The sequence below is a fragment of the Xanthobacter sp. 126 genome (genome assembly GCF_000526175.1).
GTDB lineage: Bacteria > Pseudomonadota > Alphaproteobacteria > Rhizobiales > Xanthobacteraceae > Xanthobacter > Xanthobacter aminoxidans.
Map to the genome: position 1 here is coordinate 3,921,474 of NZ_JAFO01000001.1, position 56,583 is coordinate 3,978,056.

A 56,583-nucleotide genomic window follows, 5' to 3' on the forward strand; every position below is an offset into this window, starting at 1 on the left:
CAATAGGCATCGGGTTCGTTGAGCAGGTCCTGTGTCGACGCGGATTGGGCCAGCACCAAGGGGCCGCCGAGCGTCGCGATCTTGAGGTTCACCGTACGGACGCGCTCAGCCTCGCCCTCGATGAGGGCACCTGAGAATGGTCCGTCGGCCTGCCAATCCGAACTCAGCTTAATCCGTGCGGCGACGGCGGCCGGGAGATCGGAAAGCGCACCGTGCAGTCCGGGAGCGGCATCGATGGCAACGAGATTCCCGGTCGCGAGAGCCGCGGCGATCTGGCGGTAGAGGCCCCGCTCCGTCTGCGGCACAAGGAGGATGAGGCCGCGCGGGTGGAGCGCGTAGAGGTTGCGTTCGCCTTCCAGGCCGGCGAGCTCCTTCTCCACCCCGAGCGCGGAGCGCACCGCGAACTCCCGCGCCGCGTTGGCCTCCGTGCGCAATCCCTTGCGGCTGAGCCAGCTCGCGAAATCGAGCACCGCCGGGTCGGTGTGTGTCGTGCCCTGCAGCAGCGGCGCCGGCGCTTTCCGAACGAGCCGTCCGACGTAAAGCGGGCCGCCGGCCTTCGGGCCGGTTCCCGACAGGCCCCGGCCGCCGAACGGCTGGACGCCGACCACGGCGCCGATGATGTTGCGATTGATGTAGAGATTTCCAGCCTTGATGCGGCTCGTCACGTGCTCGATCGTCTCGTCGAGGCGCGTATGGAGGCCGAAGGTCAGCCCGTAGCCCGAAGCGTTGATGTCGTCGATCAGCCGGTCCAGCTCGTCCCGGCGATAGCGGATGACATGCAGCACCGGCCCGAACACCTCCCGCGTGAGGTCCGAGAGGCTTCGCAGCTCGATGATCGTTGGGGGAACGAAGGTGCCGCGTGCAGCGGTGGCGGGCAGGTCGAGCTGCTCCACGCCGCATCCAAGCCCGCGCATGCGTTCGATGTGCGCGGTGATCTCGTCTCTGGCGCCTTGCGAGATGACGGGGCCGATGTCCACGCTCAGCCGGTCGGTGCGGCCGATCGCAAGCTCCCTCAGCGCGCCTTTGAGCAGGCGCAGCGTCCTGTCTGCCACCTCCTCCTGCAGGCAGAGGACGCGAAGCGCGGAGCAGCGCTGCCCGGCGCTGTCAAACGCCGAGGCGATGACATCAGGGACCACCTGCTCGGCGAGCGCCGAGGAGTCCACGATCATGCCGTTCTGCCCGCCGGTCTCGGCGATCAGCGGGATCGGCTTGCCGGTGGAGGACAGGCGTTCGGCAAGCTGCGCCTGAATGAGGCGTGCCACTTCGGTCGAGCCCGTGAACATCACGCCCGCCGTTTCCGGCGCCGCGATGAGCGCGGACGCGAAACGCCCGCTGCCGGGCACGAACTGGAGGGCGCCGCGTGGCACGCCGGCTTCATGGAGGATCCGGATGCTCTCGAACGCGATCAGCGGGGTGGCTCCGGCGGGCTTCGCCATGACCGGATTGCCGGCGACGAGCGCCGCCGCGACCTGGCCGGTGAAAATCGCCAGCGGGAAGTTCCACGGACTGACGCAGACGACCGGACCGAGCGGCATGTGCGACGGCCCCAGAGTCCGGCGGGCCTGGTCGGCGTAGTAGCGCAGGAAATCGATGGCCTCGCGCACTTCCCCAACGGCGTTCGCCGCCGACTTGCCCGCCTCGCGCATCAGGATCCCCATGAGGGCTTCCATGCGCGACTGCATGATGTCGGCGGCGCGTTCCAGGCACGCGGCGCGCGCATCGGGCGACACGGCCGCCCAGTCCGGTGCGCCATCCGCAGCGAGGCACGCCACGCGCGCGGTGGCCTCAAGGGGCAACTCCGTGACCATGCCCACGGTATCCGTGTGATCGGCCGGGTTCAGGATCGCGCGCGCATCGCCCGCATCCGAGCCCTCCGAAAGCAGCGGAACCGCATGCAGGCCTAGGCGAGCGCCCGCACCGAGCGCGCGGGAGAGCCGCGCAAGCGACGGTTCGTCGGACAGGTCGATGCCTTCGGAATTCAACCGCTCGTGCCCGAAGAGCGCGCCGGGAAGCGATATCTGATCGTGCGGCGCCCCAATGACGGGCATCCCCCGGACAAGGTCGGCGGGATCGACCACCAAGTCGTCGACCGAGACGTTCGGGTCCGAAATCCGGTGGACGAACGAGGAGTTCGCGCCGTTTTCCAGAAGCCGCCGCACGAGATAGGCCAACAGCGTCTCGTGGGTGCCGACGGGCGCGTAGATCCGGCATGGCCGATCGAGATTCTGGGCACCGACCACCTCGTCATACAGCGGCTCGCCCATGCCGTGGAGGCACTGGAACTCATACTGGCCGACGCGGAAATCCGGCCCCGCCAGATGATAGATCGTCGCCAGCGTCTGGGCGTTGTGGGTGGCGAACTGCGGAAATACCGCGTCGCGCGCATCCAGCAGCTTCCGCGCGCAGGCGATATAGGCGACGTCGGTGTGGATCTTCCGCGTGTAGACCGGGAAGTCCTTCAGCCCGTCAACCTGTGCCCGCTTGATCTCGGCATCCCAATAGGCGCCCTTGACCAGCCGCACCATGATGCGGCGTCCGGAGCGCCGCGCCAGATCGATGATGTGATCGAGGACGAAGGGGCAGCGCTTTCCATAGGCCTGGACCACGAAGCCCAGACCGTCCCACCCCTTGAGGCTCTCGTCGAGGCTGAGTTCCTCGAGGATGTCGAGCGAGAGCTCCAGGCGGTCCGCTTCCTCCGCATCAATGTTGAGACCGATATCGTAGCGACGCGCCAGGACTGCGAGGCCACGCACCCGTGGCAGCAGCTCGGCCATGACGCGCTCCACCTGCGCGCGGCTGTAGCGGGGGTGCAGCGCGGAGAGCTTGATGGAAATCCCCGGGCCGTCGTAGATGCCCCGCCCGTCCGCCGCCGTTCCGATGGCGTGAATGGCGTTCACGTAATCCGCAAGGTAGCGCTGCGCGTCCTCCGCCGTGATGGCGGCCTCGCCGAGCATGTCATAGGAATAGCGGAAGCCACGCGCCTCTAACGGACGGGTCCGCTTGAGCGCTTCGTCGATGGTCTCGCCGGTGACGAACTGCTCGCCCATCATGCGCATGGCCATGTCCACGCCATGGCGGATGACCGGCTCGCCGCATCTTGCGATCACCCGGCCCAGTGCCGCGGAAAGGCCGCGGTCGTTGACCGTGGATGTCAGCTTTCCAGTGACAAGCAGCCCCCATGTGGCGGCGTTGACGAACAGCGGACGGTCGCTTCCGAGGTGAGATTTCCAGTCGCCCGAGGAAATCTTGTCGCGGATGAGCGCATCCCGCGTGGCGTTGTCGGGAATTCTCAATAGCGCTTCCGCAAGGCACATCAGGGCCACGCCCTCCTGGCTGGAGAGCGAATACTCCTGCACCAGCCCCTCGACGCCGCCTCCTCTGCGCTTGGCCCGCACGGCGCTGATGAGATCTCGCGCGGTCCGGGCGATCGCGTCCTTTGTCTCCTGCGGAAAGGTGGCTGCCGCCAGAAGAGGCGGCACGCACTCCGTTTCCGGGCGGCGGCAGGCCGCAGAAATCGCGCAACGCAGGTCGCCCTGCGGGCGGATTGGGGGGGCGAAGCCTGCGAAGGGTGCGAGAGCTTCCCCGTCGGTCATGAAAGTTATCGTGTTCGACATCAAGCACACTCAGCGAAGAGGGGATCATCGAAATGTGGATGCTTGCCGCGCATCCGGGATCTTGTGCTTTGCTGGGCCGTTCAGATTTTCCGGTCCGACGGTGACGACCGTAAGGATGGCCCGCATAGCAAAGGGCCGAAAGTGCTTCACGAGGTTCGTCTGCCCGCCGATGTCGAACGTGCCGCCCCGGCGCGCATCTCGCTGCACCGGGAAAGGGCAGCGGACGGCCTTTCCGGCCGGGACCGGCAGTGGCCAGCTCTACTTTGCATACCGGTCGGACAGGAACGCGAGGGCGGTCGGCCCCTTCGGCATCCAATCGAGATCGTGCCGGGTCGCGATCCCTCTCATCCGGGTGTTCGATCCAAAAGTGAAGCGGGCCTTCTCATTGCCCAGAACCGCCGACGCTTCGTCGATGGTCCAGCTGCCATCAGCCGGATGCCCGTGCAGGCGGTTGAGGAGACGGACCATGTCGCCGAACGAAACCTCCCCGCTCTCGACGAAATAGAACGCGCCCGACCGGCCGCGCTCAATGGCCAGGTGATAGGCCCGTACGACGTCGTCGATATGGACGGACGAGGTGATGTTCCGTCCGGGCCCGATGTAGCGGGCACCGGATCGGCTGGCCTGAGCGGCCAGAAACGGGATCTGGATGCTGTCCTTCTTGGCGCCGAGCGCCTCGCCATAGATGAGGCTGTTGCAAATAACCATCGGCCGAAGCCCCCGCAAGGCGCTGCGTCGCACGGCCGTGTCGATGGCGAGCCGGTGGGCTTTCTGCGGAACCGGCATGAGCGGCGTGCTCTCATCGTGGATCCGGTCGCCATACTCACCGTGCGCATCATCCGCGATCAGGCTGGATCCGCTCGAATGAACCAGGGTCTTTCCGGTGCCCGCGAGGCCCTCGATCAGGGCATTGACAGCCATGGCATGATCCGAACTGGCAGCATTGACGACCACATCGGCGAGGGCGGCCGAGGACGCCAGGAGCCGGCCGTCATCGAGGCTCCCGATCACGCTCCGGAACCCGGCAGCTTCCATCAGCTCCGCCTGATCCGCGCGGCGGACAAGACCGGTGACAGTCGCGCCCTCGGCCTTCAGGCGCGAGGCCACCGAACCGCCGAGATAGCCGGTGATCCCGGTGATGAATACCTTCATGTTCAACCTCCGATTACGGCTCTTCCGCCGGAACGCAGGGCGGTCCACGTCGGGCAAGGCGGGCGACGTCACCGCCCTGCGGCAGGGCGCCGTCGGATGTCATCGCATCGCCGCGGGCCGCACGGGGCGTTGCGGCCGACGTGGGCCGTCTCATGCGACGAGGAAGCCGGCATCCACAGGATCCTCGCGGTTGATCGTCCAGCGCGCTGTGCCCAGCAGCCCGCGGTGCCTTTCACGGTCGGGCGCACCGCTCGGGTGCCATTCAGGTTGGCCTCGCCGATGAGGCAGCCCTCGAAGGTCCCGGACCCGATCAGTCCCTCGGAGCGGATCGGCTGGTGCATCTTCAGCTCGCCGCGCGCCTCGAACATCGCCATCATCGCGCTGGTGCCGGTGCCGCCCGGGGAGCGATCCAGCTGTCCCGCGGAAAAGACGTGGACGTTCTTGTAGAAGGCGCCCTCGATCGTTGGCTCGTGCCAGAAGGTGACGAAGTTGAAATTGTCGATGTGGCTCGAAGCGGGGTGCCGGGTTCCCACCTTCTGACGCAACTGCTCTCGCGCGATCACGCCGAGCTGCGACAACTGGGACCCGTTTTCCGGCGAAATCCTGAGCGAGGTGCCGCGCAAATCGATGATGCCGAAGTAATTGCCGCCCCAGACGATATCGGCCTTGAGCGAGCCGATGCCGGGCAAATCGAACGGCACGTCCTGGGCCGCGACTAGGCCGGGACATTCTCGAAGCGCGTCCACAGCACCTGCGGGCCGTCGTTGGCGACCTCGGCCGTCACCAGCCCGGCGGTGGTTTCGAAGCGGATGGTGGTGCGGCCGTTCTCGCCGCGCCGGGCAAGGCCGAGTGCGACCATGGCCATGCCGATGGCGATGGTCCCGTGGCCGCACATGTGGGAATATTGCGTGCCGTCGATATAGATCAGGCCGGCATCGTACTCGGGGCTGGACGGCGGCGTGAGGAAGACGCCGAACATGTCCTTGTGCCCGCGGGGCTCGCGCATCAGCGCGCAGCGCACCCAGTCGTAGTTTTCCTGAAGGTAACGGCGCTTCTCCAGGATGCTCGATCCGGCGGGATAGGGGATGCCGCTGTGGATGATGCAGAGGGGCTCGCCCTCGGTGTGCGTATAGATGACGTCGAAGACATTCTGCAGGCGCATTGTGGACTCCTCGGGACAACAATTGGCGGGATGAGTTAGCAGCTCCGCTCCGAGAGCAGGTCGAGGCCGATGGTCAGGTCGAGCAGCACGATGACGACCGCGGCGACGATGATCGTCAGGCCGGAGACGGCGGCAATCGTCGGATCGATCGAGTACTGGACGTAGTTGAACAACTGGACCGGGATCGTGGTCAGCTCGGCGGTAGTGTTGAAGATGCTGAGCTCGACATTGATCCACGACGCGATGAAGGCGAAGGTCGCGCCGCTGGCGACCCCGCTGCGGATCTGCGGCAGGGTCACGAGGAAGAAGGTCGTCGGCGGCGGGGCACCGAGATCGGCGGAGGCTTGCTCCAGGACGAGCTGGTCGTCGCTGAGCTGCGGCAGCGCAGCCCGCAGCGCGAAGGGCATGATGATCACCACATGTCCGACCAGCAGCGCCGGGAAGCTGCGCACCAGTCCGATGCGCCGCCGTACTGCAACAGCGCGGCGCCGAGCACGACATGCGGCAGGATGAGCGGAGACATCAGCGTTGCCGTGAACAGGCCGCGTCCGATGAACCGATAACGCGCGATGGCGATGGCCGCAGGCACGGCCAGAAACACCGCCAGGATGGTCGCGGCCACCGCCAGCTGCGTGCTGAGCAGGAAGGCCGAGACATAGGACGGGTCGCCCAGCATCTTGCTGTACCAGGACAGCGTCAGCCCCCGCGGCGGAAAGGCGAGAAAGCTGGTCGTGGTCAGTGATGCCCCGACCAGGACGACAAGGGGCAGCGCGAGATAGGCGAGCGCGGCGAACGAGACAATGCGGACGAGAGCCGAAACCATCTCATGTCCTCCTTGGCTCGCTGAGCCGGCCGGCAATGGTGACGAGCGCCAGCGTCATCACCAGCATCGTCATGCTCAGGGCACCGCCGTAGTTGAAGTCGAAGACCGAGCTGTATTGCTGGAAGATCAGCATGGAGAAGACCGTGATCTGGCCCCCGCTGAGCAGGGCCGGCGTGACATAGGCGCTCGCCGCCAGCATGAAGACCATGACCGCTCCGGACATGAGGCCGGGCAGGCTGAGCGGGAAGATGATCCGCCAGAACGTATCCGCGGGCGTCGCGCCGAGATCGGCCGAGGCCAGCTCCACCGCCTCGCCCACCTTCGCGAGGGCGTTGCCGACCGTCAGGACGATGAACGGCAGGAGGGTGTAGATGAGGCCGATCAGGATGCCGAGCTCGGTGCCGAGGAAGCGCATGGGCCGCTCGATCAGGCCGACTGCGATCAGCCCGTCATTGACGAGGCCGTTGCGGACGAGCAGCACCATCCAGCCGAAGGAGCGCACGATGTTGCTGGTGAACATCGGCACGACCAGCAGGATCAGGCGGGCGCGCCGCCAGGGCCGCCACTGGATGACGCGGACGAGATACCAGGCGAGCGGGTAGCCGATCAGAACGCAGGCGAGCGTGGTCAGGATGCTGATCCGGAATGTCACCCACAGCACGTTCCAGTGATAGGCGTCGGCGAGGATGCGGACGTAGTGCGAGAGTGTCGGCAGCCCTTTCGGGGTCGTCAGACTCGCGATCAGGACCACCGCCATCGGCGCCAGGAAGAAGGCGATGAAAAAGCCCGCCGGCAGGATGCAGAGCAAGAGGACCGGGCGCAGCGTACCGCGCATCACGCATCCCCCGTCACGAGGCGCAGATCGGCGACGCGGATGTTCGCGAAGACGAGTTGGCCGGTGGTCAGCCCGGCCAGGGCCGACGGGGCGAGCCGGGCGGTCAGTGTGGAGCCGCCCAGAGCGAGGGAGGCCATGGCATGGCTCCCGACATGGGCGATGTCGGACACGACGATCGGCAGAGCGAGACGCCCCGGAGCCGGCTCCGTCATGACGACAACATCCTCGGGCCGCAGCACGGCCGTGAGCGCGGCCTGCGGATATTCCGACGAGGCCGGCAGGGTGATCGTGCCGCCGAGCAGCGACAGACTGCCGTCGCCGTGCCTCTCGACCGGGATCAGATTGGCATCGCCGATGAAATCGGCGGCGAAACGGGTCGCCGGGCGGGCATAGATGTCCTGGCCGCGGCCGATCTGCTCGATGCGTCCGCCCCTCATCAGCACGATCCGGTCGGCCAGCACCATCGCCTCCTCCTGATCGTGGGTTACGAACAGGAAGGCGATGCCCAGCCGGTGCTGGATCCGCTTGAGTTCGGTCTGGACCTTCTTGCGGAGCTTCAGATCAAGCGCGCTCAGGGGCTCGTCGAGCAGAAGCAATTGCGGACGGTTGACGATGGCGCGTGCCAGGGCGACGCGCTGCTGCTGCCCGCCGGACAGCTGTGCGGGCAGGCGATCATCGAAACCGGTCAGGCCCACAAGGTCTAGCGCCTCGGTGGCGCGTCGCGCGGCCTCCGCCTTGCCGGCCCCCTGCCGGCGCGGACCGTAGGCGACGTTTTCCACGACGGTGAGGTGCGGGAACAGCGCGTAGTTCTGGAAAACGGTGTTCAGCGGGCGCCGATAGGGCGGCAGCCGCGTCACATCCTTGCCCGCGAGGTGGATGGTGCCGGCGTCGGGCGTGAGGAAGCCGGCGATGCAGCGCAGCAGCGTGGCCTTGCCGCAGCTCGACGTCCAGCTCGATATCCGTCAGCGCCGGCTGTCCGCAGAACGACTTGGATAGCCCACTGAGGGTGAGGATGGAGGTGCTCATCCGACGGCTCCGGATCTGGGGCTCATGCTGCTGGTGTCGGCCAGCTTACTTGCGGGCGATTTCGCGGTTCCACGTATCGACGACGCCCGCACGCAGCGCGTTGATGTCCGCCCAGTTGAAGAGCATCAGGCTTTTGACCGATCCCGTCTCCCCCCAGGGCAGCGTGCGGGCGGTTTCCGGCTTGACCGAGACGTTCTTCACCGAAGGTCCGAGGTAGAGCTTCTCCGCGAGGCATCCCGACGCCTCGGGCGTCAACGCCTGGTTGATGAACTTTCGGCGGCTTCCTTCTTCGCGCTCCCCTTCACGAGGTGCAGCCGGGTATCCCCCGCCCAGGCCCCTTCCTTCGGTACGACGAAGCCGATGGGCAGGCCTTTGTCCGCCAAATCCCAGGCGCCCACATTGAAATGCGCGCCGATGATCGCCTCTCCGCTCTGGAAGGCGTTGGTTGCAGCGTCCGAGGAATCGAAGAACAGGGCGGCCTTGAGTTCCTTGATCTTCTTGAAGGTCGGCGCGAGATCGCTGGTGGGGACGCCCTGGATGGCCAGCCGCGGCGGTCGAGCTGCGGGATTTTGGTCACCCCGAACGGCGACCTGATGGATCCGGCGGACTTCGACTACCTCGCCGTATGCGGCGGCAACGACTATCTCAACGACGCATCGCCGGAGAGCCTACTCGCCTACCTGCGGCGGGCGGCGGCGTCAGGCGTGCGCCTGCTCGGGATCTGCACCGGCTCATTCGCCATCGCCAGGGCCGGCCTTGTGGGGCCGCGGCGGGTCTGCGTTCACTGGAATGTGCTCGATGCCTTCAAGCAGCGCTTCCCGAAGCTGCAAGCGGGGGTGGAGCGTCTCTTCATCGACGAGGGGGATCTGATCACCTGTGCCGGCTCCACGGCGGCGATCGATCTCGGCCTTTACCTGGTCGCGCGCCACTGCGGCCGGGACAAGGCTCAGCAGGCCATGCGGCACATGATGCTGCAGCACATGCGACCGGCCGAGATGCCCCAGCCGCATTTCTATGCGGAGATCGGCCCCCACCTTGACGTCAGGGTGCAACAGGCCGCGCAGTTCATCGAGCAGCGGCTCGACAATCCTCCGCCGGTCGCGGCCATCGCGCGCTATGTGGGTGTCAGCCCGCGCCAGCTCGAGCGCCTGTTCGCGGTATCCCTCGGTCAGAGCCCGGCCGCGTTCCAGCGCGGCCTCCGGCTCGACTATGCACGATGGCTGATCCTCAACAGCAAGCGATCGCTGACAGACATCGCGATGGGAGCAGGCTTCGCCGACAGCGCCCACCTGTCACGGGACTTCAAGACCGCGTTCGGGGAAACGCCACGATCCCTGCGCCGCAACGCAAGCACAGGCCGGGCGGATGCCGGCAATCCGGGCTGACGAACCGGCATGTCGCGCCGGCCTTGCGACAGTCTCTCGCCCAAGCGCGGCGATCCCTTTGCCTTCCCCGCGTCCGGGCGGGACAAGGCCGAGCTGAAGAACCAGGTCGGCTGGCGCGGGAGCCCGTCTTCACACGACGCCTTCGGCGCGAAGGGCGGATCGCTCAGGGCTCGATCCGCTCAATAATGGTCGCGGTGCCCAGGCCACCACCACAGCACATGGACTGCAGGCGCCCACCACGTCGCTCCAATTCGCCCAGCAGCAGCGTCATCAGCCGCGCCCCGGAAGAGCCCAGCGGATGCGCACCAGCGCGTGCTGGACCCCTTCGGCGCGCCGATCCCCGGCCTCTATGCGGCAGGCGAGCTCGGCAGCCTGTTCGGCCACATCTATATGAGCGGCGGCAACCTCGCCGAATGTGTCATCGGCGGCCGCATCGCCGGCCGGCAGGCGGCCGATGCGCGATTTCCCGCCTGACGTCGTTCAACGGAGACCGAGGAAGGCGCCCGCCGCGTTCGATCGACGGTGTTTCCCCCTCTCGCATGAGATCGGCCGGCGCGGCGGTTCTTGTCCCGCCGCAAGAAAAATACGCTACCGACGGCACCGCGATGCAGCATGTCCACCACATGGACAGCCGCGACAATTCGCTGTCGAAAGGCCCTCGCTCATCCTACCCCTCAGGCAAGAATAATATCCGGGAGGATGACATGACTGACGGCGCACCTGCCCCACCGCGTGCCGAGCAATCCTTTGCGCTTTCCATCTCGGAACGGCCCAGGACAATCAACCTTCATCAGTAAATCGAGACGCTGGCATCTTGGCGTCGCCGGGACTTTGCCCGCTTGCGCGCGAGTCGCGGGCGGCCCCGGCACGCCTGCATCTGCTTTCAAGAACACAGCCAATAAACAGAGAGGCCCCGAGGATCCATGACACACGCCACTTATCCCCTTTCAGGACAAGCCGCGCCGAGTCTCAACAAGGGACAGTGGCGGATCATCTTCCTCGCGAGCCTCGGCGGGTCGCTCGAATTCTACGATTTCATCATCTACGGCATCTTCGTCCAGTATATCTCCGCCCAGTTCTTCCCGACAGATGATCCCTACGTCTCGCTGATCCTCTCCTTCTCGGTCCTGGCCCTCGGCTTCCTGGCCCGGCCGTTCGGTGGGGCGGTGCTGGGCATTCTGGGCGACCGCTATGGCCGCCGGCCGGTCTTCATCGGCTCGCTGGGCCTCACCACGCTCGCCACCATCGCCATCGGCCTGCTGCCGAACTACCAGTCCTGGGGCATTGCGGCGCCGCTGCTGCTGGTGGCCTTCCGCCTCGTGCAGGGCATCTGCCTCGGCGGCGAGCTGCCTGGCGCGGTGACCTATGCGGTGGAGGCGGCGCCTGCCCGCGCAGGCCTCGCCTGCGGCTTCATCATTTTCTGCGTCAATGTGGGCGTGCTCATCGCGACCCTGGTCAATCTCGGCATCCAGTACGCGCTGCCGCCGCAGGATGTGGCGGACTACGGCTGGCGCATCGCCTTCCTCCTCGGTGGTGTCATCGGCCTCATCAGCTTCGCGTTGCGCCGCAAGCTCGAAGAGTCGCCCGAGTTCGTGAACCTCCACGGCAAGGCCACGCGGCACCCCCTGCGGGAGCTGATGCGCCATCACGGCCGCTCGGTGCTGATGGCGGCCGGCGTCGCCGCCATCATCGCCGGCTTCAACGGCATGCTCTACGGCTTCGTGCCCGCCTTCCTGGTGAAGACGCTGCATTATCCCGCCCCCGACGTGGCGCTGGCCATGACGGTGGCGCTGGTGGTCAGCTCCGTCGGCCTCATCCTCGCCGGCTGGGCCGGGGACTTCGTGCCCGGACGCCTCATCCTTCGGGTTGGATCTCTGGGCATGGTGGTGGTGGTGGTTCCGCTGTTCGCGCTGATGGCGAACCACGGCGCCAGCATCGTCCTGGTGCTGAGCCTGCTGTCGCTGGTGTTCTCGTTGGCGAGCGGCATCTGGCCGAGCATCCTCGCCGGGCTCTTCCCGACGCAGGTGCGCTTCACCGGCATCGCTCTGTCCTACAATGTGAGCGTCACGCTGCTCTCCGGCTTCGCGCCGCTGGCCGCCACCGCGCTCATCGCCCAGACCGGGATGAATTCGGCCCCCGCACTCTACATCGCGGCGTCCGCGGCGCTGACCTTCTGGTGCAGCTTCCTCATCCCCGCCCGTTCGGCCTCGGCGCTGCCGCTGGCCTGAGGCCGCGCCCGCCGCCACCGCACCCCACCCCCACCCGGAGGACCACCGTCATGGGCGTCATCGCGCTCGGTTATCTCGGCATCCGCTCGGACAGGATGGACGACTGGAACGCCTTCGCCTCGGGTCTCCTCGCCATGCAGGCGGTGGACGCGACGCGCGCCCAGACGACCTTCCGCATGGACGACCAGCGCCAGCGGCTGTTCGTGGTGAACGAGCCGGGCGCGGTGATCGCCGCCATCGGCTGGGAGGTGGAGGAGAAGGCGGACCTCGACCTTTTCGCCGCGCGCATCGAGGCCGCCGGCGTCGCGGTGTCACGGGGCTCACGGTCGCTGGCGGACCGGCGCTTCGTCGAAGATCTCATCACCTTCGCCGATCCCGACGGCAACAGTGTCGAGCTGTTCTTCAAGCCCATGCGGGCGAGCGACCCCTTCGTGCCCGGCCGCCCCATCTCGGGCTTCCGCACCGGCCCGTTCGGCATGGGGCACGCCGTGCTGCACGCGGTGCGGATCGACGCGCTCCTGCCCTTCTATCGCGACCTGCTCGACTTCCACATCAGCGACTACGGGCTCACCCCCTATCCGCTCTATTTCTTTCATGTGAACGGCCGCCACCACAGCCTCGCCATGGTGGGCTCGGGGCAGACCGGCTTTCACCACTTCATGATCGAGTTCAACAATCTCGACGACGTGGGCCAGGGCTACGACCTCGCCGAGCTGGACGAGGGGCGCCTCGCCTACACGCTGGGGCGCCACACCAACGATTTCATGACCTCCTTCTACGCCAACTCGCCCTCCGGCTTCTTCGTGGAGAACGGCTGGGGCGGGCGGGTGATCGATCCGGCCACATGGGAGCCGCACGAGACCTTCGCAGGGCCGAGCTTCTGGGGGCACGAACGCCTCTATCTGCCCGAGGAGCCGCGCGCCCGCCTGCGCAAAATGCGCCTCGCGGCAGCCGCGAAAGGCCTCAGGTCGCCGGACGTGGTCGACTGCCCCTGGCTCTACAGCCGGCTGGCGGGCTGACCGCCGCCCTTCCGATCCAAGTCCCCGCGGGACCGCGCTTCCGCCCTCCCGCAGGTTCTCTTCATCGCGCCGATGTCCGCTAGGCGGACGCCGGGACCGGCATCATTGCCGGCTGAGCCCCGCTCTGGGATCAGTCCGGCCCAAACACGGGGAAAACCATGCCCGAGGCAAACGGCAGCACGCCGGATCATTTCGACGTCGTCATCATCGGCCTCGGCCCGGTGGGGGCGACCCTCGCCAACCTGCTCGGCCTTCAGGGCGTCTCCACCCTCGTGCTGGAACGCGAGACAGAGGCCTATCACCTGCCGCGCGCCGTGCACTTCGATGACGAGGTAATGCGCGTGTTCCAGACCATCGGCCTCGCGGATGAAATCGTCCCGTCGCTGCGGGTCAATCCGGGCATGCGCTTCGTCGACGTGAACGGCGCGCTGCTGATGGACTGGCCGCGCTCGCCCGGGGTGAGCGAATTCGGCTGGCACGCCAGCTACCGCTTCCACCAGCCGGACCTGGAGCGGACCCTGCGTGACGGCCTCGGGCGCTTCGCCAGCGTCCGGGTGCGCACGCGCTGTGACGCCTTCGCCTTCGTTGAGGACGACGAGGGGGTGACGGTCCGCTATGAGGACCTCGCCACCGGCCGCCTGCAGCAGGCCCGCGCCCGCTATGTGGTGGGCTGCGACGGTGCCCGCTCGCTGGTGCGCCGCTTCATCGGCTCCTCCATGGACGACCTCGGCTTCCACGAGCGCTGGCTGGTGGTGGACGCGATTCTCCGGCGGCCGAAGCCCGAGCTGGGCGATCACACCATCCAGTATTGCGACCCCGCGCGCCCCGCCACCTATGTGCGCGGTCCCGGCGACCGCCGCCGCTGGGAGATCACCGTCCTGCCCGAGGAGGATGGCCGCACCGTGGTGCATCCCGAGAAAGTCTGGTCGCTGCTGGCGCCGTGGCTGCGTCCGGACGAGGCGGAGCTGGAGCGGGCGGCGGTCTATACCTTCCATTCGGCGGTGGCGCAGCGCTGGCGCGCCGGCCGGCTGCTGCTGGCGGGCGACGCCGCGCACCAGACCCCGCCCTTCATGGGCCAGGGCATGTGCTCCGGCATCCGCGACGTGGCGAACCTCGCCTGGAAGCTCGAGGCGGTGGTGAAGGGGCGGGCCGAGGACAGCCTGCTCGACACCTACCAGAGCGAGCGGGAGCCCGACGCCCGTGCCTATATCGAGACCGCGGTGCGGCTCGGCGGCCTCATCAATACCTGCGGCACTGAGGCGGCCCTCAACGCCGCCTTCCGCGACGCGGACGGCGTGGTGCGCCTGCGCAGCCGCGTGCCCCAGCTGGGACCGGGCGTCGCCATCGGCCGCGTGGACATCGCCGGCAGCCGCTTCGCCCAGCCCCGCCTCGCCGACGGGCGCCGGCTGGACGACGCCGTGGGCTTCGGCTTCGCCCTGCTGTGCTGCGACCAGCTTTGGCGCCGCGCCTCCGAGCGGGTGCGCCAGCGCTTCGAGGCGGCCGGCATCGCCGTCGTCACCGTGGCCGACTGCCCCGACCTCGGCCCGCTGCTGGACGCGGCCGGCGCGGCGGCGGTGCTCGTCCGCCCCGACCGCTACGTGGCCGGAAGCGCGGTCGACGAGACGGACCTTGCCGCCATGGCCGATGCGCTGGCCCCCGCCGCCCCCGCACAGGCCTCTGCCGCCTGATCTCTCTCACATCCCGAAACGTTCAAGGAAAAGGTTTGCCCCCATGAAGTTCGCGTCCTTCACCCATGCCGGCAACGCCGGCTACGGCCTCGTGACCGATGGCGGGATCGTCGATCTCGCCCGCCGCTTCCCCGAGGCGCCAACGTTGCGCACCTTCATCGCCGGCGGTCTCGACCGCGCCGCCGCTCTGGTCGGCGCGCCGGCGGATTTCGCCCTCGCCGACGTGACGCTGGCGCCGGTCATTCCCGACCCGGACAAGATCGTGTGCGTCGGCCTCAACTACCACGACCACGTGGTGGAGACGGGCCGCACGGTCACTCCCAATCCCATGCTTTTCGCGCGCTATGCCGGCAGCCAGGTGGGAGACGGCGAAGCGCTGGTGAAGCCGCTGGAATCCGACGAGTTCGACTATGAGGGCGAGCTTGCCGTCATCATCGGCAAGGGCGGGCGGCGCATCTCGGAGGCCGATGCGCTGTCCCATGTGGCGGGCTATGCCTGCTACAACGATGCCAGCGTGCGCGACTGGCAGCGCCACACCTCGCAGTTCATGCCCGGCAAGACGTTTGCCGCCACCGGCGGCTTCGGCCCATGGATGGTGAGCGCCGACGAGATCGGCGATCCGACCCGCCTCACCCTCGCCACCCGTCTCAACGGCACTGAGGTGCAGCGCACCACCGTGGACCTGATGATCACGCCCATCCCCACGCTGATCGCCTACACCTCCACCATCCTGCCCCTGCTGCCCGGCGACGTGATCGTCTCCGGCACGCCCGGCGGTGTCGGTGCGCGGCGCACGCCCAAGCTGTTCATGAAGGACGGCGATGTGGTGGAAGTGGAAGTGAGCGGCATCGGCGTGCTGCGCAACCCCGTCGTCGCCGAGGAGGCCTGAGGCCAGACCCGGCCAGCCCGGCGCCAACCGGGCCGGCCGGGCTGGGCACCACCCTCCCATCGTGTGTAGCATGGCGGGAAGACCGGCTCGTCCGGCCGAGGGGGAGCGCCGCCGGACCATGGGACAACGACCGGCTGACGATGGCGCGGGGGCGCAGGACCGCACCGACAGCGTGCGCGCGCTGCGCCGCGGGCTCGCCGTGCTGCGCCACATCAATGCGGTGGGCAGCACCAGTGCCGCCGCCATCGCCCGCGCCCTCGACATCCCGCGACCCACCGTCTACCGCCTGCTGCAGACGCTGGAGGAGGAGGGCTATGTGGCCTTCTCGGCCTCCTCGTCGCAGGTGCGTGTCACGCGCCTCTCCGCCAGCCTCGGCGACGGCTATGCGTCGCATTCCCGCGTGTGTCAGGCGGCCGGGCCGGTGTTCGGCGAGCAAGGGCCGCGCCTCGTCTGGCCGCTCGACCTGACGGTGTATGAGAACGCCGCCATGGTGATCCACGAGACCACCCACACGCGCAGCCCGCTTTCCATCGACCGGGGCATGATCGGCTATCGCCTGCCCATGCTGCGTACCTCCGCGGGCCGCGCCTATCTCGCCTTCTGCCGGGACGAGGAACGGGCAATGATCCTCGACCATCTGCGCCGCATCCCCGACCCGGAGGATCGCCCCTTCCTTGAGGAGGCATGGCTCAAGCGCATGATCGAGGAGACGCGCCGCCGCGCCATCGGAGTGCGCGATGGGGGCGAGTTCCGGCCGAAGACCTCCAGCATCGCCGCCCCCGTGATGGTGGATGATCGGGTGGAGGCGGTGGTCTCGATGATCTGGATTCGCACCGCCCTGTCATTGGACGAGGCGATTTCTGCGCATTCGGACGCATTGCTGGGCATAGCGCGGGCCATCGCGCGAACGATCTCCGCGCAGCCGAATGAGGCAGTTCCATAGATAGCCCCGGGACGGAAGGAGCCCGGTCGCGCGACGCCATCGCGTGGCCGGGTGTTCTCCTTGGAGGGAGATCTGCCACACCCGCGTGCTGACCGCAGTTGTGAATCGGCGTGGAACGAGGCCCCTGTTTGGGGGGGTATCGGTGTCCAAACGGGGCCCCTCTGATGGAGGGGTTCACTGATCGGCCACCGAATGCGGTCCCCTCCCGGGGAACAACATTGCGAAGTGCCCCGCTTCAGGGGCCGCGCAAACCTTATGCCACCACCTTGGCATAGGTCTCGATTTGCACCTTCTGCCAAGGCCTTAGCATTGAGGTGACCTGCACCAGGGTGCTGGCGGGACGGATGGCGTCGAAGCGCTCCAGATGGCCGCGGGCGACCCCGTCCGCATCTGCCATGTCGCGCACATAGACCACCGTGCGCACCACGTCCGACATGCGGCCGCCCGCCTCGGCAATCGCCTTCCTGAAGGATCTGGACGGTTTCTTCACCTTCGTGGTGGGCACGGAGAACGGCTTCTCGGTGCTGCGCGATCCTATCGCCTGCAAGCCGGCGGTGATGGCCGAGACCGACCGCTACGTTGCCTTCGCCTCCGAGTTCAAGAGCCTCACCGTCCTGCCGGACATCGCGAGCGCCAAGGTGTGGGAGCCCAAGCCCGCGACTGTCCATTTCTGGGAGCATTCCTGACATGCCCGTCGTCGATCTCGCGAAGTCCTCCCTCCGGGAGCTGAACGCGGCCCTGCAACAGCTCGGCCCCACCACAAACGAAACCGACTGGACGGTGCTGAACCCCTCCGGCGAGCACGCTATCGCAGCGGGGGTAGATGCCCCCGTCACCGTCACCATCGCCGGCCCCGTGGGTTATTTCTGCGGCGGCATGAACAAGCAGGCCACCCTGGTGGTGGAAGGCAGCGCCGGCCAGGGCGCCGGCGAGAACATGATGAGCGGCCTCATCCATGTGAAGGGCGATGCCAGCCAGTCGGCGGGCGCCACCGGTCGCGGCGGCCTGCTCATCGTGGAGGGCAACGCCTCCGCCCGCTGCGGCATCTCCACGAAGGGCATCGACATCGTGGTAAAGGGCGGCATCGGCCACCTCTCCGCCTTCATGGGCCAGAGCGGGCGCCTCGTGGTGTTCGGCGAGGCCGGCGAGGCACTGGGCGACAGCCTTTATGAGGCCCGCCTTTATGTGCGCGGGCCTGTGGCAGGGCTCGGAGCGGACTGCATCGAAAAGGAGATGCGAGACGAGCACCGGCAGGAACTGATCGATCTCATCAAGGCCGCTGGCGAAGCCGGCAAGGTGGATGTGGGCGAGTTCCGCCGCTACGGCTCGGCCCGCAAGCTCTACAATTTCAACATCGACAATGTGGATGCCTACTGATGAGCGAGCGAGACTGGCTTCCGACCACGCCGCGCAAGTCCGCGACTTTCACCGTGTTCGCGGAGGTCTCGATGAAGCCGCCGTCGCCCCCGCTGGGGGCGGATGCGTCGAGGGCGCCGGACACCTTGGTGGTGCCGCCGGCCGCCTTCAGCTTGATGGAGCCCGTCTTGTAGGTGGCCTTGCCCCCGATCAGAGAGGCCATGGTGCGGGCCTGGATGAGCCCGGTGTTGTTGACCTGCCCGGAGAGCACCGCATCTGCCGCCTTCGCGGTCAGGATGACCTTGCCGCCGTCGACCTTGATGAGCTGCCTGTTCTCGACCAGCGCGTTCATGACGCCTTGGTCGATGGTCACGTCGAACAGGGAGCTGCCGTCGAAATTGAGCGTGATCTTCGAGCCCGAAGTGAGTGCCACCGTGCCGAGCGTGGCGGTGATGACGCCCTGATTGGAGACCGTCTTGCCCATGAGCGAGACATAGCCGCCGGGCGCGGCAGTAAGCGAGCCCTTGTTGATGACGGAATTGCCGGACGATCCGGAGAAGACGTAATTGCCGGACAGAAAATCTTGGTTGGGAATATCGATCGTCGAGGCGACGAGGCCGCCCACGTTCACCTGGCTGGTGCCGGTGAAGAGGATTCCGGCGGAATTGACGATGAAGACCTGACCGTTGGCATTGATCGCGCCGGCGATGATCGAGCTTTCATTTCCGGTGACACGGTTCAGTGTGACGGAAGAACTGGAGGGCTGGTTGAAGTCCACCGTTTCCGTCTTGGCCACGGAGAAGGACTGCCAATTGATGATGGCCTTGTTGGTGGACTGATTGACGGTGGTGGTTGAGCCCGACTGGGAGATGGTGGCCGCCCCCGCCGCCACAGTGCCGCCCTGAGGCGGCACTGGCGGGATGCGGGATGAAGAGGGGTGCAAGGGCTGTGGAGGCGGCCAGGAGGCGCGCCAAACGCCGGGACCTGGGCGCCGACCGTCCGACCCGAATTGCGCCGATCAGCCTTGCATGCCGCTGGCCAGGCAGATGGACACAGGCGCGCACCCTCCCGTGCCCGCACGCGCGGGTCTGGATAAGGGTCATCTGCAATCCTTCGAACGAAATGAACGGGTTATGAAAGCTGCATGAGAACGCAATTCACGATGGGCACTCAAACGTTATATTCATATAGATATAGGAATCAACGCCAACGAGCGGGGCCAGGGCCGCCGAACGGTTTCATGATGCGATGTGATGATATTGTCACACATGGCGAATCGAGATGGAACCGCAACGATACCCAATATTGAGGCCGCCAGCCCAGCAGCGCGTTATCCTCTCGCGCGCCTCATCCATCCCGCAGAATTCCCAACTTTCGCGCGTCGCAAAAGTGGCGACCTTTGCAATACCGCAGCGTGAAATGATCTTTGGCCGACGTTCAGCAGGTCCGTTTCTGGGAAATTCAACCACAGTGGCAGTGAATATGTTTAAAAAAACTTCACGTTGGATACGCCATCAAACACAACAAATTAAGTTAGAAGATATGACTTCAGGGCGGCCGCATGGTGACCCCAAGTGCGCCCCTCATTCATGATCCACTGAGCCCCACGGGCTCCAATTTGCTTTCGGGATTCACCATCGGTAAACAACATCTCTAAAGCAGCGACAATTTCCTCTACACTGCTTTCTCCCCAACCTTCTGTGCCGACTGAATTCGACGCGACGGGAGCCTGAGCGCTCAGAGCGACACAATTGTCGTTGCCAACCAAGTCGCGGGTGCCCGTGTTATTGGCGAGTATCACCGGAATCCCGCAAGCCATCGCTTCCTTCGCGGGGAGATTTGTGGCGGCCTCGCATCGCGACACCTGTACTGCGCAGTCCATTTCGCGTAAAATTGATGGGATCAATGGGTTAGGTGTCGGTGGCAATTCTAGAAACTGGCTCTCATCGACCCCATTCTCGATAATCCATCGCTTCACATCCAGCACGCCTCTGGTATCCATTCTAAGCGGGGATTTCAGCTTGCCCTGAAAGCCCACAGAGCCCTTTGGCCAGGGAGAATGCCAGGCAGCGACCAGAACGGCCTCTTTGTGGCGCGCCGCAAATTCGCGGAATGCCAACAATACCAGATCGTGTCCTTTACGAAATTCGATCTTTCCACCAGAGAATACGTAAAATTTACTGGGGTCGAGAACTCCGGATTTGGGTCCCGGGAAAAACTGTGAGCTATCTATCCCCTCATAAATCATTGTCACAGGCTTTCCACTCGTCGCCCTTAAAATATCTGCACTCCAGTTCGAAGCACACAGCACATCGTCGTGGCTAGCTAACAGCTGACGAGCGTTATCGACACGCGTATCCTCCAACACGCACCGAGCGATTGTTCGCCGTCCTTTGAAGTGAGGCGCCGCCGCCGCGCCGAACCGATTGCCGAACCCATTCACGACGATGATGTCCTTTGCGGCGGCGCCGGTCTTGTCCGCGATTAAGCCGGCTAGAAATGTATTGGATTTAATCACGGCGGGACCCATTGCGAACATGCGCAAAGGATCCATGGCCTGAACATCGGCCGGTCCGATCGGGCGGCCCATCAATGGTTGCACATCTGGATCGACCGCCCAGCGTTGAAAAATATTCAAACCAAGCAATCCCCATCCAAAATAATTATTAGCCTGCCAATTCAGCATAATTTTCTTGTGCATGGATTTCTCCAAACCAAAAAAGAATTTATCGCACGAAATTAAGATGGTTTCCCTTACGAAACAGCGTTCTTCCGCGCGGAACCTTTAAGGGCATCTTGGCGGGTAGGTATTGAGGTTTCAACCGGAAACTCGCGCATAGGCTGTGGAGTGCATCACTGCCTGCCGCCGACACCGGCAGCATGTCGCTAGCCTGCATGTCCGCAATCGGGCAGATGCCGACGGCAGCTCCTGGCGCTCTCCGATCGTTCACAAAAGGACTAACTTTTGCGACACCCACACCCCTCCCGATCCGCCTCAGCTTCAGCTTCAGCGTTGCAAACGTCAGTCGCAGAACGGATCATCTCTGCGACAAGTTTTGCAACAGGCCTCCTGATGCGCATCGGATCCGCCTGCGTCTCGACCGACGACCACGACCTGACCCGACAATGCACGGCGCTGCAGGTGGCCGGGTGCGAGCGCATTTTCGAGGAGAAAGGCAGCGGCGCGGTCCGCACGCGGCCCCAGATCGAGGCGATGCCGGGGCGATTGCGGGGTGGCGACGTGGTCAGGTGACGCGCCTCGACCGATTTGCGCGCTCCACCCGCGATCTTCTCGACATCCCAGAGCGCGTGTCGACCGCTGGCGCCGGCCTCCGCTCCCTGGCCGAGCCGACCACGCCGGCCGCGTGGTGTTGGGACTCTTTGCGGGTATTGCAGAGTTCGAATGATCCCTGATTGCTGAACGGACCGCCAAAGGCAGAACGGCAGCAAGGGCGCGAGGAACCGGTGTCCACGTGACACGGCCCCGCGTGCGACCATCATTCAATTCGTTTTAAGCGTCGGCATGCCTCACTGTGCGACGATGCAGGATAGGGCCCTCAGATATCTCCTTGCCGTCATCCGCGCCGGCTCCGTCCGGGCCGCTGCGGAGACCCTGAACGTTGCCGCCTCGGCGGTGAGCCGGCAGATCATCGATCTGGAGGCCGAGGTGGGCCAGCCGCTGATCGAGCGTCTGCCGCGTGGCGTCGTGCCGACGGAGGCCGGCCGAATCGTCGCCGAACATGCCCAGCGCGAGGCCGACGAACGCCTGTTGCTGGAGGACCGGCTGAGCCGCCTTCGGGGCGTGCAGCAGGGCACCGTGCGCATCTGGTGCGGCGGCGGCTTCGTCGCCGACCTGATGGAGCATGGCCTCGCCAGCTTTTCCGAGCATTATGGCGGCGTTGGATACAAGATCACCCTCGGCACCACGGACGGCATCCTCGCGGCCATCGCGCAGGGCGATGCGGATATCGGCATGGCCTACAATCCGCAGGCCCACCCGGATGTGCGCAGCGTGGTCACGGCCCGCCAGCCGCTGTTCGCCATCGTGCCGCCGGACCACCCGCTGAAGTCCGGCGGGGTGGCGGTGCCCCTGCGCACCTTCGCCTCCGAGCCGGTGGCGCTGTTTCCGCCCGATCACGGCCTGCGCCAGATGATCGGCCGGGTGGAGGCGAACGAAGGCTTCCACCTCGGCGGACGGCTGGAGACCGCCTCCTTCGACCTGCACCGCCGGTTCATCGCGCAGGGGCTGGGCGTCGGGTTCCTGCCCCACTTCGTGGTGGCAGACGAGGTGGCAACCGGCGCCATGCGCGCCATCGCGCTGCGTGATGCCCTCCTGTCCGAAGCCCGCAGCCACCTGCTGCTGCGCGCCTGCCGCCGCCTGCCGGAAGCCTCCCGGCGGCTGCTCAACCATCTCGCCCAGCACATGCACGCTTTCCAGAACGTGCCGTAGAGCCGGGATCGCGGGCAAGGGCGGGCCCTCGCAATCTCCGCGGAACGCACGATCGGACGAGCGTTGCCTTTTTCCGCACGTAGAGTGCGAAAAGTCATTCTTGTGGCAACGATCCCTCGCGAGGATGCTCGTGGAAATTAACCACGGACATTCTCATGACCATCGAGACAATCGGCGTCATCGGCCTCGGCAACATGGGCTTCGGCATGGCCGCGACCCTTGCCGGCAAGGGCTTCAGGGTGAGCGCCACCACCCCCCAGAACGAACTCAGCGCTGGATAAAACTTCGGGTCAACGTCAGCTGAAAAACGACGACGTCGTTATGCCTCCCCACTCTCGCGCAAAGCCACGCGCCGGATCTTGCCGGTGATGGTCTTGGGCAGATCGTCCATGATCGAGATCAAGCGCGGGACCTTGTATGCCGCAAGCCGCTCACGGCAGTAGGTGGAGAGTTCCTGCTCTGTAACCTCCACCCCCGCCACCAGCGACACGCAGGCCTTTACCGTCTCACCGCGATAGGCATCGGGGACGCCCACCACGACGGCCTCGCGCACGGCGGGATGGGCGTAAAGCACGTCCTCCACTTCGCGCGGCCACACCTTGAAGCCGCTCGCTATGATGACGTCCTTCTTCCGGTCGACGAGGTAGATCCATCCCCTCTCGTCGCGGAAGCCGATGTCGCCCGTATGCATCCAGCCGCCTGCCAGTGCGATGGCGTTTTCCTCGGGCTTGCGCCAATAGCCGGCCATCATCTGGGGGCCCCGGAACAGGAGTTCGCCGGCAACCCCGACGGGCTGCTCCGCGCCGGCCTCATCGACGATCCGGATATCGGTCGAGGGGACCGGAACACCGAGCGACAAGACCCCCTCGCGCACAGGAGCTTCCGCACCGTATGGGGTCAGAACCGCTGGCGAGGTCAATTCGCTCATGCCATAGGCATTGTGTACGGTGAAGCCGAGCCGCTCTCGAATAGCATCCCGGAGCGAGGGGGGAATCGGCGCCCCGCCCGACCAAACTTTGGTGAGGCTCGCCATGTCCGCGCTGCCTGCCTCAGGCAGGTTCATCAAGGCGTTGAAGGCGGTTATCGCGCCGATCGTGAATGTCGGCCGCTGAGCCCGGATGATTGCCAGCGCGGCTTTCGGCTCGAACCGATAGTTCATCACGACCGCGCAGCCCGCGCGCAACGCGACCGCGACATGGCAAATCAATCCGGTGATGTGGAAGAAGGGGGCGATCCCCAGAATGCGGTCGCCCTCGCCGAGCGAGAACCACTGGCGCGCCACCTCGGCACTGAACGCCATGTTGGAATGGGTCAGCATGGCGCCCTTGGGCACGCCGGTGGTTCCGGAAGTGTAGAGGATGAGGCCGAGGTCGTCAGGCGCGATGACGATTGGCTCGGGCGCCTCGCCGCGATGTCGCAGAACGATATCGGCCAGCTTCTCGCCCGGTGTCTCCGGAGGCGAAGGCGGCAGGAACGCGGTGGCGGCAGCTTCAGCTCCGTCACGCGGGGAGGCAACGATCAGGGGGATGTCGGCAAGTCCGGCGGCGGCAAGCCCGGCGGCCACCTCCGCCGCCTCGGCGTCCTGGCACAGAACGGCAGCGGGATCGGCATCCTTGAAAATCCGCGCGAGCTCGGGCGCGCGATACATGGGATTGCCGGGCACCGGGACCGCACCGACCTTCCAGGCCGCGATGCAGACCAGCGGGAACGCCGGAATGTTCTGGGCCACCACCTGCACGCGATCACCGCGCCCGATGCCGTGGTGTCGCAGCCAGATGGCAAGCGCATCGCTGTCGGCATCAAGCTGGGAATAGCTGACCGTCCGGTCGAAATAGATGAGAGCCGCTCCCTGCGGGTTGCGGGCGACGGCGTCCTTGAACACCGAGAGCATGTCTCGGTGCTTCGGCTCGATGCGAACCGGCACATGGCCCTCGTAGAACGCGAGCCATGGCGCTTCGGCAGACAGACGCGGATTCGCCCTGGGACCCATCGCTCCCTTCTCGATCATGGGTGTCCTCCTGCGGCAGGAGCCGCGAGATACGCGGGCGGAATTGACCTGGGCGTGGGAATGGAAGGCTGCGCCATCAAGATATGCCTTCGATTCAGATTGTTACTTGTCTTTCAGCAACGGGCAGTCGCTTTCCGCGAGCGGCCGGGTTGCCTGTGATGCGGGGATGGTGGCGACGACCGTCGTCAGATCCCATTCGTGCTTGGATTCGGCAGGCGCCTTCACGCGCATGAGGTACATGTCGTGTTCCAGCCGGCCGTCGGGGCGAAGGCGCGCGCCCTTGGCGAAGGCGTCGTTCACGGGCACCTCCCGCATGCGTGCGATCACCGTCTTGGCCTCGTCGGTGCCGGTAGCCTCGATCGCCTTCAGATAGTGGCCGACCGCGGAATAAGCGGCGGCCTGCACCATCGACGGCATGCGTTTCGTCCGATCCATGTAGCGCTTGGTGAAAGCACGGCTGTCCTCGTCGCGCTCCGGATTGAAGGCATCGACGACCATCAGCCCCTGGGCGCTCTTGAGACCCAGGGCATGCACGTCGGTGATGAGCATCAGCGGCGCAGCGATGACCTGTCCGGACTGGGGCAAGCCGAATTCCTGGGCCTGCTTGACTGCATTCACCGCGTCGGTGCTCGCATTGGCGAACGCCACCACCTTGGCGCCCGAGGACTGGGCCTTCAGCAGGAAAGACGAGAAATCCCCCGCGTTCAGCGGATGGCGCGTGCTGCCGAGGACTTTGCCGCCGTTCGCCGTGACGACCGCCGCAATGTCCTTCTCCATCGCCTGCCCGAACGAATAGTCGACGGTCAGGAAAAACCAGGTGTCGCCCAGCTTCTGCACGCCGGCAGCACCGATGCCCTGCGCCAGCGCATAGGTGTCGTAGGTCCATTGCACCGCCGTGGGCGAGCACTTGGCGCCCGACAGGGCTGTCGAGCCTGATCCGGTGTTGATGAACACCCGGTTGGCCTCCCGGGTGACCTCCTGCACGCCGAGGGCGATGGAAGAGCCGGGCACGTCCACGATCGCGTCCACCTTTTCGACGTCGATCCACTTGCGGGCGATCGAAACGCCGACATCCGGCTTGTTCTGGTGATCGGCATAGATCAGCTCGATCGGAGCGCCCTTGACCTTGCCGCCGAAGTCCTCGATGGCCATGCGCACGGCCTCGACCGTCGACATGCCTGTCACGTCGGCATAAAGGCCCGACATGTCGTTGAGCACGCCGATCTTCACCACGTTGTCGCTGATCTGGGCCTGCGCCGCCGTCGCCAGCAACAAGCCTGCGGCCAGAGCCGCGGGATCGAGGATCGAACCTCTCTTGACCATGAGCTTCCTCCTGAACAGTCTGTTTTTGTTTTGGACGAGACCGTGTGTTCCTGCCGCAGACGCTCTTGTGGATATTGGGGCCTGGACCAACGGCTCAATCGGCAGCCCCAGTGTGGCATCGAGGGTCCGCTTAAACTTGCGTGGATCTGCTGCGGATCGGCAGGGCGATCGGCCCTAGACCGTCACGCGTATCGAAAGACCGACTCGGGAACCGCCCGGAAGATCCCTTCCCGGCTCTCGATGGGAGCCAGAAAGGAGCGGATCTTCGACACCTCGACGGCGTAGAAGTAGCGGCAGGCCCAGAGCTTTCCTGAGACAAGATCCGGATCGAGGCCGGCGACCTCCGCCGCAGGGGCCGAGGACAGCGCCGCGCGCGCCATGTCGAGCCAAAGCCAAGCGACGACCAGATGGCCGAAGGCGTCCAGGAACGGCGTCGCATCGGCGAGGGCGGAAGGCATGTCTTTCTCCGCCGCAAAGCCTTGTACCGTCTCTTCGATGGCCAAGCGAGCGGCATCGAGCGCGCCGGACATCCCGGCGAGCTCTGGAAACGCACGGGCCGCGTCGGCAGCGGCGCGCATCTCCCCCATCAGCAGACCGAAGGATTTCAACCCGTCGTTCAGGACTTTGCGGCCGAGGAGATCGATGGCCTGGATTCCGGTCGTGCCTTCGTGGATGGGATTGAGCCGGTTGTCCCGGTAGAGCTGCTCCACGTCGAAGTCGCGCGTATAGCCGTAGCCGCCGTGGATCTGGATGGCGAGATGGTTGGCAAGGAGGCCCTGCTCCGACGGCCAGGACTTGGTGACCGGCGTAAGGATATCGAGCAGGGATTGCGCCCGGGCGCGTTCCTGCGCGTCTACTGCGGCCCCCGCGAGATCGGCGAGGCGCGCCGAGTAAAGGCAAAGCGCGAGACCGCCCTCCGCGATCGCCTTCTGCGCCAGCAGCATCCGTCTCACGTCGGGGTGGCGAAGAATGGGGACGGGTCGCGGCGCCTTCTTGTCCTCCAGCGCACGGCCCTGAACGCGCTCGGCGGCGTAGGCGCACGCCAGCAGGTAGCCGCGATAGGCGAGTGCCGCCGCGCCGAGACCCACATTGATGCGCGCCTCGTTCATCATCTGGAACATGATGGGCAGCCCCTGCCCCGCCACACCGACGAGATAACCGATAGCGCCCGCCTCTCCCAGAGGACGATGGCGCGCGCCTTCGCCGAAGTTCAGCATGCAGTTGGGCGTGCCGCGGTATCCCATCTTGTGGTTTAGTCCGGCAACCTCAACGTCGTTGAAGCGGTCGCTCGCCGGCAACTCATCCGGCAGGTGCTTCGGCACGATGAAGAGGGAGACGCCCTTGGTCCCCGCCTGCAGCCGGCCGTCGGCGTCGGCGACCTTTGCGAGGACGAGGTGCATGGTGGTCTCGGTGACGTCCTGATCGCCGGCCGAGATCCACATCTTCCGCCCAAAGATGCGATAGCGTTCACCGATGGCGTCCGTGCCGTCAGCAACCGCGCGCGTCGTGATGTCGCCAAGGGAGGAACCGACATCGGGCTCCGACAGACACATGGTACCAAGACTGCGCCCCTCGTGCTGGGGGGCCGCAAAGAGCTCGACCTGGCGGGGCGTGCCGAAATCGCAGATCACCCGCGCGTTGGCGATGGACAGCATCAGGAAACCCGAGCCCGCGATGTTAGCCGCCATAATCTGCGCCATCGCCGCCGTGGACATCAGGAAGGGCATCTGCATGCCGCCGCGCGCCTCGTCGACCGAGGCAAGATGCAGTCCCATGGAAAGATAGGTCCTCACGGCCTCGGCGAGATCCTTCTGCACCTTCACGCTGCCGTCATGCTCCAATCGCGGCTCGTCGCGGTCGGCGATCTTGTAGCAGGGCAGGAACTCCTGGATCGCGAGCTTCTCCGCGAGATCGAGGAAGGCGGTCCAGTCCGCCTTGCCTTGTCCCCTGAACTTGCCCAGCGCGCTGAGATCATCGGCGCGCAGCCAGTGATAGAGCAGAAAATCGAGATCGCTGCGGGCGATGACTTCCATGGTGTGTCCTCGGTTTCTTTTATGCTTGGGTATTCGTCAGCAGCTCCTCAGTAGAGGGCCGCGGCGCCACGGTCTTGTGCCGATGTGCTGCGCGACCCGAGACCCGCGACGGACCCGTGGACAAAAGGGGCCGGGCGCGCTGGACGCCCGGCCCAGCATCCGCACCTGAAGGGAGGTCCAGGCGGGAGGTGGTGCCATCCCGGCACGATCAGGTCCGAGGACGGAGCCACCGTGCCTCATGCGGGTTCAGCGGTGAATCTCGAAGAGGGCGGCGGCGCCCATGCCGCCGCCGATGCACATGGTGACGACGGCGAACCGCTCCCCCCTCCGGCGCCCCTCCAGCAGGGCATGGCCGACGAGGCGCGCCCCGCTCATGCCATAGGGATGGCCGACGGAGATGCCGCCACCGTTCACGTTGTAACGTGCGGGATCGATGCCGAGACGGTCGCGGCAATAGAGCGCCTGCACCGCAAACGCCTCGTTCAGCTCCCACAGGCCGATGTCATCGACCTTGAGGCCGTGCTGTTTCAGCAGCTTGGGAATGGCGAAGACCGGGCCGATGCCCATCTCCTCCGGGGCGCAGCCCGCCACCGCCATTCCGCGATAGATGCCGAGAGGCTGAAGTCCGCGCTGCTCGGCCAGCTTCGCCTCCATCAAGATACACGCCGAGGCGCCGTCGGAGAGCTGCGAGGCATTGCCCGCCGTGACAGAGCCCCCCGCGATGACCGCGGAAAGGTGGCCCAGGCCCTGAAGGGTCGTGCCGGGCCGGTTGCCCTCGTCGCGGTCGAGCGTCACCGGCACTTCGGAGACGGCGCCGGCGGCCTTGTCCTTCACGTGCATCACCGTCTCAAAGGGCACGATCTCGTCCCTGAACAGATCGGCCGCCTGGGCGGCGGCGGTGCGCTTCTGGCTCTCCAGCGCATAGGCGTCCTGCTGCTCGCGGCTGATCCCGTATTTCTCCGCGACGAATTCCGCGGTCTTGAGCATCGGCATGTAGGCATGCGGCGTGTGGGCAACCACCGACGGATCGGTCTCATCCTGCACCCAGGCGAAATAGCGGTCCTGGACGGCGGAGACATTGTCCTGCCCGCCTGCGCCCACCACCGCCATGCCGTCCACCACGATCTGCTTCGCTGCGGTGGCGATGGCCATGAGGCCCGAGGCACACTGGCGGTCCATGGTCTGCGCCGGCACCTGGACCGGGAGACCAGCGGCGAGCACGATGTTGCGCGCCACATTCATGCCCGCCGTTCCCGCCGACAGGACGGTGCCGAACACCACATCCTCGATCTCCTCCGGCGCGACGCCGGCGCGCAGCACCGCGTGCTTCAGCGCGTGCCCGCCCATGGTGGGCGACTTCGTGGCGTTGAGGCTGCCGCGATAGGCCTTGCCGATGCCGGTCCGGGCAGTGGCGACGATGACGGCTTCTTTCATGGAAGCTCCTGTCTGAAGAGGCTCACGCCGGACAAGCTGCCGGGGCGAAGGTGGGGGGAAGACCTCGGGGCAGTGCTCAACTGCGCCGCCAGTCCGTCAGGCGCCGGCCCTGGGCGGCGAGCCGGCGCAAAAGCGGGGACACGCTCCAGTAGCCGTGCGCGTTGCCCAGCGTCTGCGCATAGTGGTCGAGGCGCTCCACGATGGTGGGCAGGCCGATCTCGTCGGCCATGAAGACCGGCCCGCCCCGCCAGCTGGGAAAGCCGTAGCCTGCGGTCCACACCACATCGATGTCGCCAGGCCGGTAGGCGATGCCTTCGTCCAGGATCTGCGCCGCCTCATTCACCATCGGGTAGAGCAGGCGTTCGAAAATCTCCTGCTCGCTGATTGCGGGACGACGCCGGATGCCGTGCGTCTGGGCGAGCTGGATGGCGAGGGCGGTCGTGTCGTCACAGGGAACGGCCCGCCGACCGTCGTATTGATAGTAGCCCTTGCCGGTCTTCTGGCCGTAGTCGCCGGTGGCGAAGAGCGTGCGGCACATGGCCCGGTAGGCCGGGTCCCTGGGGCCTGCCCCCGAGGCGATCCATTCGATCACCGTGCGGGCGCCCACATCCACGCCCGCCATGTCCAGCATGCGGCTCGGCCCCATGGCCATGCCGAGCCATCGGGGCGACTCGGCGACGCCATCGATCTGGGCCGGCGAGGCCCCCTCCAATTGCAGGGCCTCGCTCTCGCGGCCGTAGACCTCCGCCATGCGGTTGCCGATGAAGCCGTAGCATACCCCGCTGACCACGGCGGTCTTCCCGATGGTGCGGGCGAGCTTCAGGACGGTCGCCAGCGTGTCAGGCGCCGTCTGTGTGCCGCGCACGATCTCCAGGAGCCGCATGATGTGCGCGGGACTGAAGAAATGAGTGCCGAGGACATCGGCCGGCCGCCCGCTTGCAGCGGCAATCCGATCCACGTCCAGGGTGGAGGTGTTGGTGGCGATGATGGCGCCGGGCTTGCAGGCGCGCCCGAGCTTTTCGGCCACGTCGAGCTTCAACTGCAGATCTTCGAAGACGGCCTCGATGACCAAATCCACGTCGGCAAGCGCGCGGAAGCCGGTGCTGCCGGCCGTGCGGGCAAACCGTGCCGCGGCCTCGCGCTCCGTGAGCTTTCCGCGCGTCACCGCGGCGGTATAGCTCCTCGCGATAAGGCCGGTGCCGTGATCGAGCGCCTCCTGCGAGGTCTCCACCAGCGTGACGGGGAAGCCTGCATCGGCAAAGGCCATGGCGATGCCGCCGCCCATCGTGCCGACGCCGACAATGCCGACCTTCTGGATCGGGCGGAGCGCGGTATCGGCCGGCAGGTCCGGAATGCGCTGCGCCGCGCGCTCGGCAAAGAAGAGGTGGCGCAGCGCGCGCGACTGCGGGCTCTTCAGCAGCGCGCGGAAGGTCTCGGCTTCCACTTTGTCCCCTTCTGCGAACGGGAGGCGGACGGCAGCGTCCAGGCAGCGTTCGAGGCCGGAAAGTGCAGGAAGGTGGGGACGTCGCGCCGCCTCTTCCCGTGCCATCTCCAGCACCGCGGCCACATCCTGCGCGTCCGGCACTGCGAGCGTGCTGGCCCTGCGCAAGGCACCAGCCTCCGCAGCCAGGGCCAGCGCCGCCTCTCGGCTGGCCCCAGAGACGTCATCGGCGATCTGATCGACGAGGCCGATGCCACCCGCCTCGCCCGCGGAGATCGGCGCGCCGGAGGAGATCAACCGGCAGGCCGCCTTCACACCCGTCAACCGGGGCAGGCGCTGCGTGCCAAGCGACCCCGGGAGGAGACCGAGCGAAATTTCCGGAAGGCCGAGGCGGGTGGCGGGCGCCGCCACACGAAAGTGACACGCCAGGGCGAGTTCAAGCCCGCCGCCCAGCACCGTGCCGAACAGCGCGGCGACCACGGGGCGCGGGCTCGCCTCGATGCGTTCGAGCAGCGTGTTGAAGGGCTTCGTGGAGAACGCCTCGTCCGCGAAGGCGGCAATGTCGCCGCCGGAGACGAAAGTCCGCCCCGCGCAGGTGATGACCAGCGCGGTGAACGAGGCGTCGGCCTCGAAGGCCTCGAAGGCGCGTGCCATGTCGGTGAGGGTGTCGCGGGACAGCGCGTTCACCGGCGGGTTGTCGATGCGCAGGACGGCGATCTCTCCGTCCCGGACCAGCATGGCGCGACCGACCATCAAGGGCTCCTCGTATCTCACGAGGGTGTTTCAATAAGAACGATGCCGCCTGCCATCTTGCGCGGACTGGCTATGCCAACCGGCGGATGGCGCCGCAAGAGTTGAAACTATTTCGTCTGACGATTCCGCTTGCCAGCGCGACCTGCAGGCACCATCGTCGCGCCTGGTCTGATGGGTCCTTGCGAGCCGGAGGCGATGACCGAAACCCTGCGAGCGTTCTCGCCCCGCCCCGGAATCGAGGGCGCAAGGGCCTACAATGCCTCGGAGAAGCTGGTGCACGCCGTGGTGCGCGGCCTCTACGAGGGCCGGTACGTGCCAGGACAGCGTCTGGTCGAGCCCGACCTCGCGGTCGAGTTCGCCGTCGGCCGCAGCACGGTACGGGAGGCGATCCGGCGCCTGGAGACCGCCGGCATCGTCGAGGTCCTGCCCTATCGGGGCGCGCAAATCCGCAAGCTGACGGCGGCCGAGACCGAGGATGTGATCGCCGTGCTGGAAGTATCCGTGGGGCTCGCAGCCCGCCAATGCGCCGAACGGATCGACCGGGGCGACAATCGGTCGAGGTTCCGTGCCTCATGGGAAAAGGTGGAAGAACAGCAGCACGTGCTCAATGATTTCGAGGGGATCAAGGCGCGCAACAAGTTCTACCACGCCATCACGGTGCTTTCGGAGAACAAGGAGCTTCGCAGGATCATACCGGGGCTTCAGGCCCACCTCATCCGCCGGGTCTATTCCCTGCCCAATGCCAAGCGTTTCGCCAACTACCGGCGGATCGCCGAAGCCATTCTCGCGCAAAATGGGGCGGCGGCGGAGAGCGCGATCCGCGATCACATCCGGGAAGCAACGAGCGCCAAGCACAAGATCAACAGAAAATGACTGTCGGCCTCCGAGAGAGCGCGCGAACAGCCTGCGGAGAGGAAGATGCCTATTCATGCCGGCAATCACGCCAATGCGATGCTCATCGGGCGCGAGCGTCTGTGTTACAGCGGAATTTATGCAACTCCAAAGAAGCCACGGAGCATGGGGGCCTTCGTCATCTATGTCGCGCCCTCCGCGGATTTCGATATAGCGGCCAACGGTCAATCTTGGACTGAACGCAGTATTTTTGCCCTCACGCCGTTCACCGACCACCACATCCGTGCCCGCTGCGGGCGGATCATCAAAATCTGCATCGAAGCCGAGACCATTGCCACTGCAGACATGCAATTTCTGTTCGAGGAGATCAGCGATCCCGTCCGCGGGGCACGGCTCGCCGCGCATTTGCGGGATGCCCACCGGGAGATTAAGAGGGTCTCCGGCTTCAATGGATTCTCGGTGGAGGACTTCGACAGGCATTTTTTCAGCCGCAGCTTTCCCATGCGTCCCGTCGATACACGCCTACGGCAGGTTTTCGATATAATATGCGAAGATGTCAGAAATGAAATACTGACTGCTGACGAGTGTGCACAGATATCTGGCCTATCCGTCTCTCGCTTTCTTCATCTTTTCAAAGAAAATGCGAGCGTCTCATTCCGGGCATTCAGGAGCTGGAAACAGGCGCGCCGCTTTCTGGACTATGCAAACCGCCCCGGAAGCCTCACCCATGTAGCCCTGGATCTTGGCTATCCCGATTCAAGCCACTTCAGCAGGTCGATCCGCCGGATCTTCGGCCTGCAACCTCGATCCATCCGCGAATGGCTGCGTGAGCTTCAAGTTGCGACCGGCGAGGGCTATACACTCCGGCCGCGATAGAATGAGCAGGCACTCCGGCGGCCTGAACCGCTCCGGGTTTGCCGGAGGCTCCAACTCCTGAGAAGGTGGAGCCATGACGGGCAAGACGACGAACAAGTTCTCCCCCGAGGTGCGGGAGCGGGTGGTGCGGCTGGTGCTGGATCACGCGCATGAGTATCCGTCCCGCTGGCAGGCGATCCTGTCGATCTCGGCGAAGATCGGCTGCTCGGGGCACTCGCTGAACGAGTGGGTGAAGAAGGCCGAGGTGGATGCCGGCAATCGGGCCGGCGTGTCGACGGACATGGCCGCGAAGCTGAAGGCGCTTGAGCGCGAGAACCGGGAGCTGCGGCAGGCGAACGCGATCCTGCGCAAGGCGTCGGCGTATTTCGCCCTGGCGGAGCTCGACCGCCGGTCGAAGACATGATCGCGTTCATCGACGATTATCGCGGTGCGTATGGGGTCGAGCCGATCTGCAAGGTGCTGCCGATCGCCCCATCGACCTATCATGCGCATGTCGCCCGGCGGCTTGATCCCTCGAAGTGCCCGGCACGGACACAGAGAGACAAGGTTCTGCGCCCGGAGATCGAGCGCGTGTTCACCGAGAACTTCGAGGTCTATGGAGCGCGCAAGGTCTGGCGACAGATGATGCGCGAGGGGTTCGATGTGGCGCGCTGCACCGTCGAGCGGCTGATGCAGAACATGGGCCTCGCCGGCGTGATCCGCGGCAAGCCGGTCCGCACCACTGTGCGGGACAAGGCGGCGCCATGCCCGCTCGATCATGTGAACCGGGTCTTTCATGCCCCGGCACCGAACAGGCTTTGGCTGTCGGACTTCACCTATGTGTCGACCTGGTCGGGTTTCGTCTACGTGGCCTTCGTGATCGACGCCTATGCCCGCCGCATCGTCGGCTGGCGGGTGAGCCGGACAGCCCATGCCAGCTTTGTGCTGGATGCATTGGAGCAGGCTCTTCACGAGCGACGGCCCGCTCATCGCGGCGGCCTGGTGCACCATAGCGACCGCGGCGCGCAAGGCGGATTCAATCGGTAGTCGCAACAGCTATGTTCCGTCCTATTCTAACCACTGGTCAAGTGCTTCGGCTGGGCTCTTCCAGCCGAGGGTTTTTCTGGGCCTGGCGTTGAGGGTTGCAACAACGGCGGCGATCGTTTCGGCACTGTGTGCGCTCAGATCCGTACCCTTTGGAAAGTACTGGCGCAGCAGTCCATTCGTGTTCTCATTGGTGCCACGCTGCCACGGACTCTGAGGATCGCAGAAGTAGATCTGGATGCCCGTGTCGATCTTGAGCGTCACGAGTTGTGCCATTTCGGCGCCTTGGTCCCAGGTCAGTGAGCGACGCAGTGTCTGAGGCAGGGTCACGATGGTGCGCGTGATTGCGTCGCGAACAGCCTCCGCACCATGACCTGCGAGGGCCGGTCCATTCTTGGCCCGTGGCGCCTCCCCATGGCCGTCCAGTCGTGGCAGATGCAACAGCATCGTGAAGCGCGTTGTGCGTTCGACCAGCGTGCCGATCGCAGAACTGTCCAGCCCCAGAATAAGATCGCCCTCCCAGTGGCCCGGAATTGCCCGATCGGATGCCTCAGCCGGACACTGGCTGATCACGATCTCTGGCGATCCGAAGCGCCATGCCCAGCCGGTTCGAATTGGCCATGGAATGGCTTGTTGCCGAGTTGACGGCAAAGCTCGAAGAAACTCCATTTCAAGCATAATTACAATAGAAATAATGCATTTGCCTTATGTCGCCGTGAGAGTCATCTGTATCTGGAATTGCTGCGTCGCGTGAAAGATGCAGCTCGGTTGTTATTCTGGTTCCAGAGCGCTTCTTTGATGATTGTCACCGTATTCCGCTCCCGTCTCGCTCCTGGCACTCAGGATGAATATGGTCCGATGGCCCGGTACATGAGCGAATTAGCCCGAGGTATTCCAGGCTATATTTCCCATAATGGGTTTGTTGTCGAGGATGGCGAGCAAGTAACCATCGTTGAATTCGAATCCGAAGAGGCGCTTCACGAGTGGAAAATCCATCCCGAACACCGTGAAGCTAAGAAGCTCGGCTTCACGAAATTCTTCAGCACCTTCAAGTATCAGATATGCAGCGTCATCAGCGGTCGCACGTGGGAGAGCAAGGCCGGTGTGGAATGACGCCCGTACCTCCGAGACGGTCATCTGTTCGTCAGCCGCTCGTTACGACTGAATTGATAGATCATCACCGCCGCGTTGCGCATGGGCTGCGCAACGCCGAAATCCGCCGCGTCTTAGGGCGATGCTTTCGCATTTTCACCAGACCGCTTCATGCGCTGAATAACCTCCGCAAGCGGAAGAAAGCAAAACTGACTTTCGCCTCGACCATCTGACAATCATCGCCCCAGATCTCGAAGCAGGCACGAAATATCTTCTCGATATACTCGGAATCGATATGCCGTTCGGAGGGCGTCATCCCGAAATGGGAATATATAATCTACTGCTTCGCTTGGGCGGCGACCTGTTCTTGGAGGTCATTACCGTTGATCCCGACGCAGAAGCGCCGGGGCGCCCGCGCTGGTTTGGTCTGGACGATGCGGCTGCTGTCCGGCGCGCATGGCATGCCGGGCATTGTCTACGCGTAGTGCATCATGGCGACCGCGGCTCGCAATATTTGAGCAACCGTCGCGCCTTGGAGGGCCGCGGGCGTTGGGTGCTAGCCTCCGGCCGCCAGTCGGGCGGTGTGCACGAAGCACAGCTTGTTCCCCTCCGGGTCGCGGACGTAGGCGCCGAAATAATCGGCGCCATAATGGGGTCGCAGCCCCGGCCCGCCCTCGTCTATCCCTCCATGATCAAGCGCGGCGCGCCATGCGGCTTCAACGGCGGCCGGAGTAGGCGCGGCGAGGCTGATCTGCATGCCGTTGCCCCAGGTGGCGGGCAGCCCGTTGAACGGGTATTGCACCCACAACTGAGGCCATTCGCGCCCTGCCGGATGCCAGCACACCCCGTCAGGGCCGCCTTCGGGCTCGGACTGCGCACGTTCCAGCCCCAGGGGACCGACCACCGCTGCATAGAACGCGGCGAGGCGATCGAGATCGCGTGCGCCAATGATGATGTGACTGAACAACATAGGTGCTGCCTTCAGTGGAGAGTGCGCTTGTCACGCTGCCGGGCGAAAGGTGCAGTTCGTCCCTGGCCCTCGCGCTTCGCTCGACAGCAGGCTGAGGACATCGCGCAGGGGCAGTGTCTTGCTGGCCTGGTCCCCCAGGCGGCGCAGGGAAACGGTTTTCTCCGTCGCCTCGCGCTTGCCCACCACCAGCAGCACGGACACCTTGGCGAGGCTGTGCTCGCGCACCTTGTAGGGAATTTTTTCGTTGCGCAGGTCTGTCTCCACCCGCAGCCCGAAAGCGCGAAGCTGTCCGGCGACCGTGCGCGCATAGTCATCGGCGTCGGACGTAATGGTGGCCACCACCGCCTGCACCGGCGCCAGCCACAGAGGCAGTCGCCCGGCATGATGCTCGATCAAGATGCCCGTGAACCGCTCCAGCGAGCCAAACATGGCTCGGTGCAGCATGACCGGGGTCACCTTCTGCCCTTCGGCATTGATGTAGAAGGCGCCAAAGCGCATCGGCAGGTTGAAGTCCACCTGTAGGGTGCCGCATTGCCAGTCGCGGCCGATGGCGTCGCGCAGCACATATTCGAGCTTGGGACCATAGAAGGCCCCTTCGCCCTCATTGATGGAATAGGGTCGGCCCAGCTCGTCGAGCGCGTGGCGCAGCGAGGCCTCCGCCAGATCCCAGGAGGCGTCCGAGCCGATGCGGTGCGGGGGGCGCGTCGACAGCTTGATGCGGACATCGGTGAAGCCGAAATCCTCATAGATGGACAAGAGCAGGTCGTTGACCTTGATGCACTCGTCCGTGAGCTGCCCCTCGGTGGAAAAGATGTGCGCGTCGTCCTGGGTGAAGGAGCGCACCCGCAAGAGCCCGTGCAACGCGCCAGAGGGCTCATAGCGGTGCACCTTGCCGAACTCGGCGATCTTCAGCGGCATGTCGCGATAGCTCTTCAGCCCCTGCTTGTAGATGAGCATGTGGCCGGGGCAGTTCATGGGCTTCAAAGCGAAATCGCGCTCGTCCTCGGTCTTGGTGGTAAACATGTGCTCGCGATAATTCTGCCAGTGGCCTGAGGTCTCCCACAGGGTCCGGTCCATGATGTCGGGCGTGTTCACCTCCAGATAGCCGGTCTGGGCCTGGCGGGCGCGCATGTAGCCGATGAGGGTCTGGAACAGGGTCCAGCCCTTGGGATGCCAGAACACGGAGCCGGGCGCCTCCTCCTGGAAGTGGAAGAGGTCCATCTCCCGCCCGAGCCGGCGATGGTCGCGCTTTTCCGCCTCCTCCAGCATGTGGAGGTGGGCCGAAAAGTCCTCTTTCGTGGCGAAGGCGGTACCGTAGATGCGGGTCAGCATGGGCTTCGTCGAGTCGCCCCGCCAATAGGCGCCAGCCACCTTGGTGAGCTTGAAGGCGGAGCCGATCCCGCCTGTGGACGGCATATGCGGCCCGCGGCACAGATCGAGCCATGCGCCCTGCCGATAGAGGGTGATGGGCTCTTCGGCCGGAATGGCATCCACCAGCTCCACCTTGAAGTGCTCGCCCCGGGCGGCGAAGAAGGCCTTGGCTTGGTCGCGGCTCCAGACCTCCTTGGTGATGGGCTGGTCACGAGCGATGATCTCGCGCATCCGTGCCTCGATGGCCGGCAGGTCTTCGGTCGTGAAGGGGGCCTCGCGGGCGAAGTCGTAAAAAAAGCCGTTCTCGATCACCGGCCCGATGGTCACCTGCGTGCCGGGGAACAGCTCCTGCACCGCTTCGGCGAGCACGTGGGCCGCATCGTGGCGGATCAGTTCCAGGGCGGCGGGGTTATCCCGGGTCAGGATCTCCACCCGCGCGTCCTCGGCCAGTTCGTCCACGAGATCGCGCAGGCGCCCGTCGACCTTCATCGCCACGGCTTTCTTGGCCAGCGACGGCGCGATGGAAGCGGCAAGGGCGGCGCCGGTGAGCGGTGCGGCGAACACGCGCTGCGACCCATCGGGAAGGGTGATGCGCACCATGGAGAAACCTCGTGATGTCATAGATGAAACGCCCCGTGCCGCGGGCCGGAGCTGAAGGCTCATTCGGGCGAAAGTCGATCAGCCGGCGGTGCCAGCCTCTTTGGCATTCGATGCGCAGGTGGCGCAGGTGCCCTGCAACTCGACAACGCGCCGCGCGATATGGAAGCCGAGCGTCGCCGCCTGATGCGCGAACAGAACTTCTACCTTGGAGTCGTCGATTTCCGCCGAGGTGCCGCAATGCTCGCAAATGAAGAACATGCCCGCGTGATGCTGCTCCGGATGGGCGCAGGGCACGAAGGCGCTGCGACTCTCGAGTCGGGCGGCGAACTTCTGTTCCATCAGAAAGTTCAAGGCACGATAGACCGTCGGCGGAACGAGCCGGCGCTGCAGCTGCTGCTCCAATCGGCCGCGCAGATCATAGGCCCGCACCGGCTGCTCCGAACGCCAGAGGACTTCGAGCACCAATCGCCGCATCTTCGTGAATCTCTGCCCCCGCGCGACGCAAGCCCGCTCGACCTCGGCGAGCGCGGCGGCAATGGCGGCTGGGCTGCGATCGGCTGGGACATACATGTCCAACTCCGTGGGAGAACGCTGCGCGAGGATTTAATTGATACATTATATCATTACGTGTTAGGCGGCAATCTTCCCTGCACGCGAGGTGAGGACAGTCGATGAGTTCAGGAGTGATCGGGACCGCACGGCTGAGAGGCCCCGGCGAAAGGCAGCGCCCGTCGCGCGCCGAGGCGGAGGCGGCCGTTCGCGTCCTCATCGAATGGGCGGGCGATGATCCCGAGCGGAAAGGGCTGGTGGACACGCCGGCGAGGGTGGCGCGCGCCTATAAGGAATTCTTTTCGGGCTACGGCTTTGATCCCTTGGACCTGCTCGCCCGCACGTTCGAGGAGACGAACGATTATGACGACATGATCGTGCTGCGCGACATGCGTTTCGAATCCCATTGCGAGCACCACATGGTGCCCATCATCGGCAAGGCGCATGTCGCCTATCTGCCGACCGGCCGGGTGGTGGGCATCAGCAAGCTGGCGCGGGTGGTGGAGGTCTATGCCAAGAGGCTCCAGATTCAGGAGACTCTCACCTCGCAGGTGGCCGCCGCCATCGATCAGGTTCTGCGGCCGCGGGGCGTCGCGGTGGTGGTCGAGGCCGCGCACATATGTATGACCACCCGCGGCATCCGCAAGCCCGGCGTCACCATGGTGACCCGACGCCTTCTCGGCGCCTTCCGCACCGACGCCGTGCTGCGCGGCGAGTTCCTCGCATCCATCGGCCAGAACAAGGAGCGTTTCGGATGAACCCACGGGACAAGTCCCGCCCCGCCGCCTTCGCTGAGCGCCTGTCCGTCGCGCAGGTGGAGGAAGGCACCGTGCTGGCACCGAAATTCGGGCCGGACGGCTTTGTCCCCGTGGTCACCACCGACGCCGCTTCCGGTGAGGTGTTCATGATAGGGGTCATGACCGCCGAGGCCCTGCTGCGCACGATCGAGACCGGCGAGGCCCATTATTGGAGCCGCAGCCGCAACAGCCTCTGGCACAAGGGCGCCACCAGCGGCCTCGTGCAGAAGGTGGTCGAGATCCGCATCGATGACGATCAGGATGCGGTCTGGCTGCGGGTGGTGGTCGCCGGTGGGGCAAGCTGCCATGTGGGCTATCCGTCCTGCTTCTATCGGGCGGTGGACACGAGCGCGCCCACCGAGCCGGTGACCTTGAGCTTCAAGGAAGCGGGCAAGGTTTTCGATCCCTCCCAGGTCTATGGCGACGCGCCCAACCCCACCCGGCTTTGAGTGGAAGCGGGTGCCCCCAGAGCGGAAACGGGCGCCCCGATGAATGGCGCCGTGCCTAGCTAGAGCGTTTCAGTGTTTCGCGAAACCACAGAAACGCTATATCTCCTTGTTTCTACGCATTTCCTTCACGCCAACCGGTTCCCACTTCGCTCGAAAATGCTCTAAAGGTGACTATCCGCACACGAGGATTTCGCCTTTGCCGAGGGCGGCTTGATCGCCCACGAAACGGAAGGGGTCGTTGGACAGCATTGCGGCGAGATCCGCATGATGCTTCGCCACGGCAGACCGCAACAGCCGCATGAAGATGAGGTCGCCCGAGCCGGAGGGCATGAATGTAGGGGTGAGGGTGCCATGGGCCCCCACCGCGATGGTGCCGCGGCGCATGCCGAGCCCCGGCTCGGCCCCCACGCGGCGGGCAAGGATGGTGCCCGCGATCATGCGCGAGCCGGCGTGATCGCCGGCCGACCCTCCCACCAGCAGCATGCCCCGGCGCATGCGGTCGCCGGCCCGGGGCCCGGCATTGCCGTGGATCACCAGGGTCGCGCCTGCAAGGCCGTAGCGCCCGCCATGGACGGCGCCGCCGGCCTTCTCGCCGGCATCGCCGTGAATGACGATGCGCCCCTCCGTCGCCCCCGCACCGGCGAAGGGGCCGGCACTGCCGCGCACCTCGATGGTGCCGCCGGTCATGTCGAGCCCGCAGCGCTGGCCCACGTCGCCGTCGATGTGGATGTGCCCGCTGGCGAGGTTCGCGCCCACCTGGTCGAACCGCTCCGATCCGCCTTCGAAGCGTAGCTCGGAGGGATCGTCTCCGGCGAGGGTGAACAGGTCCGCCACCGTGAGGGCAAGCCGGCTGGTGCCGATGGTGATGCGCTCGATCCGGGCGGCATCGAGCCCGTTCAGCCGTTCGGGCACCAAAGGCGAGAGATCCAGGCGCTCGGGCGGCGGCGCCTTGAGGGTGAAGGTCAAAGCGGGCATGGCGTCATCACGTCCATTCAGGCGCGGCAGGGTTGGGAGGCGAATGCATCCCGCGAGAAGGCCGCCTCCGGCACGCGGAAGCTGTCGAGGCCGCGGCCGAACCGCGCCTGAAGGTAGGCCTCCGAGCGCCGCGCCATGGCGCCGTCCATGTCGGGCGCCAGGGTCAGGGTGCGGCCTTTGTGGAGGGCGACCACATTGCCGTCGCGCACGATGGTCTCGCCATCCTTGAGCACCAGGGCGGCGGATGAGAACATGGCGGTCCGGTCCGCCTGGTCGCGATAAAGGGCGATGTCGGCCTGCGCACCCGGCGCCAGATGGCCGCGGTCGGGAAGGCCCAGCAGGCGAGCCGGCGCGGCGCGGGTCATGATGGCCACCTCGGGAAGGGTGAACTCGCGCGTGATGGCCCCAAGGCCGGAGCGCGTGCGGGCCCGTTCCGGCAGTCCGGCCACCTCGGCATCCCTCTCCGCCTTGTCCATCAGGAGATGGATGAGGCGCGGATAGGCGGTGAAGGGGCCGCCATTGGGATGGTCGGTGGTGAGCAGCACCCGCCATGGATCGGGGCTGAGCAGGAACATCTCCAGCCCGATCATGAATTGCAGGGCGTTGAAGACGCTTCCGCGCCGATAGTTGAACGGCACCAGCCCGCCACCCTCGGCGTCGCCATCCACGATGATCCATTTCTTCGGGTCGGCGGCATTGCGGGCCGAAAATTGGCGCAGGATGTCGAGGGAAATGGTGCAGGTCTGGCCGAACACCACCTGGCCCACGTCCAGCGTCACGTTGGGATGCTCGGCCAGCGCCGCGCACAAGGTTTCGGCGGCGGAAGAGATGCCTCCCGCCGCATGGGCGGCATAGGCATAGAACTGCGCATGGGCCAAATGGATGGACCGCCCCTCCGCCGCGCGCATGGTCTCGATCATGGTCTTGAATGCATCGGGCGCGCCTAGATTGTTGCAATGGACGTGCAGCGGATGGGGCACGCCCACGCCCTCGCGCGCCTCCAGCAGCGAGGTGAGGATGCGCCGCGAGGACAGGCCATAGCTCGGCACCTCATCGTCGAGGTCGAACACGCGCACGTTCTCCTTGAACGCCGCCGCCCCGCCGGCATTGATGACCTTGAGCCCCAGTCCTCGGGAGAGGGCCAGGGTCTGAGCCGTGAGGTCGCGCAGGGCATCGCGGCTTTCCCCCGCGCGCAGCAGGGCAAGGAGCTGATCGTCATTGCCCACCACGGAGAGTGCCCCTCGGTCGATAAAGGGCACGTCCTCCAGCTCCAGATGGGTGGCGAGGGCGGCGGAGGGCGGCAAAGCAGGCTCGATCACCGTGGTGTAGCCCATGCGGGCATAGAGCCGGCCGGTCTCGGCCGCCGGGCCGCGCGCCGAGCCGAAGGGCAGATTGGGATCGCCCAGCTCGTTGACATGCAGTTCCGGCAGCAGCAGGCGCGACAGGATGACGTTGCCACCCGCAATATGGGAATGCACGTCGATGGCGCCGGCCATCACCACCATGCCGGTGGCATCGACGACCCGGTCGGGTGCGCGGTGGCCGGGGGTGGCGATGATGCGCGCGCCCTCCACCCAGATGTCGCCTATGCCGTCGCGACCATAGGCAGGATCGATGACGCGACCGCCACGAATGAGCGTCAGCATGACTGCCCCCTTTCCAAGGTCACGCGCTCGCAAAGGGTATCCAGCAGCCTCGCCGTAACCGGTCGGGACGTGTCGGGTGCCGCAGCGGGGCAGAAGGCCATGGTGGCCCGCTGTTCGTCCCACACCACGGCGGCCGTCTCCCGGCCCGGTGCGGCGATGGCGATCACGATGTCGGCCTCGTCACCGGTGGGGTCGGACAGGAAAGCGGCGGCCGGCAGGCGCCGGGCCCAGCCGGGCAGAGGGGTCGAGGGGGCCACCCAGAGCAGCGCGTCCGCCTCCCCGGACCGCACCAGCCGTTCGGCATCGAAGCGCCAGGGGTCGTGCTGGGGAAAGCCGCGTCCCAGGCCGCTGCGCGGCGCCTGCCCCAAGGTCCAGGCGGTGACCGATTGAGCCAGCCGGGCTTCGGGCGCGACGAGGGCGCAGGTGGAGAAGCGGGTGGTTACGTTGAGATCGCGCACCAGCCCCTGAACCATGTCCACCCCCATCTCGCCGAGCTCGGCGGGGTCGTAGAGAACGACGCCGAAGCACGCGGCCTGGAGCGCCCCAACCAGCGCCCCGTGCTCGGGGCGCGCGGCGGGCCGGCCCGCCAGCGCCGCCCTAAGCAGCCCAAGGGCCTTGGGGAGAGTGGTATTGGGGAGCGTCGGATCGGACTGCCCCACCGACGCGGGCACGACCTGCGCGCCGGTCCGCTCCGAGCCGAGCGTGAAGATCTGGCGCAGGGTGCCTTCGGGCTGACGGGAAGGGGCGCCAGCAGTGACGAAATCGACCAGCGGATGGCCCGCCGCGTGGCCCACGAGCAGGATGAGATCGGCACGGGCGTGGGCCTCGGCCGGCGTGGTCGCCATAACTCCTGCAGTGGCGAGCGCCGCCAGTTCGGCATAAAGGCCGCTCAGATCGGCACCGTCGAGGGAGGCGCCCGTGGCCAGGGCGAGGCGGCATGCGGCACGTGCCGTCTCCACTTCGCCGCCGAGGCCGGCGATCACGGGCGCACGTGCCTTCGCGAGCCGCGCGCCGAGCACAGCAATCGCATCCTCAGGAATGGCAGGGCGCCCGCCGATCCAGGCACCAGGATGGTCGCGGGTAGCCGAGATGGATTTCTGGGGTAAGGAGGGAATGGACATGGGCATTTCCAAAATCGACCGGCGCATTCTCGCGCTCTTCGGAAAAAGCCGCCGCCTGAAGCCCCCGCAGCTTCAAGCGGCGTGAATTTAATTCAGATTCACTTCGAAATGGCCCCGACGATCTGGTCCGTATTGTACTGCATCAGCTTGATGTAGGTCGGGGCGGGGCCACCGGCGGCCGAGAGCGCCTCGGGATAGAGCTCGCCGCCGGGCTGGGCGCCGGTGGCTGTGGCAATCTGCTTGATGAGCCGCGGATCGTTGGAGTTCTCGAAGAAATAGACCCTGATGCCTTCCTTCTTGATCTGGTCGATCAAGTGCGCCACATCGGCGGCGGAGGGCTCGGTTTCGGTCGACACGCCGATGGGCGACAGGAAGGTCACACCATATTGCTGGCCATAATAGCCGAAGGCGTCATGGCTCGTCAGAACCTTGCGCTTATCCTTGGGGATGGGCGCGAACTTGGCCTTGATGGACGCGTCGAGGTCCGTCAGCTCCTTCGTGTAGCGCTCGGCATTGGCCTTGAACGCTGCGGCATCCTCCGGGTCCGCCTTGGCCAGCGCCTGCTCGATGTTGGCGACCCAGATCACCACATTGGCGGCACTGTTCCAGACGTGGGGATCGGTGACCTTCTTGCCCTCCTCCTCGAACTTGTGGGTCTTGATGCCAGTCGACACGATGACGGGCTTGTTCGTGGTGCCCGAGGCTTTCGTCAGACGCTCGAACCAATTTTCAAGGCCATCGCCGCTGAGAAACGTCACCGCCGCGGCCTTCACCGCCTTGGCGTCATCGGGCGAGGGCTCGAACTCGTGGGGGTCGCCATTGGGCGGCACCAGGCTTTTGACGTTCACATGCTCGCCGCCGACGTTTTTCACGACGTCCGCGAGGACAGTGAAGCTGGCCACGACATCTATGGTCTTGGCGGAGGCTATCGCCGCCGTTGCCAGGCTGAACACGGCAGAGCCCGCCAGCGCAAGAAGGAGCCGTTTTGTGCTCATGAGCAAGTCTCCATAGAATTAGCCCGCAAGATGAGGGCGCTGAAAGAGGCGTCGCAGGGCGCCGGCCGGGCCGATAAGCAGGGAGGCCCCATAGATCATGCTCGCCGTAAGGATGATCGTCGGTCCGGACGCGAAGCGCAGGTGATAGGACAGCAGCAGGCCGATGAGGCCGGAGAGGGCCGCCACCGCGGCGGCCACCACCACCATGGCCGGCAGGGTGCGCGCCCAGAGCTGGGCGATGGCTGCGGGCAGCATCATCAGGCCCACCGCCATCAGCGTGCCGAGGGCCTGGAACCCGGCGACCAGATTGACGACCACCAGCAGCAGGAACAGGAAGTGATAAAAGGGGCCATGCCCGCCCACGGCGCGCAGGAAGCCCGGATCGAAGCACTCGGCGACCAGCGGGCGATAGACCACGGCTAGGATGATGATGGTCAAAGAGGCGATGCCTCCCACCAGATAGAGCGCCTCCGCATCGATCGCGAGGATGGTGCCGAACAGCACGTGCAGCAGATCGATATTGGAGCCGCGCAGGGACACGATCAGCACGCCCAGCGCCAGCGAGGTCAGGTAGAAGGTGGCGAAGCTCGCATCTTCCTTCAGCGCCGTGGTGCGGCTGACGAGACCGGAGAGCAAGGCAACGCTGAGCCCAGCGACCAGGCCGCCCATTCCCATGGCGAGCAGGGACAATCCGCCGGCGACGAGAAAGCCGATGGCCGCGCCCGGCAGCACCGCATGGCTCATGGCGTCGCCCACGAGGCTCATGCGCCGCAGCATCAGGAGCACGCCGACCGGCCCGGACCCAAGCCCGAGGGCGACGGAGGCGATGAGCGCGCGGCGCATGAAGCCGTATTCAACGAAGGGGGCAACGAGGATCGCATAAAGGCTCATGCCGCCCCCCTCTGACCGCGTTCGCAGGGCTCCGCATTCTCATCCCAGTTCTCGGCCATGGCGCGCGCCCGGAGCTGGTTCACCGCCGACAGCGCGCTCTCGGTGGGGCCCCAGGCGATGGGCTCGCGCGCCAGCAGCAGAGTGCTGGGGAAGTGGGCGCGCACCTGGTCAAAATCGTGCAGCACGGCGATCACGGTGCGCCCGTCGCCATGCCAGCCATGCACGAGGGCCAGAAGATCACGCGTGGTCCGCGCGTCGATGGCCGTGAAGGGCTCGTCGAGAATGATCACCTTGGCGTCCTGAAGCAGCAGGCGGGCGAACAGCACGCGCTGGAACTGCCCCGTCGACAGCGCGCCGATGTGACGGCGCTCGAAACCATTAAGGCCCACCGCACTCAGGGCCTGCCGCGCACGGTGCGCCACCTCGCGGGTGGCGCCGCCAAAGGCGCCGATCTGCTGCCATGCGCCGAGCATGACCGTATCCGCCACGCTCAAGGGGAATTGGCGGTCGATCTCGGCGGCCTGAGGCAGATAGCCCAGATCGCCCACCGACAGCCCGCCCCGGTCGATGACGCCCTCGGCCGGCCGCAACTCGCCCATCAAAGCCTTCAGCAGAGTGGATTTTCCCGCCCCGTTCGGCCCCGCAATGGCGGTGAGGCTGCCCGGTTCGAACGCTCCTGAAAGATGGTGCAATGCCGGACGGCGGTCATAAGCGACCGTGACATTTTCGAAGCGGATGGCCGGCAGATGGCTCTGAACCGGGCTCATGGCAGCGAGACCGCCCAGAAGATGGCCAGCCATAGCGCGACGAGGATACCGACGACCCCGACGAGGCGGTGAAGCGACGTCTGCGCGATCAGGGACGAGAGGAAGGGATCAGGGTTGGCCACGCGGAAATTCCATTCGCTGCTGGCCGGACCATAGACCTAAAAGATATATTATATCAACATCAAATCGACATCCGCGGTGAGCAAATATCTCCACACCCCATTGTTCCCTAAAGGAAATTTGGAGTCTGAATAGGCCTCAAGGCAATCGATACATTATAACAATCAACGCTGTACCGCTCAGTGATCGCCCAATGCCGGCATAACGCACGCGCGGCTCCAGCGGGATCGCGTTCATGGCTGAGATCGAGCAGGTCTGGCTGCGGCAGAACGAACCTTTCCCGCACCCAGACTGACATCTCGAAGGCCAGTGAACCGGCGGCGAGCGCCGCATCGCGCTCTCGCGCCGACATCGCCGTGAGGCTCCGGAAGTTGGCGGCATTGGCACTGATCGGTGCCGCGTCGTCCCGGAAGAAGAACTCCCGTGGGAACCGGGCTGGAGAATAAGAAATGAGCGCCGCCACGCCCTCCGGTTGAAGATCGGAAAAGGTCAGAACGAGGTCTCGTTGAAGCGCGAGAATTTTCGGGATCGGCAGACGTGAAAATAGCTACGCTCGGCCTTTCCTTTTCGCGCCTTGGGGGGGACGGACCGCACATCCGAACACCCTGACGATCCGCTCCTCGTCTCCCAGAAGATAGAGGATCTCGGCGCTCTCCTCCCTGAGACTGACGACAAGCGAAGGTGGAAATTTGCGCACAACTCGCCTCCACGCCGGTTCCACCTGTCTCAGCGGCCGAGAACCCGCTCAATCCCAGGCGAGCGCACCGCCGTTCTGATATTCGATGACGCGGGTCTCGAAGAAGTTCTTCTCCTTCTTCAGGTCCATGGCCTCGCTCATCCAGGGGAAGGGATTCTCCGCCTCTGCGAAGACCGGTGCGAGGCCGAGCTGCGCGCAGCGCCGGTTGGCGATGAAGTGCATGTACTGCTCACAGAGCGCGGCATTGAGACCGAGCAGGCCGCGAGGCATGGTGTCCCGGCCGTAAGCCGCCTCGAGCTCTGCCGCATCCTTCAGCATGCCGCGCACCTCGTCCTGGAAGGCCTTGGTCCAGAGATGCGGGTTCTCGATCTTGATCTGGTTGATCACGTCGATGCCGAAGTTCAGATGGATGCTCTCGTCGCGCAGGATGTACTGATATTGCTCGGCGATACCGACCATCTTGTTGCGGCGGCCGAGGGAGAGGATCTGGGCGAAGCCCGTGTAGAACCACATGCCTTCGAACACCACGTAGAAGGCCACGAGGTCGCGCAGGAATTTCTGATCCGCCTCCGGTGTGCCGGTGCGGAATTCCGGATCGTCGAGGCTCTGGGTGTGCTTGAGTGCCCACGCCGCCTTGTCGGTGATGGAGGGCACTTCCCGATACATGTTGAACAGTTCGCCCTCGTCCAGAGCGAGGCTTTCGACGATGTACTGGAAGGTGTGGGTGTGGATCGCCTCCTCGAACGCCTGCCGCAAAAGATACTGGCGGCATTCGGGGTTGGTGAGGTGGCGGTAGATGGCGAGCACGATATTGTTCGCCACCAGGCTCTCGGAGGCGGCGAAGAAGCCGAGATTGCGCTTTAGCATCCGCCGCTCGTCCTCGGTGAGGCCGTCGCGCGACTTCCAGAGCGCGATGTCCGCCTGCATGGACACCTCTGTCGGCATCCAGTGATTGTTGCAGCCGGACAGGTATTTCTCCCACGCCCAATGGTATTTCATAGGCAGGAGCTGGTTCACGTCGGCCCGCGCATTGATCATGCGCTTCTCGTCCACGGAGACGCGGGCGCCGTTGCGGTCGATCTCACCGAGGCCGGTGGCTTCGGAGGGACCGGCCGGAATGCCGGGCATGATGGCGGGCTGAGGCTTGGTGTCAGACCAGTCGAGCATGGTTTCTTGTCCTTGTCCGCCGGTCACTGGCAGGCTTCGCAAGTGGGATCGTTGATGGCGCAGGCGTTGCCCCACGCTTCGCTGTCGACAGCTTCGCCGGAAATGGCTGCGGGGAAAGCCGCTACGGCGGGCGGAACCGTGGCGGCGACGGCGTTGAGCTTGCCGTCGGTGCCCTTGAGCGTGGACTTCTCCACGTGGGTGGCCGAGCGCGCCCGCAAATAATAGGTCGTCTTCAGCCCCCGCTTCCAAGCCAAGCGGTAGAGCTCATCGAGCTTCTTGCCGGAGGGACTGGCAATGTAGAGGTTGAGGGAGTGGGCCTGATCGATCCATTTCTGACGACGCTCGGCCGCCTCCACGAGCCACGCGGGATCGATCTCGAAGGCTGTGGCGTAGAGCGCCTTCAGGTCGTCCGGAATGCGGACGATCTCGCCCAGGCTGCCATCGAAATATTTGAGGTCGGAGACCATCACCTCGTCCCAGAGCCCCCGCGCCTTGAGGTCATGGACGAGAGCGGCATTCACCACGGTGAAGTCGCCCGACATGTTCGATTTGACATAGAGGTTCTGATACGCCGGCTCGATGGACTGGCTGACACCGCAGATGTTCGAGATGGTGGCCGTGGGCGCGATGGCCATGCAGTTGGAATTGCGCATGCCGGTCTCCATGACCCGCGCACGCAGGCTGTCCCAGTCGAGGGTCCGCGACCGGTCGAAATCCGCACCGCCGCGCGCCTCGGCGAGCCGTTCGAGGGAGTCGATGGGCAGGATGCCCTGCGACCAGAGCGAGCCCGGGAAGCTCGGATAGCGCCCGCGCTCGGCAGCGAGATCCACTGAGGCGGAGATGGCATGGAAGGAGATCGCCTCCATGCTCTCATCCGCGAAACGCATCGCAGCGCCCGAACCGTAGGGGCGGCGAAGCGCCTGAAGCGCATCCTGGAAGCCCATGATGCCGAGGCCGACGGGACGATGCCGGAGGTTGGAGCGGCGCGCCTCGGGGATGGTGTAGAAATTGATGTCGATGACGTTGTCCAGCATGCGCATGGCGGTGCGCACCGTGCGCGCCAGCTTCTCCATATCCAGGCGGCCATCGGCGATATGGGAGAACAGGTTGACCGAGCCGAGATTGCAGACCGCCACCTCGTCGTCCGAGGTATTCAGCGTGATTTCGGTGCACAGGTTGGAGGAATGCACCACGCCCGCATGCTGCTGGGGTGAGCGGATATTGCACGGGTCCTTGAAGGTGATCCACGGATGGCCGGTCTCGAACAGCATGGTCAGCATGCGCCGCCACAGATCGAGCGCCCGCAGATGCTTGAAGACCTTCATCTCGCCCCGCGCTGCCCGCGCTTCATAGGTGAGATAGGCGGTCTTGAATGCCGGACCGTAAAGGTCGTGGAGATCGGGCGTCTCATCGGGGGAGAACAGGGTCCATGCACCGTCCTCTTCCACCCGCTCCATGAACAGGTCCGGCACCCAGTTTGCGGTGTTCATGTCATGGGTGCGGCGGCGCTCATCGCCCGTGTTCTTGCGCAGGTCGAGGAAGTCCTCGATGTCCACATGCCAGGTTTCCAGATAGGCACAGACCGCGCCCTTGCGCTTGCCGCCCTGGTTGACCGCGATGGCGGTGTCGTTCGCCACCTTCAGGAACGGCACCACGCCCTGGCTCTCGCCATTGGTCCCCTTGATGTGGGCACCGAGGCCGCGCACCCGGGTCCAGTCATTGCCGAGGCCGCCGGAATATTTGGCGAGCAGCGCATTGTCCTTCACCGCCTTGAAGATGCCGTCGAGGTCATCCGCCACCGTGGTGAGGAAGCAGGAGGAGAGCTGGGCGCGCAGCGTCCCGGCATTGAACAAAGTCGGCGTCGAGGCCATGAAGTCGAAGGAGGAGAGGAGATCGTAGAATTCGATCGCCCGCGCCTCCCGGTCGATCTCGCGCAACGCGAGGCCCATCGCGACACGCATGAAAAAGGCCTGTGGCAGCTCGAAGCGCGTGCCGCAGACATGCAGGAAATAGCGATCGTAGAGCGTCTGGAAGCCCAGATAGTCAAAGGCGAGGTCCCGCTCCGGCTTGAGGGCGGCAGCGAGCCGGGAAAGGTCGAAGCGACCGAGCTCGGGATCGAGCAGGTCATTGGCGATGCCGGTCCGCACATAGGCGCCGAGATAATCGCCGTAGCGCTCCGCCATCTCGGCCTGCGTCGCCTGTTCCGGCCGGCCGGCGACAAAGCTCAGGGCCTCGCGGCGCAGCTTGTCCAGCAGGAGGCGCGCGCTGACCTTGGAATAGTTCGGCTCGGTCTCCACCAGCGTGCGCGCCGCCAGGATGGGCGCCTGCGCCAGCTCATCGAGCGAGATGCCGTCATAGAGGTTGCGTCGCGCCTCGTTGAGCACCGCGGCGGCCGAGACGCCGTCGAGCCCGGCGCAGGCCTCGCCGATGACGGTTGAGAGGCGGCCGGCATCCAGCGGCACCAATACGCCGTCGGAGGTCCTCACATGCAGCACGGCGGCGGCACCACCGCCCGGATGCGCCGCGGCGAGGGCCTTCGCGCGTTCCCGCGCTCGCTCCTCCCGATAGAGCACATAGGCGCGGGCGACCTTGTGATGCTCCCCGCGCATGAGGGCCAGTTCCACCTGGTCCTGCACGTCTTCGATATGGAAGGTCCGGCCGATATCGGGGCGCCGGGTGAGGTTCGCCACGATCTGGTCGGTGAGCCCGGCCACAATGTCGTGGATGCGGCGGGACGCGGCAGCCGACTGTCCCTCCACGGCCAGGAACGCCTTGGTCAGGGCCACCGCGATCTTGGCGGCATCGAACGGCGTGACCGCCCCATTGCGGCGGATGAGCTGATAGCCGGGCGCGCTGGCGACCGCTTCAACGTCAGGGGCCGGCATGGAAAATCTGTGGCTGCCATTGGCGTGGCGTTCGGCTGTCGCTGGCATCATCATCCCCGATGAATGTGGGGACGGAGAGCAGGCGGACGCATGCCGGGACAGGGGGAGGCGCACGCCACCCGCAGCAAGCGCCTCACCGGGACACCCCGCCCGTGGACGTACTGGTGTCGCGGCAGGTCTCCTGGCTCGCGGGTCATCATTCTTGTCCGTCTTCCCAAGGCCATTGGGCCTCAGTGACATGGGTGGACAAGAACTCGCCGCTTACAGTTGCGGGGGCAGCGCCGGCTTTGGACCGGCTTCCCTCTTAGCTCTCGATCTTGCGAGTCGAGAGACCGTGACCACCAGATTTAGTGGCCACTGCGGCGGCAATGTCAATACTTTGCGCCTGCGGAGCCCCCTCCCGCACGGACGGGCCTGACGGCGGAGGTGCGACCTACGGGGATTTTCCCGCCGGAGCCGGCCCGGAGGCGCTCCGGCATACGCGGCGACAGGCGGCTCGCGCCCCCGCCTCAGGCGTAGCGCGAAAGGGCGAGGTCGCCGGCCTCGATGGCGGGACGGCGGCCGTCGATCAGATCCGCCAGCACCGCGCCCGAGCCGCACGCCATGGTCCAGCCGAGCGTGCCATGGCCAGCGTTGATGTAAAGGTTCGAGCAGGAGGTGGCACCGATGATCGGCGTGCCGTCAGGCGTCATGGGCCGCAGGCCGGTCCAGAAATTGACCTCCCGCGTATCCGCGGCCCCGGCGAACAGGTCGCCTACCGAATGCAGCAGGGTGCCGCGGCGCGCGTCGTGAAGGTCGCGGTTGAAACCGGCGATCTCCGCCATGCCGCCCACACGAATGCGGGAGCCGAGGCGGGTGATGGCCACCTTGAAGGTCTCGTCCATCACGGTGGAGATGGGCGCGCGGGCTTCGTCCACGACCGGCATGGTGATGGAATAGCCCTTCACGGGATAGATGGGCAGCCGGAGTCCGAGCGGCGCCAGCAGCGCCGGCGTATAGCTGCCCAGCGCGGCGATGAAGAGATCGCCGGCAATGTCGCCCGTTCCGGTCTCGACCGCCGTCACTTTGCCCGACGCGCGCTTCAGCCCGCGGATGTCCACGCCGAAGCGGAAGGTGACGCCCAGCCCCCGGCACAAATCCGCCAGAGCCTCGGTGAACTTGAAGCAGTCGCCGGTCTCGTCGCCCGGCAGGCGGAGGCCGCCGACGATGCGCTCCGCCGCCTCACCCAGCCCCGGCTCGGCGGCGATGCAGCCGGCACGGTCCAGCACCTCGAACGGCACGCCGTCGGCACGCAGTACCTCGATGTCCTTGGCGATGGCATCGATCTGCTTTTGCCTGCGGAACACTTGCAGAGTGCCCTGCATGCGCTCGTCATAGCGGATGCCGGTCTCGGCCCGCAGGTCGGCGAGGCGATCGCGGCTGTATTCCGCGAGGCGCACCATGCGACCCTTGTTCACCTTGTAGCGTTCGGCGGTGCAGTTGCGGAGCAGGGCCAGCATCCAGCGCCACGTGGCGGCATCGGCGGTGGGATGCAGGATCAGCGGCGCGTGCTTCATGAACAGCCACTTCATCGCCTTCATCGGCACGCCGGGCGCGGCCCAGGGCGAGGAATAGCCGGGTGAGACCTCGCCGGCATTGGCGAAGCTCGTCTCCAGCGCCGGTCCCGGCTGGCGGTCGATGACCGTGACCGAATGGCCGGCCTTCGCGAGATAATAGGCGGAGGTGACGCCGATGACGCCGGCTCCGAGCACGACGATGTTCATGTGAGTTCTCTTTGCGATGTGTTGGCGCGCCGTCAGCGATAGCGGCGGTGATAGCGGCGGCCGAGCTGGGTGAGCAGCTCGTAGGAGATGGTGTCTGCGGCGGCGGCGAGATCCTCGAGGCTCTGATGGGGGCCGATCAGCTCCACCAGCGCGCCCTCGGCCAGCGCGCCTTCCGGCAAGGCGGTCGCATCGACGATGAGGCTGTCCATGGAAACGCGGCCGACCATGGGCAGGCGCACCCCCTCGAACCACGCCGCGCCCCGGTTGCCGAGGCAGCGCGGCAGGCCGTCCGCATAGCCCACCGCGAGGGTGGCAAGACGCATGGTGGCCGGTGCCACGAAGGCGCCACCATAGCCGATGCGGGCACCGGCCGGCACGGTCCGGGTCTGGATCACCCGAATATCGAGCCGTACCACCCGACGCATGGGGTTCTTGCCGGCCGCCGTGGGCGCGCCGCCATAGAGCGCGATGCCCGGCCGTGCCAGCGCACCGTGATAGTCCGCGCCGAGAAACGCGCCGCCGGAATTGGCGAAGGACACCAGCGCATCGGGAAACGCCGCCGCGATGGTCCGCAGGACCCGCAGCTGGTCGTCATTCTGCGGATTGTGCGGCTCGTCCGCACTGGCGAGATGGCTCATGATGGCAAGGATGTCGAGGCCCTCCGCGAGGCCTTCGCGGACAATGACACCAGCCTCCTCGGGCGCCATGCCGAGGCGGGACATGCCGCTGTCGAACTGCAGCACGGCGGGCAGCTTTTCGCCCCGCGCCGCCGCTGTCCGCGCCCAGCGCGCCAACTGGTCGAGGCTGTTGATGACCGGAACGATGCCAGCCGCCGCGCACGCCCCCTCGGAACCGGGCATGAGGCCGTTCAGCACATAAAGCCGGGGCTGGGCGAAGCCTCGCGCGCCATGCTCACCGCGCACCGCGGGCAGCAGCTCCAGCGCTTCACCCAGATGGGCGACGAAGAAATCCCGGCAGCCGGCGGCGATCAGCTCGGGGACCACATCGAACGCACCGAGGCCATAGGCATTCGCCTTCACCACCGCCGCGGCCCGCGCGGGCGCCACCTGCGTACGCAGGCGGCGGTAGTTGTCCGCCAAAGCTCCGCAATCGATGGTCAGCACGCCACCGGCGGCTGCGCTCGTGTCGAACTGTGAGATCGTGCCATGCATCGTCCGCCCTCTTGCGACCGCCTACAAGGCTAGCGCAAGGACTGCGCACAATCCGGGCTTTATGAGCGCGATAGCTGCGATATGATCGTATCAACGCAACATTTTGGCATGAATTCGAAGAATCACGCATGCGCAGTCTGGACGCCATCGACCATGCCATCATCCGCCAGCTGCTGCTGAACGCGCGCATCAGCACCACGGACCTTGCGGCGGAGGTCGGCCTCTCGCCGTCCTCCTGCCTGCGGCGTATCCGCCTTCTGGAAACCAGTGGCGCCATCAAGGGCTACACGGCCATCGTCGACCGCACCTCTCCGGACGCCGGCATGTCGGTGATGGTGGACATTACCCTCGAACGGCAGACGGAAGACTTCCTGCGCCGGTTCGAGAGCGCCGTGCGCAAATATCCGGAGATCCGGGAGTGTTACCTGATGACCGGGGGCGCCGATTATCGTCTGCGGGTCGAAGTGGAGACCGCCGGCGATTTCGAGCGCGTGCATACGGATATTCTCTCCACCCTGCCGGGCGTGCTGCGCATCCATTCCAGCTTCGCCATCCGCAACGTGCTCGCCACCCGCGCTCGTCCTCGGCGCAGCGGAACCGCCTGAGAACGCCCCTGCAACGCCCGCGCTCAGGTGTGGCGAGCGGCGTGGTCGTCCATGGCAACGTGCCCTCATCAGGGCATGTGGGATGACAGGCGCGCATGTCGCCGCTCGTCCAGGCCGGATCCGGCGACGCAAGTCGGGGCAGAGCGGTGTTACCGCGCCACCAATCCCATGGGGACATCACGCGACGTCATGGCGCCAAGGACGAAGGCGAGGTTGGCTGCCGCTGCCAGAGAGGCGGCGTGGGCATCCGAGCGGGCCTGGCGGGCAACGAGCAGACCGCTGTCCGCAGCCGTGGCCACCGATATGTTGCCCACCCCCGCCTTGTAGGCGGAGAGCGCCGCGTCGTAGGTGACGGCTGCCGCGTCCGCGAGGGCGCTTGCTGCGCGGTAGGAGGCGAGCGCCGAGCGCAGCGTATTGGCGCTGGCGACGATCTCGCGGGCGGCCGCGTCCCGCACCTTCTCGAAGCCCGCTTCGGTCGCCGCGGCGAGGGACTGCGCATTCTGCACCTGCGCCGCCCTGAGCCCGCCGTCGAAGATGGGCACGGTCGCCCCGACCATCACGCCTGACGCAGAGGAGATCTGCCCGATGTTCGGCAACCCGGACGCCGAGAGGCTGGTATTGCCGGTGGCGGCCACGGCGCTGAGATAAACCTTGGGCAGGAATTCCGCCTGCGCCGCGGCGATGCCCGACTGGCTCGCCTTCATCGCCGAGAAGGAGGCGAGCACGTCCGGCCGGCGGGCAAGGGCGGCCTCGATCATCTTCTCCGTCGGTGTCCCGATGCTCTCGGGCAGGCTGCGCCCAGTCGCCGGCCGCACCCGGATCTGCGTGACCGGGCTCACCCCCACGGCACCGAGCAGCACCTGATAGGCATCCCGCTCGCCACCCTCGGCCTGCACGAGGGCAAAGCGCGACTGCGCCATCTGCTGGCGCGCCTGCGCCACCTCCACCGTGTTCCCGATGCCGTTCTTCAGCCGCGCCTCCGCCGCATCGAGAATGTCGCGGCTGTTGGCGAGGGTCTGGGTGGCGGCGTCGACCCGGCTGCGCGCGGCCCCGTAGAGGAAATAGCTGCGCGTGACATCGTAGATGATCTTCTGATGGACGCCGTTGAACAGCACGTTGGCGGCGTTGGAATTTTCCTTCGCCGTCTGGTGCAGCGCGCTGCGCTGGCCGAAGTCGAAGACGAGCCACTGCAGCGCCACCTGGGGCGACAGCCCGGAAACCGAGCTCTGCACCTGATTGACATTACCTATGGTGAGGGGCAGCGGATTGGTGAAGCTCTGGTAGCCGCCGATCACGTTGGCGGTGATGAGCGGCACATAGGTCGCCTCCACCATGCCCGCCGCCAGCGCCGCCTGCCGGGCCTGCTGCCAGGCGATGCGGGTGGCGGCGTTCTGGCTCTGGGCGAGATCGATCAGCTCGGCGAGGCCGTAGGTCCTGTCCGGCGAGATGGCGGGCGTCGGCTTCAGCAGCGCTGCGGCGGGCTCGGGGGGCTCGGCGAAATTCGGCGCCGGTGTTGTAAATGCCGAAGTCGCTCCCGTGCCCGTGGCCGTTTGTCTGTCGTCCGCCACGGGTGCGGATGCCGGCGCCTCGGCCTGCCTGGGTGTCCAGGGCTGCGAGGGATCGGCCGGCGCGCTGTCG

50 protein-coding genes, 5 pseudogenes, 1 riboswitch and 1 other annotated feature (2 of these 57 running past the window's edge) are annotated in these 56,583 nt (G+C 65.8%); of the genes and pseudogenes, 20 read left to right on the forward strand and 35 right to left on the reverse strand.

Annotated features, from left to right (window positions below):
• From putA to XAN126_RS29140, 9 genes are all read right to left on the reverse strand, one after another.
• Positions 1–3,593, reverse strand: partial view of a trifunctional transcriptional regulator/proline dehydrogenase/L-glutamate gamma-semialdehyde dehydrogenase gene (putA, locus tag XAN126_RS0118635; protein WP_348550913.1) — the 5' portion only. The gene continues 91 nt to the left of window position 1, outside the view; only the first 3,593 of its 3,684 coding nucleotides appear in the window; the start codon lies at positions 3,591–3,593; its stop codon lies off the left edge, out of view.
• A 279-nt stretch (positions 3,594–3,872) separates the two neighbouring features.
• Positions 3,873–4,766 (reverse strand): NAD-dependent epimerase/dehydratase family protein, encoded by an 894-nt coding sequence (locus XAN126_RS0118640; protein ID WP_024280098.1) that lies wholly within the window; start codon positions 4,764–4,766, stop codon positions 3,873–3,875.
• A 68-nt stretch (positions 4,767–4,834) separates the two neighbouring features.
• Positions 4,835–5,467, reverse strand: coding sequence for a proline racemase family protein (locus XAN126_RS29120; protein ID WP_245272283.1), 633 nt, complete (start codon positions 5,465–5,467; stop codon positions 4,835–4,837).
• A gap of 14 nt (positions 5,468–5,481) precedes the next feature.
• Positions 5,482–5,928, reverse strand: coding sequence for a proline racemase family protein (locus XAN126_RS29125; RefSeq protein WP_245272284.1), 447 nt, complete (start codon positions 5,926–5,928; stop codon positions 5,482–5,484).
• Between the two features lie 35 nt (positions 5,929–5,963).
• Positions 5,964–6,344 (reverse strand): ABC transporter permease subunit, encoded by a 381-nt coding sequence (locus XAN126_RS29130; protein ID WP_245272285.1) that lies wholly within the window; start codon positions 6,342–6,344, stop codon positions 5,964–5,966.
• Entirely contained in the window at positions 6,341–6,751 is a 411-nt protein-coding gene (locus XAN126_RS29135; RefSeq protein ID WP_245272286.1) for a hypothetical protein, read from the reverse strand. Before XAN126_RS29135 ends, XAN126_RS29130 begins: the two co-directional genes overlap by 4 nt.
• A 1-nt stretch (position 6,752) precedes the next feature.
• The gene (locus tag XAN126_RS0118655; RefSeq protein WP_024280099.1) at positions 6,753–7,586 is read right to left on the reverse strand and encodes an ABC transporter permease; all 834 of its coding nucleotides are present in this window, start codon (positions 7,584–7,586) and stop codon (positions 6,753–6,755) included.
• The gene (locus XAN126_RS26490; RefSeq protein ID WP_197024125.1) at positions 7,586–8,545 is read right to left on the reverse strand and encodes an ABC transporter ATP-binding protein; all 960 of its coding nucleotides are present in this window, start codon (positions 8,543–8,545) and stop codon (positions 7,586–7,588) included. Before XAN126_RS26490 ends, XAN126_RS0118655 begins: the two co-directional genes overlap by 1 nt.
• Positions 8,546–8,657: 112 nt before the next feature.
• A complete protein-coding gene (locus tag XAN126_RS29140; protein WP_245272287.1) occupies positions 8,658–8,813 on the reverse strand; it encodes a hypothetical protein in 156 nt (51 codons plus the stop codon).
• A 203-nt stretch (positions 8,814–9,016) separates the two neighbouring features.
• Here XAN126_RS29140 and XAN126_RS0118670 point away from each other — a divergent pair, with 203 nt between their 5' ends.
• Positions 9,017–9,997, forward strand: a complete 981-nt coding sequence (locus tag XAN126_RS0118670; protein WP_024280101.1) for a GlxA family transcriptional regulator — start codon at positions 9,017–9,019, stop codon at positions 9,995–9,997.
• 163 nt (positions 9,998–10,160) lie between these two features.
• On the opposite strand, the pseudogene XAN126_RS29145 reads toward XAN126_RS0118670, so the two are convergent.
• Positions 10,161–10,298: pseudogene (locus tag XAN126_RS29145) on the reverse strand (acetyl-CoA C-acetyltransferase); the annotation flags it as partial.
• Between the two features lie 11 nt (positions 10,299–10,309).
• Here XAN126_RS29145 and XAN126_RS29150 point away from each other — a divergent pair.
• The 6 genes from XAN126_RS29150 to XAN126_RS0118700 all read left to right on the forward strand — a co-directional run bounded on the left by XAN126_RS29150 (position 10,310) and on the right by XAN126_RS0118700 (position 16,764).
• Entirely contained in the window at positions 10,310–10,471 is a 162-nt protein-coding gene (locus XAN126_RS29150) for a hypothetical protein (RefSeq protein ID WP_245272289.1), read from the forward strand.
• Between the two features lie 449 nt (positions 10,472–10,920).
• Complete coding sequence (locus tag XAN126_RS0118680) at positions 10,921–12,225, forward strand: MFS transporter (protein ID WP_029877401.1); 1,305 nt, start codon at positions 10,921–10,923, stop codon at positions 12,223–12,225.
• 50 nt (positions 12,226–12,275) lie between these two features.
• The gene (locus tag XAN126_RS0118685) at positions 12,276–13,244 is read left to right on the forward strand and encodes a VOC family protein (RefSeq protein WP_024280102.1); all 969 of its coding nucleotides are present in this window, start codon (positions 12,276–12,278) and stop codon (positions 13,242–13,244) included.
• Between the two features lie 158 nt (positions 13,245–13,402).
• Positions 13,403–14,932: a bifunctional 3-(3-hydroxy-phenyl)propionate/3-hydroxycinnamic acid hydroxylase gene (locus XAN126_RS0118690; protein WP_024280103.1), complete on the forward strand. Its 1,530-nt coding sequence runs from the start codon at positions 13,403–13,405 to the stop codon at positions 14,930–14,932.
• Between the two features lie 43 nt (positions 14,933–14,975).
• A complete protein-coding gene (locus XAN126_RS0118695) occupies positions 14,976–15,821 on the forward strand; it encodes a fumarylacetoacetate hydrolase family protein (protein WP_024280104.1) in 846 nt (281 codons plus the stop codon).
• A 118-nt stretch (positions 15,822–15,939) separates the two neighbouring features.
• A complete protein-coding gene (locus XAN126_RS0118700) occupies positions 15,940–16,764 on the forward strand; it encodes a DNA-binding transcriptional regulator (RefSeq protein WP_024280105.1) in 825 nt (274 codons plus the stop codon).
• A gap of 253 nt (positions 16,765–17,017) precedes the next feature.
• On the opposite strand, the gene XAN126_RS0118705 is transcribed toward XAN126_RS0118700, so the two are convergent.
• Entirely contained in the window at positions 17,018–17,200 is a 183-nt protein-coding gene (locus XAN126_RS0118705; RefSeq protein ID WP_081762693.1) for a Rid family hydrolase, read from the reverse strand.
• A gap of 34 nt (positions 17,201–17,234) precedes the next feature.
• On the opposite strand from XAN126_RS0118705, the pseudogene XAN126_RS0118710 reads away from it, so the two are divergent.
• Positions 17,235–17,450: pseudogene (locus XAN126_RS0118710) on the forward strand (glutamine amidotransferase); the annotation flags it as partial.
• Between the two features lies 1 nt (position 17,451).
• Positions 17,452–18,141, forward strand: a complete 690-nt coding sequence (locus XAN126_RS0118715) for a protein glxC (protein ID WP_024280108.1) — start codon at positions 17,452–17,454, stop codon at positions 18,139–18,141.
• Here XAN126_RS0118715 and XAN126_RS0118720 read toward each other — a convergent pair.
• Together XAN126_RS0118720 and XAN126_RS27925 are read right to left on the reverse strand one after the other, a co-directional pair.
• Complete coding sequence (locus XAN126_RS0118720; RefSeq protein WP_245272290.1) at positions 18,113–19,033, reverse strand: filamentous hemagglutinin N-terminal domain-containing protein; 921 nt, start codon at positions 19,031–19,033, stop codon at positions 18,113–18,115. The genes XAN126_RS0118715 and XAN126_RS0118720 overlap by 29 nt on opposite strands.
• A 615-nt stretch (positions 19,034–19,648) precedes the next feature.
• The gene (locus XAN126_RS27925; protein WP_081762694.1) at positions 19,649–20,821 is read right to left on the reverse strand and encodes a glycosyltransferase family 4 protein; all 1,173 of its coding nucleotides are present in this window, start codon (positions 20,819–20,821) and stop codon (positions 19,649–19,651) included.
• Positions 20,822–21,193: 372 nt separating this feature from the next.
• Between XAN126_RS27925 and XAN126_RS29155 the strand changes: the two genes are divergently transcribed.
• From XAN126_RS29155 to XAN126_RS27935, 3 genes are all read left to right on the forward strand, one after another.
• Positions 21,194–21,373, forward strand: a complete 180-nt coding sequence (locus XAN126_RS29155; RefSeq protein ID WP_024280110.1) for a recombinase family protein — start codon at positions 21,194–21,196, stop codon at positions 21,371–21,373.
• A gap of 288 nt (positions 21,374–21,661) precedes the next feature.
• Positions 21,662–22,570: a LysR family transcriptional regulator gene (locus XAN126_RS0118730; protein ID WP_024280111.1), complete on the forward strand. Its 909-nt coding sequence runs from the start codon at positions 21,662–21,664 to the stop codon at positions 22,568–22,570.
• Positions 22,571–22,725: 155 nt separating this feature from the next.
• Complete coding sequence (locus XAN126_RS27935) at positions 22,726–22,851, forward strand: NAD(P)-binding domain-containing protein (RefSeq protein ID WP_081762695.1); 126 nt, start codon at positions 22,726–22,728, stop codon at positions 22,849–22,851.
• Positions 22,852–22,889: 38 nt separating this feature from the next.
• Here XAN126_RS27935 and XAN126_RS0118740 read toward each other — a convergent pair whose 3' ends face one another.
• The 5 genes from XAN126_RS0118740 to XAN126_RS0118760 form a co-directional block, all read right to left on the reverse strand.
• A complete protein-coding gene (locus tag XAN126_RS0118740; RefSeq protein ID WP_197024062.1) occupies positions 22,890–24,578 on the reverse strand; it encodes an AMP-binding protein in 1,689 nt (562 codons plus the stop codon).
• Positions 24,579–24,680: 102 nt separating this feature from the next.
• Entirely contained in the window at positions 24,681–25,901 is a 1,221-nt protein-coding gene (locus tag XAN126_RS0118745) for an ABC transporter substrate-binding protein (RefSeq protein ID WP_024280113.1), read from the reverse strand.
• Between the two features lie 182 nt (positions 25,902–26,083).
• Positions 26,084–27,934, reverse strand: a complete 1,851-nt coding sequence (locus XAN126_RS0118750; RefSeq protein ID WP_024280114.1) for an acyl-CoA dehydrogenase — start codon at positions 27,932–27,934, stop codon at positions 26,084–26,086.
• Between the two features lie 246 nt (positions 27,935–28,180).
• Entirely contained in the window at positions 28,181–29,368 is a 1,188-nt protein-coding gene (locus XAN126_RS0118755) for an acetyl-CoA C-acyltransferase (protein WP_024280115.1), read from the reverse strand.
• A gap of 76 nt (positions 29,369–29,444) precedes the next feature.
• Entirely contained in the window at positions 29,445–31,562 is a 2,118-nt protein-coding gene (locus XAN126_RS0118760) for a 3-hydroxyacyl-CoA dehydrogenase NAD-binding domain-containing protein (RefSeq protein ID WP_024280116.1), read from the reverse strand.
• A gap of 195 nt (positions 31,563–31,757) precedes the next feature.
• Between XAN126_RS0118760 and XAN126_RS0118765 the strand changes: the two genes are divergently transcribed.
• The 3 genes and pseudogenes from XAN126_RS0118765 to XAN126_RS0118780 form a co-directional block, all read left to right on the forward strand.
• Positions 31,758–32,435: a GntR family transcriptional regulator gene (locus tag XAN126_RS0118765; protein ID WP_024280117.1), complete on the forward strand. Its 678-nt coding sequence runs from the start codon at positions 31,758–31,760 to the stop codon at positions 32,433–32,435.
• Between the two features lie 45 nt (positions 32,436–32,480).
• Positions 32,481–33,290, forward strand: a complete 810-nt coding sequence (locus XAN126_RS27285; protein WP_081762697.1) for an AraC family transcriptional regulator — start codon at positions 32,481–32,483, stop codon at positions 33,288–33,290.
• A gap of 73 nt (positions 33,291–33,363) precedes the next feature.
• A pseudogene (locus tag XAN126_RS0118780) lies at positions 33,364–34,313 on the forward strand (IS3 family transposase); the annotation flags it as partial.
• Positions 33,648–33,764: a sequence feature (AL1L pseudoknot), on the forward strand. (Overlaps the previous pseudogene by 117 nt.)
• Before the next feature lie 24 nt (positions 34,314–34,337).
• Here XAN126_RS0118780 and XAN126_RS27940 read toward each other — a convergent pair.
• A pseudogene (locus XAN126_RS27940) lies at positions 34,338–34,898 on the reverse strand (IS30 family transposase); the annotation flags it as partial.
• Between the two features lie 165 nt (positions 34,899–35,063).
• Here XAN126_RS27940 and XAN126_RS0118790 point away from each other — a divergent pair.
• Positions 35,064–35,426, forward strand: coding sequence for an antibiotic biosynthesis monooxygenase (locus tag XAN126_RS0118790; protein ID WP_155982350.1), 363 nt, complete (start codon positions 35,064–35,066; stop codon positions 35,424–35,426).
• A 208-nt stretch (positions 35,427–35,634) separates the two neighbouring features.
• Positions 35,635–35,838 (forward strand): annotated as a pseudogene (locus XAN126_RS29310) (VOC family protein); the annotation flags it as partial.
• Between the two features lie 123 nt (positions 35,839–35,961).
• Here XAN126_RS29310 and XAN126_RS0118800 read toward each other — a convergent pair.
• From XAN126_RS0118800 to XAN126_RS0118810, 3 genes are all read right to left on the reverse strand, one after another.
• The gene (locus XAN126_RS0118800) at positions 35,962–36,372 is read right to left on the reverse strand and encodes a VOC family protein (RefSeq protein WP_024280121.1); all 411 of its coding nucleotides are present in this window, start codon (positions 36,370–36,372) and stop codon (positions 35,962–35,964) included.
• Positions 36,373–36,405: 33 nt separating this feature from the next.
• Positions 36,406–38,346: a threonine--tRNA ligase gene (thrS, locus tag XAN126_RS0118805; protein ID WP_024280122.1), complete on the reverse strand. Its 1,941-nt coding sequence runs from the start codon at positions 38,344–38,346 to the stop codon at positions 36,406–36,408.
• A gap of 78 nt (positions 38,347–38,424) precedes the next feature.
• Positions 38,425–38,916: a Fur family transcriptional regulator gene (locus XAN126_RS0118810; protein WP_024280123.1), complete on the reverse strand. Its 492-nt coding sequence runs from the start codon at positions 38,914–38,916 to the stop codon at positions 38,425–38,427.
• A gap of 101 nt (positions 38,917–39,017) precedes the next feature.
• On the opposite strand from XAN126_RS0118810, the gene folE reads away from it, so the two are divergent.
• Together folE and hisI are read left to right on the forward strand one after the other, a co-directional pair.
• Positions 39,018–39,653, forward strand: coding sequence for a GTP cyclohydrolase I FolE (folE, locus tag XAN126_RS0118815; protein WP_029877410.1), 636 nt, complete (start codon positions 39,018–39,020; stop codon positions 39,651–39,653).
• Entirely contained in the window at positions 39,650–40,141 is a 492-nt protein-coding gene (gene hisI, locus XAN126_RS0118820; RefSeq protein WP_024280125.1) for a phosphoribosyl-AMP cyclohydrolase, read from the forward strand. Before folE ends, hisI begins: the two co-directional genes overlap by 4 nt.
• Positions 40,142–40,312: 171 nt before the next feature.
• Here the strand turns inward: hisI and XAN126_RS0118825 are convergent, their stop codons facing one another.
• The 12 genes from XAN126_RS0118825 to alr all read right to left on the reverse strand — a co-directional run bounded on the left by XAN126_RS0118825 (position 40,313) and on the right by alr (position 54,340).
• The gene (locus tag XAN126_RS0118825; RefSeq protein ID WP_024280126.1) at positions 40,313–41,116 is read right to left on the reverse strand and encodes a formylmethanofuran dehydrogenase subunit C; all 804 of its coding nucleotides are present in this window, start codon (positions 41,114–41,116) and stop codon (positions 40,313–40,315) included.
• Between the two features lie 17 nt (positions 41,117–41,133).
• A complete protein-coding gene (locus XAN126_RS0118830; RefSeq protein ID WP_024280127.1) occupies positions 41,134–42,762 on the reverse strand; it encodes a formylmethanofuran dehydrogenase subunit A in 1,629 nt (542 codons plus the stop codon).
• Complete coding sequence (locus XAN126_RS0118835; RefSeq protein ID WP_155982351.1) at positions 42,756–43,883, reverse strand: formyltransferase; 1,128 nt, start codon at positions 43,881–43,883, stop codon at positions 42,756–42,758. The genes XAN126_RS0118830 and XAN126_RS0118835 overlap by 7 nt, the downstream gene beginning before the upstream one ends.
• Positions 43,884–43,981: 98 nt before the next feature.
• Positions 43,982–44,878, reverse strand: a complete 897-nt coding sequence (locus XAN126_RS0118845; protein WP_024280129.1) for a zinc ABC transporter substrate-binding protein — start codon at positions 44,876–44,878, stop codon at positions 43,982–43,984.
• A gap of 18 nt (positions 44,879–44,896) precedes the next feature.
• Positions 44,897–45,769, reverse strand: a complete 873-nt coding sequence (locus tag XAN126_RS0118850; RefSeq protein ID WP_024280130.1) for a metal ABC transporter permease — start codon at positions 45,767–45,769, stop codon at positions 44,897–44,899.
• Positions 45,766–46,536: an ABC transporter ATP-binding protein gene (locus XAN126_RS0118855; protein WP_024280131.1), complete on the reverse strand. Its 771-nt coding sequence runs from the start codon at positions 46,534–46,536 to the stop codon at positions 45,766–45,768. The genes XAN126_RS0118850 and XAN126_RS0118855 overlap by 4 nt, the downstream gene beginning before the upstream one ends.
• Positions 46,533–46,658 (reverse strand): hypothetical protein, encoded by a 126-nt coding sequence (locus XAN126_RS29315; protein WP_280938293.1) that lies wholly within the window; start codon positions 46,656–46,658, stop codon positions 46,533–46,535. Before XAN126_RS29315 ends, XAN126_RS0118855 begins: the two co-directional genes overlap by 4 nt.
• 107 nt (positions 46,659–46,765) lie before the next feature.
• Positions 46,766–47,119: a hypothetical protein gene (locus tag XAN126_RS27950; RefSeq protein WP_197024063.1), complete on the reverse strand. Its 354-nt coding sequence runs from the start codon at positions 47,117–47,119 to the stop codon at positions 46,766–46,768.
• 282 nt (positions 47,120–47,401) lie between these two features.
• On the reverse strand, positions 47,402–48,520 hold the full coding sequence (locus XAN126_RS0118865; protein ID WP_024280132.1) for a ribonucleotide-diphosphate reductase subunit beta: 1,119 nt from the start codon (positions 48,518–48,520) through the stop codon (positions 47,402–47,404).
• Between the two features lie 23 nt (positions 48,521–48,543).
• The gene (locus XAN126_RS0118870) at positions 48,544–51,405 is read right to left on the reverse strand and encodes a ribonucleoside-diphosphate reductase subunit alpha (protein ID WP_051460638.1); all 2,862 of its coding nucleotides are present in this window, start codon (positions 51,403–51,405) and stop codon (positions 48,544–48,546) included.
• Positions 51,406–51,558: 153 nt separating this feature from the next.
• Positions 51,559–51,757, reverse strand: a riboswitch (cobalamin riboswitch).
• Between the two features lie 157 nt (positions 51,758–51,914).
• Complete coding sequence (locus tag XAN126_RS0118875) at positions 51,915–53,168, reverse strand: D-amino acid dehydrogenase (RefSeq protein WP_024280134.1); 1,254 nt, start codon at positions 53,166–53,168, stop codon at positions 51,915–51,917.
• 32 nt (positions 53,169–53,200) lie between these two features.
• A complete protein-coding gene (gene alr / locus XAN126_RS0118880) occupies positions 53,201–54,340 on the reverse strand; it encodes an alanine racemase (protein ID WP_024280135.1) in 1,140 nt (379 codons plus the stop codon).
• Positions 54,341–54,468: 128 nt separating this feature from the next.
• On the opposite strand from alr, the gene XAN126_RS0118885 reads away from it, so the two are divergent.
• Positions 54,469–54,945, forward strand: a complete 477-nt coding sequence (locus XAN126_RS0118885; protein WP_024280136.1) for an Lrp/AsnC family transcriptional regulator — start codon at positions 54,469–54,471, stop codon at positions 54,943–54,945.
• A 149-nt stretch (positions 54,946–55,094) separates the two neighbouring features.
• Here XAN126_RS0118885 and XAN126_RS0118890 read toward each other — a convergent pair whose 3' ends face one another.
• Positions 55,095–56,583, reverse strand: partial view of a TolC family protein gene (locus tag XAN126_RS0118890; protein WP_245272291.1) — the 3' portion only. Its footprint extends 107 nt past the window's final position; 1,489 of the gene's 1,596 nt are visible here — the last part of the coding sequence; its start codon lies off the right edge, out of view; it ends in the stop codon at positions 55,095–55,097.

Bases quoted from the DNA above. Each gene is read 5' to 3' on its own strand.
- XAN126_RS0118640 (WP_024280098.1), bottom strand. From the start codon at position 4,766: ATGAAGGTATTCATCACCGGGATCACCGGCTATCTCGGCGGTTCGGTG.
- XAN126_RS29125 (WP_245272284.1), bottom strand. From the start codon at position 5,928: ATGCGCCTGCAGAATGTCTTCGACGTCATCTATACGCACACCGAGGGC.
- XAN126_RS29135 (WP_245272286.1), bottom strand. From the start codon at position 6,751: ATGGTTTCGGCTCTCGTCCGCATTGTCTCGTTCGCCGCGCTCGCCTAT.
- XAN126_RS0118655 (WP_024280099.1), bottom strand. From the start codon at position 7,586: ATGCGCGGTACGCTGCGCCCGGTCCTCTTGCTCTGCATCCTGCCGGCG.
- XAN126_RS0118670 (WP_024280101.1), top strand. From the start codon at position 9,017: ATGCGCGCCGATGATCGCCTCTCCGCTCTGGAAGGCGTTGGTTGCAGC.
- XAN126_RS0118680 (WP_029877401.1), top strand. From the start codon at position 10,921: ATGACACACGCCACTTATCCCCTTTCAGGACAAGCCGCGCCGAGTCTC.
- XAN126_RS0118685 (WP_024280102.1), top strand. From the start codon at position 12,276: ATGGGCGTCATCGCGCTCGGTTATCTCGGCATCCGCTCGGACAGGATG.
- XAN126_RS0118690 (WP_024280103.1), top strand. From the start codon at position 13,403: ATGCCCGAGGCAAACGGCAGCACGCCGGATCATTTCGACGTCGTCATC.
- XAN126_RS0118695 (WP_024280104.1), top strand. From the start codon at position 14,976: ATGAAGTTCGCGTCCTTCACCCATGCCGGCAACGCCGGCTACGGCCTC.
- XAN126_RS0118700 (WP_024280105.1), top strand. From the start codon at position 15,940: ATGGGACAACGACCGGCTGACGATGGCGCGGGGGCGCAGGACCGCACC.
- XAN126_RS0118705 (WP_081762693.1), bottom strand. From the start codon at position 17,200: ATGTCGGACGTGGTGCGCACGGTGGTCTATGTGCGCGACATGGCAGAT.
- XAN126_RS0118715 (WP_024280108.1), top strand. From the start codon at position 17,452: ATGCCCGTCGTCGATCTCGCGAAGTCCTCCCTCCGGGAGCTGAACGCG.
- XAN126_RS27925 (WP_081762694.1), bottom strand. From the start codon at position 20,821: ATGCACAAGAAAATTATGCTGAATTGGCAGGCTAATAATTATTTTGGA.
- XAN126_RS29155 (WP_024280110.1), top strand. From the start codon at position 21,194: ATGCGCATCGGATCCGCCTGCGTCTCGACCGACGACCACGACCTGACC.
- XAN126_RS0118730 (WP_024280111.1), top strand. From the start codon at position 21,662: ATGCAGGATAGGGCCCTCAGATATCTCCTTGCCGTCATCCGCGCCGGC.
- XAN126_RS27935 (WP_081762695.1), top strand. From the start codon at position 22,726: ATGACCATCGAGACAATCGGCGTCATCGGCCTCGGCAACATGGGCTTC.
- XAN126_RS0118740 (WP_197024062.1), bottom strand. From the start codon at position 24,578: ATGATCGAGAAGGGAGCGATGGGTCCCAGGGCGAATCCGCGTCTGTCT.
- XAN126_RS0118745 (WP_024280113.1), bottom strand. From the start codon at position 25,901: ATGGTCAAGAGAGGTTCGATCCTCGATCCCGCGGCTCTGGCCGCAGGC.
- XAN126_RS0118750 (WP_024280114.1), bottom strand. From the start codon at position 27,934: ATGGAAGTCATCGCCCGCAGCGATCTCGATTTTCTGCTCTATCACTGG.
- XAN126_RS0118755 (WP_024280115.1), bottom strand. From the start codon at position 29,368: ATGAAAGAAGCCGTCATCGTCGCCACTGCCCGGACCGGCATCGGCAAG.
- XAN126_RS0118760 (WP_024280116.1), bottom strand. From the start codon at position 31,562: ATGGTCGGTCGCGCCATGCTGGTCCGGGACGGAGAGATCGCCGTCCTG.
- XAN126_RS0118765 (WP_024280117.1), top strand. From the start codon at position 31,758: ATGACCGAAACCCTGCGAGCGTTCTCGCCCCGCCCCGGAATCGAGGGC.
- XAN126_RS27285 (WP_081762697.1), top strand. From the start codon at position 32,481: ATGCCTATTCATGCCGGCAATCACGCCAATGCGATGCTCATCGGGCGC.
- thrS (WP_024280122.1), bottom strand. From the start codon at position 38,346: ATGGTGCGCATCACCCTTCCCGATGGGTCGCAGCGCGTGTTCGCCGCA.
- XAN126_RS0118810 (WP_024280123.1), bottom strand. From the start codon at position 38,916: ATGTATGTCCCAGCCGATCGCAGCCCAGCCGCCATTGCCGCCGCGCTC.
- folE (WP_029877410.1), top strand. From the start codon at position 39,018: ATGAGTTCAGGAGTGATCGGGACCGCACGGCTGAGAGGCCCCGGCGAA.
- hisI (WP_024280125.1), top strand. From the start codon at position 39,650: ATGAACCCACGGGACAAGTCCCGCCCCGCCGCCTTCGCTGAGCGCCTG.
- XAN126_RS0118825 (WP_024280126.1), bottom strand. From the start codon at position 41,116: ATGCCCGCTTTGACCTTCACCCTCAAGGCGCCGCCGCCCGAGCGCCTG.
- XAN126_RS0118830 (WP_024280127.1), bottom strand. From the start codon at position 42,762: ATGCTGACGCTCATTCGTGGCGGTCGCGTCATCGATCCTGCCTATGGT.
- XAN126_RS0118835 (WP_155982351.1), bottom strand. From the start codon at position 43,883: ATGTCCATTCCCTCCTTACCCCAGAAATCCATCTCGGCTACCCGCGAC.
- XAN126_RS0118845 (WP_024280129.1), bottom strand. From the start codon at position 44,878: ATGAGCACAAAACGGCTCCTTCTTGCGCTGGCGGGCTCTGCCGTGTTC.
- XAN126_RS0118850 (WP_024280130.1), bottom strand. From the start codon at position 45,769: ATGAGCCTTTATGCGATCCTCGTTGCCCCCTTCGTTGAATACGGCTTC.
- XAN126_RS0118855 (WP_024280131.1), bottom strand. From the start codon at position 46,536: ATGAGCCCGGTTCAGAGCCATCTGCCGGCCATCCGCTTCGAAAATGTC.
- XAN126_RS0118865 (WP_024280132.1), bottom strand. From the start codon at position 48,520: ATGCTCGACTGGTCTGACACCAAGCCTCAGCCCGCCATCATGCCCGGC.
- XAN126_RS0118870 (WP_051460638.1), bottom strand. From the start codon at position 51,405: ATGCCGGCCCCTGACGTTGAAGCGGTCGCCAGCGCGCCCGGCTATCAG.
- XAN126_RS0118875 (WP_024280134.1), bottom strand. From the start codon at position 53,168: ATGAACATCGTCGTGCTCGGAGCCGGCGTCATCGGCGTCACCTCCGCC.
- alr (WP_024280135.1), bottom strand. From the start codon at position 54,340: ATGCATGGCACGATCTCACAGTTCGACACGAGCGCAGCCGCCGGTGGC.
- XAN126_RS0118885 (WP_024280136.1), top strand. From the start codon at position 54,469: ATGCGCAGTCTGGACGCCATCGACCATGCCATCATCCGCCAGCTGCTG.